The organism is Streptomyces sp. NPDC045470 (assembly GCF_040646595.1).
In the GTDB taxonomy this organism is placed as follows: domain Bacteria; phylum Actinomycetota; class Actinomycetes; order Streptomycetales; family Streptomycetaceae; genus Streptomyces.
Genome location: NZ_JBEZAN010000035.1, coordinates 1 through 42811 on the forward strand (window position 1 = coordinate 1; position 42811 = coordinate 42811).

The 42811-nt window shown below is 66.5% G+C and carries 24 protein-coding genes and 4 pseudogenes; 18 read left to right on the forward strand and 10 right to left on the reverse strand.

The genetic code is table 11. The features are described from left to right. Positions 1-179: 179 nt before the first annotated feature. Positions 180-395, forward strand: coding sequence for a hypothetical protein (locus tag AB0A97_RS40160; RefSeq protein WP_361160616.1), 216 nt, complete (start codon positions 180-182; stop codon positions 393-395). Positions 396-1015: 620 nt separating this feature from the next. On the opposite strand, the gene AB0A97_RS40165 is transcribed toward AB0A97_RS40160, so the two are convergent. The 7 genes from AB0A97_RS40165 to AB0A97_RS40195 all read right to left on the reverse strand — a co-directional run bounded on the left by AB0A97_RS40165 (position 1016) and on the right by AB0A97_RS40195 (position 9359). Further along, on the reverse strand, positions 1016-2383 hold the full coding sequence (locus AB0A97_RS40165; RefSeq protein ID WP_361160619.1) for a condensation domain-containing protein: 1368 nt from the start codon (positions 2381-2383) through the stop codon (positions 1016-1018). Positions 2384-2433: 50 nt separating this feature from the next. Further along, a complete protein-coding gene (locus AB0A97_RS40170; protein ID WP_361160622.1) occupies positions 2434-3174 on the reverse strand; it encodes an SDR family oxidoreductase in 741 nt (246 codons plus the stop codon). 33 nt (positions 3175-3207) lie between these two features. Beyond that, complete coding sequence (locus AB0A97_RS40175; RefSeq protein WP_361160625.1) at positions 3208-3531, reverse strand: hypothetical protein; 324 nt, start codon at positions 3529-3531, stop codon at positions 3208-3210. A 2-nt stretch (positions 3532-3533) separates the two neighbouring features. After that, on the reverse strand, positions 3534-4076 hold the full coding sequence (locus AB0A97_RS40180) for a hypothetical protein (RefSeq protein ID WP_361160629.1): 543 nt from the start codon (positions 4074-4076) through the stop codon (positions 3534-3536). A gap of 95 nt (positions 4077-4171) precedes the next feature. Beyond that, positions 4172-5923: an ABC transporter ATP-binding protein gene (locus AB0A97_RS40185; protein ID WP_361160632.1), complete on the reverse strand. Its 1752-nt coding sequence runs from the start codon at positions 5921-5923 to the stop codon at positions 4172-4174. Further along, positions 5920-7638 carry an ABC transporter ATP-binding protein gene (locus tag AB0A97_RS40190; protein ID WP_361160635.1) on the reverse strand — a complete coding sequence of 573 codons (1719 nt, stop codon included), beginning with the start codon at positions 7636-7638 and terminating at the stop codon, positions 5920-5922. The genes AB0A97_RS40185 and AB0A97_RS40190 overlap by 4 nt, the downstream gene beginning before the upstream one ends. A 35-nt stretch (positions 7639-7673) precedes the next feature. Continuing rightward, entirely contained in the window at positions 7674-9359 is a 1686-nt protein-coding gene (locus tag AB0A97_RS40195; protein ID WP_361160639.1) for a carbamoyltransferase N-terminal domain-containing protein, read from the reverse strand. 539 nt (positions 9360-9898) lie between these two features. Between AB0A97_RS40195 and AB0A97_RS40200 the strand changes: the two genes are divergently transcribed. From AB0A97_RS40200 to AB0A97_RS40280, 17 genes and pseudogenes are all read left to right on the forward strand, one after another. Continuing rightward, positions 9899-10762: a hypothetical protein gene (locus AB0A97_RS40200; protein WP_361160642.1), complete on the forward strand. Its 864-nt coding sequence runs from the start codon at positions 9899-9901 to the stop codon at positions 10760-10762. Next, a complete protein-coding gene (locus AB0A97_RS40205) occupies positions 10753-11136 on the forward strand; it encodes a nuclear transport factor 2 family protein (RefSeq protein WP_361160645.1) in 384 nt (127 codons plus the stop codon). Before AB0A97_RS40200 ends, AB0A97_RS40205 begins: the two co-directional genes overlap by 10 nt. Positions 11137-11294: 158 nt before the next feature. After that, positions 11295-11456 (forward strand): hypothetical protein, encoded by a 162-nt coding sequence (locus tag AB0A97_RS40210; RefSeq protein ID WP_361160648.1) that lies wholly within the window; start codon positions 11295-11297, stop codon positions 11454-11456. Positions 11457-11510: 54 nt separating this feature from the next. Further along, the gene (locus tag AB0A97_RS40215; protein ID WP_361160651.1) at positions 11511-12602 is read left to right on the forward strand and encodes a glycine amidinotransferase; all 1092 of its coding nucleotides are present in this window, start codon (positions 11511-11513) and stop codon (positions 12600-12602) included. A gap of 54 nt (positions 12603-12656) precedes the next feature. Then, positions 12657-13886, forward strand: coding sequence for a cytochrome P450 (locus AB0A97_RS40220; protein ID WP_361160654.1), 1230 nt, complete (start codon positions 12657-12659; stop codon positions 13884-13886). A gap of 74 nt (positions 13887-13960) precedes the next feature. Then, a pseudogene (locus AB0A97_RS40225) lies at positions 13961-16510 on the forward strand (amino acid adenylation domain-containing protein); the annotation flags it as partial. Positions 16511-16606: 96 nt separating this feature from the next. Continuing rightward, positions 16607-25693: an amino acid adenylation domain-containing protein gene (locus tag AB0A97_RS40230; protein WP_361160685.1), complete on the forward strand. Its 9087-nt coding sequence runs from the start codon at positions 16607-16609 to the stop codon at positions 25691-25693. Then, positions 25690-27618, forward strand: coding sequence for a non-ribosomal peptide synthetase (locus AB0A97_RS40235; RefSeq protein ID WP_361160657.1), 1929 nt, complete (start codon positions 25690-25692; stop codon positions 27616-27618). The genes AB0A97_RS40230 and AB0A97_RS40235 overlap by 4 nt, the downstream gene beginning before the upstream one ends. A 30-nt stretch (positions 27619-27648) precedes the next feature. Continuing rightward, positions 27649-28737, forward strand: a complete 1089-nt coding sequence (locus AB0A97_RS40240) for a branched-chain amino acid aminotransferase (RefSeq protein ID WP_361160660.1) — start codon at positions 27649-27651, stop codon at positions 28735-28737. Between the two features lie 53 nt (positions 28738-28790). Continuing rightward, entirely contained in the window at positions 28791-30017 is a 1227-nt protein-coding gene (locus tag AB0A97_RS40245) for a cytochrome P450 (protein ID WP_361160662.1), read from the forward strand. A gap of 106 nt (positions 30018-30123) precedes the next feature. Next, positions 30124-32895 carry a condensation domain-containing protein gene (locus AB0A97_RS40250; RefSeq protein ID WP_361160665.1) on the forward strand — a complete coding sequence of 924 codons (2772 nt, stop codon included), beginning with the start codon at positions 30124-30126 and terminating at the stop codon, positions 32893-32895. Further along, entirely contained in the window at positions 32892-33140 is a 249-nt protein-coding gene (locus AB0A97_RS40255; protein WP_361160668.1) for a phosphopantetheine-binding protein, read from the forward strand. The genes AB0A97_RS40250 and AB0A97_RS40255 overlap by 4 nt, the downstream gene beginning before the upstream one ends. A gap of 31 nt (positions 33141-33171) precedes the next feature. After that, the gene (locus tag AB0A97_RS40260) at positions 33172-34458 is read left to right on the forward strand and encodes an ATP-grasp domain-containing protein (RefSeq protein WP_361160671.1); all 1287 of its coding nucleotides are present in this window, start codon (positions 33172-33174) and stop codon (positions 34456-34458) included. Next, the gene (locus AB0A97_RS40265) at positions 34458-36473 is read left to right on the forward strand and encodes a hypothetical protein (protein WP_361160674.1); all 2016 of its coding nucleotides are present in this window, start codon (positions 34458-34460) and stop codon (positions 36471-36473) included. The genes AB0A97_RS40260 and AB0A97_RS40265 overlap by 1 nt, the downstream gene beginning before the upstream one ends. Before the next feature lie 15 nt (positions 36474-36488). Further along, the gene (locus tag AB0A97_RS40270) at positions 36489-38114 is read left to right on the forward strand and encodes an amino acid adenylation domain-containing protein (protein WP_361160677.1); all 1626 of its coding nucleotides are present in this window, start codon (positions 36489-36491) and stop codon (positions 38112-38114) included. Between the two features lie 40 nt (positions 38115-38154). Then, positions 38155-38924, forward strand: a pseudogene (locus AB0A97_RS40275) (transposase family protein). A 93-nt stretch (positions 38925-39017) separates the two neighbouring features. Further along, positions 39018-39938, forward strand: coding sequence for an NAD(P)/FAD-dependent oxidoreductase (locus AB0A97_RS40280; protein WP_361160679.1), 921 nt, complete (start codon positions 39018-39020; stop codon positions 39936-39938). A 79-nt stretch (positions 39939-40017) separates the two neighbouring features. On the opposite strand, the pseudogene AB0A97_RS40285 reads toward AB0A97_RS40280, so the two are convergent. From AB0A97_RS40285 to AB0A97_RS40295, 3 genes and pseudogenes are all read right to left on the reverse strand, one after another. Further along, a pseudogene (locus AB0A97_RS40285) lies at positions 40018-40937 on the reverse strand (transposase family protein). Positions 40938-40987: 50 nt separating this feature from the next. Continuing rightward, positions 40988-41350: pseudogene (locus AB0A97_RS40290) on the reverse strand (transposase); the annotation flags it as partial. Positions 41351-41740: 390 nt separating this feature from the next. After that, positions 41741-42811 (reverse strand): transposase family protein (locus AB0A97_RS40295; protein ID WP_361160682.1); only part of this gene is annotated, 1071 nt, incomplete at its 5' end.

The following is a 42811-nucleotide window of genomic DNA, read 5'->3' on the forward strand; positions in this document are numbered from 1 at the left end:
GGCCGGACAAACTCCCACTCGGCATCCGACAGCTCATGTCGACGTATCACCCGACCATGATCCAACACGCAAGATCATTTGAAGACACCGCCTAGCGGGCCATCGCCTGGCTGCGTGCCATCGCCCGACATGTCGCAGAGGAAGAACAGCGGGCCCTCCTGGAGGAGGCCGCCTGCGGCATGTGCACCTGGGACGAGGCATCGAACAACTTCGACCAGCAGATCGCAACCCGCAACTGGCTGCGCCGCCTTCACGGCCAAGCAGCCCGGATCGTCGTCGGCGCACTGCGAGACCTCCCCGGCAGCGCCCGCTACTACTACGAACTCGAACTCGCGGATAAGCGCACCCTGGACATGGCCATCTGCAATGCCGTCAATCAGCCGACCGGCAACTGACCACGCACCCTACGCAGCCAAGGGGCACAGCGGCGACCTGTCGGCGGCCCCCGCCGCCCGCGGGCAGCGCTGGCTTACCGGCCGTGGTCGCTCCCAACATCGTGTTGCTGAAGTGGCGGGCGGCGGAGCTTGTAGTTGGTTGACCTGTTCCCATCTCTTCTTTTCGGGCCAACTCTTGTACATCCGTCCAGCGCGGATCACGGCTCGGATGTCGAGTAGGGCTTCTAAACGATCTTGAGTAATCGGGCTGTGGCTGGCGTCGTCGCAGCGGCCCGCCTGGTGAGGGCCTTGTCGACGATGGTGTGAAGCTCCTCGGCAGTGGTGTAGACGCGGACGGGCATGTCCCGGTACTTGACCGAGCGCCAGGCTCATTCGATGCGGTTCAGCTCCGGTGTTCGGGGAGGGAGAGATAACAGATGTGCTTTATTGGCGGCCATTTCCTCACGACACCCAGCGAGACGGTGAGCGGAACGCCCTGTCCGGCGACCCGGAAGTGGAACTTGCTGCCAGGCCGTGGCCGGCTGCCCCGTCACAGCGGGCTTTCAAGGCAAGGCGGGACCCTGCGCGGCGGTGCCCGGCTGTGGCATGGTGCTGCTCCTTCGCGGTGCTGGGGCGTGCTCTCATCTCGCGATGGGACAGGGCAGGCAGTTGATCACGGAGCGCTCGAGGTCCCGCAGGAACTTGACGATCTCGGCGGGCGCGAGTACCGCGGTGTCGGCCCGCAGAGTGAGGGAGAAGTCCGACGCATCGCCTTGCATGGCGAGGTAGAACCGCTCGTTCTCCACCGGCGTTCCCTCGAGGAATTCGCACCGGGACTGCCCTGTGAGACGTTCCGCCTCGGCCCGTGTGATCCGCGTGCCGCCCGCGGCCGTCGAGTCGTCGGCTGTGGGAAGATTGAGGTTCACCACGCAGGCCAGGGCGGCCTCGACCGCCTCCGCGCTGTAGCGCTCGCGCAGCATCGCAGCCAGATCGTCCGGGTGGCAGTGTCCGGCCAGCGCCGCGAGCATCTGCCCCCGGTGACAGCGGGAGATGAGCTTCTCCGTCGCGTCCTCGGAGACGTCGAGTGCGACCGGCACGCCCTGGACCAGGGTCCCCGGGTAACGCATGGACTCGGCTTCGTACCGGTGGCTCGCGGCCAGAACGATGCCGCACATCCCGCTTCCGCATCTCCTGCCGAGCAGTGACGCGGCCATCGCCAGGATGACGGACGTCATGCTGACGCCCAGTTCCTCGGCGAGTGCGAGGGACACGGCGCGCACGGCCTGGGAGCGCAGGGCGAAGGTCTGGTACCGCGGGCTTTCCGGGCCTCGCCCGGTGTACGGCAGCGGGTCCTCGGGAAATTTCGCCAGCTCCCGCTCCCAGAACTGAACTCCGCGTATCGAACGCTGCACACCCTGCGGAGATTGTTCCGCGAGCGCACGGTCGGCGGGGTGGGCAACCTCGGGCGGGCCCGAATTGATCGTCTTGCCGCCTAGCAGCACCCTGAAGTCGTCGAGGACCGCCACCATGCCGTGACAGTCCATGGCCATGTGGAAGGCGCACAGGACGACGAACCTAGGGACACCGTCCGTCACGATGACGGCGGCTCGGAGCGCCAGTTCGGGCAGTGTGAAGGGCAGGTTGTTGAACTCGTTCTCGGCGGCCGAAGCCGCCGACCGGGCATCAACGGCGTCGGCCTCGAGCACCTCGACGCGCAGGTGGCCGCGGGCCACGACCGTCTGCCGAATGCTCTCGTCGGCAGCGATAGAGTATCTGCTCCGGAAGGTCTCGTACCTGTTGAGTATCCCATTGATCGCGCCGGACACCGTCGTCAGGTCACATTCGTCCGGGACCGCGACGACGTAGCTGCCGCCCAGGTCCGCGTAGTACGGGGCCCGGGTTGAGACTGAGTTCCACACCCAGCGCTGCCCCCACGTGAGCGGGAACTCTCCGGATCGCGTTCCCTCGAAGGGAACCTTGAGGAAACCTCGTACCGAGGTGGAGTGCACTTCTGGTCCTTACTGAATCTGGAGGAAACGGATACGTGCCCGGCGGGTGCTCAATACGCCCGTGTCGCAGCGCCGTCGACCGGGATCACCGCGCCGCTGAGGTAGGACGCGGTCGGCGAGAGCACGAAGGCCGCGACGCGACCGAACTCGGCCGGTTCGCCGACGCGTCCCAGCGGGATGGTTGTCCCGCTCGAACCGGTGGTGCCCGCATCGACCAGGCCGGTCCGCTCCGTGCGGATGCGCCCGGGGAGCAGCGCGTTAACTCTGATGCCCTGTTCACCGAGCTGTGCCGAGAGGCTCTTCGTCAGCATGGCGAGACCCGGCCGCAGGCCGTTCGAGATGTCCAGCCCGGGAATCGGTACGCGCGCCGAGGTGGACAGGACGAAGGCCATCGAGCCGCCCTCTGAGAGATTCGCACTGATCGCCCGTGCGGTGCGGACGGCTCCCAGGAACACCGATTCGAACGAGTCCCGCCAGGCGTCGTCGGGGACGTCCAGCGCGTCACCGAGTGGTGGGCCGCCGCTGTTGACCAGAGCCCCGTCCAAGCGCCCCCAGCGATCGAGCGCGACGGCCACCAGGCGTTCTGGGGAGCCGGGATCGGCGCTGTCGGCCACGGCACCCGTCGCCCGGGGCTCGCCAAGTGCCTCGACCGCGGTGGCCAGCGACGCGGCGTCCCGCCCCGAGAGCACCACGCGTGCGCCCTCTTCCGTCAGCACCCGCGCGACGGCGAACCCCAAACCTCGGCTGCCGCCGCCGACGACGTAAACCCGGCCGGCCAGCCCCAAATCCATGATCAACCCCTCCCCGGGTCCGCCACCGCTTCGCTACTCCGCCTTGTGACGGTCGGATTCCTCGAAGATCTCGACGATGAAGGTGCCGGGATCTACGACCGCCGAGTGTTCCTGCTGGTCCGCTATGGCGAAGGTCTCGCCCGCCAGCCAGGCGCGCGTTTCGCCCCCGATCGTCATCACGGTCCGGCCACCGAGCACGAAGCCCAGCTGTGGGCCGTGCCGGTGCGGCTTGACCTCGGCGCCCTCGCGGAACTCCCAAAGCACGACCTGGCCATGCGGGCTGGACATCATCCAGCCGACGGCGCCCGGGAACGGCGTATTGACCTGCGGCAGCTTCCTGATCCAATCGGGATACATGCTCAATGCTCCTTGCGGTAGAGGGCCCACACCATCGTCGGGTGGAAGTAGTCGATCGGTTTCAGGTTCGAGTCCGCGACCACGTCGACCGAGCCGATGCAGGCGTCGACGCTGCCGTTCGCGGCGGCTTGCACGGCCAGCGGTTTCGAACTGACGAAGCGCGTCTCGGCTCCGGCGCAGGACTGCCGCGCGAAGACGGCCGTGGCCGGGTGCAGCGCGATGGACCGGATGGAGTCGCGGTGGGCGACCCGCTCCTGGTTGATCGCCAGGCACATCGTCTTGGTTCTGCTTTCCCAAACGTCGGCGATGCGCATCCTGCCGAGCAGCCGGAAGTGCATGTCCACCCAGGTATCGGCCAGCCGGCCGTTCTGGAAGTCGAGGTATCCGGTGGGCATCAGCACGTACCCGTCGGTCTGTTCGGCGTGCTCGACGGCGGCGGCGAACGAGGGGAACAAGACGACGTTCGAGCAGTGCTTCCTCGCCTCGTGGGCGGAGTCCGTTCCACTGGGCCCCAGCGTCGATATGACGCCGTCGAGCTTCGTCAAGCGATCGGATATAACCGACGACACCTTTTCTCCTGCATATAGCGTCCCGGTGAGGGGGACTTCGAACTGTTCGTGGTGGTGGGGATACCGGCAAGTCAGCCCATACGGCTCCCGGTCCAGGCCCGCCAAAGCTCGGCGTAGCGGCCGTTCAGGGCCAGCAACTCGTCATGGGTGCCCTCTTCGACCACCTCGCCTTCATGCATGACGAGGATGCGGTCTGCCAGCCGGGCCTGGGTCAGCCGGTGTGCCACGACGAAGGCGGTGCGGCCGCGCATCGCGGCCTCGGCGGCTCGCTCGAGGACGCGCGCGCCGGTCGAACCCGCTTCCGCCGTGGCCTCGTCCATCACGATGAACCACGGATCGCCGAGCATGATCCGGCACAGCGCGAGGTGCTGCAGCTGGTTGGGTGTCAGCTGGTGGCCCGCGTCCCCGATAACTGTGTCGAGACCGTCGGGCAGTGCAGCGACCCAGCGGTCCGCGAAGGTGTCGGCCAGCGCCTGACACACGTCCTCGTCGCTGGCCTCGGGCCTTGCCAGAGTCAGGAAGTCCCGCACGGTGCCGGCGAAGGCGTGCGCGTCCTGGTTGACCAGGAAGATCCGGGAGTGTGCCGCGGACACTTCCGGATCGAGCGGCCTGCTGTCGACCAACACCTTGCCCCCTGTCGGCTTGAGCATCCCGGCGGCGATCAGGCCGAGCGTCGTCTTTCCTGCTCCGGTGGCGCCGACCAGCGCGACCCGCTCGCCAGCATCGATCCGGAGATCGACGCCGTGCAGAATCGGCTTGCCCGGCACGTACTCGTGCTGGATTCCGACCAGTTCCATCGCGCCGGGACCGACAGCGGCATCCGCGGTCGGCTCGGCCGCCGATGGCATTTCCACGATGCCGACGAGCCTGGACAGTGCCGCGCCCATCGACTGGAAGCGGTCGAACGTGAACAGCAGCCCGCTGATCGGGCCGAACAGCCGCAGGAAGTACAGCGCGCCGGCGGTGACGGCCCCGACCGTGATGGCGTGATCGCGCATCAGGACGAAACCGACGCCCAGCACCAGGGCCAGACCGGTGAACTCGGCAAGGTTGTTGCGGTTCAGGAAGCGCAGCATGAGCGTATAGACGGACACGGACGTGTCCGCCGACTGCCGCGAGCTCTCCTCGACCCGCCGCAGAAGCGTCGGACCGATTCCGAAGGCCCGGGCCGTGGGTGCTCCGTTGATACCGGTGAGTAGAGCCTCGGCGCGCTCGCCCTGGAAGACGCGCTGTTTGCGGTAGAGCGGCCGTGAGCGCGGTAGATACCAGCGCAGGCTCAGGAGGTAAGCCGGTGCCGCGCACGCCATGGCCAGGCCGAGCCGCCAGTCGAGCGTCAGCACTCCGGTGAAGGTGAACACGATCGCGACGGCCGCGTTCGCGATCACCGGCACGACGCTCTTGAAGCCGTCGGATACGGTCCGCACGTCGTCGGAGAGCCGGGAGAGCAAGTCTCCGGTCGTGCTCCGCTCGATCCGGGCGGCGGGCAGGTGCAGGGCACGACTGAGCACCTGCTCCCGCAGTCCGGCAAGGGCGGGCTCGCCCACCCGCGCCAGCATCACCGTGGCGATCCCGCCGAACACGGCGCCAGCCACGGCCGCCGCCGCGATGAACAGGAAGGAGGACACGACGGTGTTCCGGCCGGCTCTGACGTCGTCCGCGATCGCGCCGAAGACCCACGGGGCGACCAGTCCGGCCGCGCCCGCCAGCAGGAACATGAGGGCCGTGATTGTGCTCGCAGAGCGGTCGGCGGCCAGCGCGTGGAGCACGAAGCGGAACGTCTGACGGGACGTTGCGATCGGTAGCAGCTCGGAATTCATGCTCATCGCAGGACCAACTCCTCATACTCGGGTCGACTGAGCAACTCCCGATGGGTTCCGCTGCCGGCCACCCGGCCGTTCGCCACATGAACCACCCGGTCGGCCTGGTCGAGCAGCGCCGGGCTGGTGGTGACGATCCACGTGGTACGTGCGTCCGCCTGGTGACGCAGCTCCCTGATGCCAGTTGCGATCCGCTGCTCGGTCACCGCGTCCACGGCGGTGGTGGGGTTGTCCAGCACGAGGATCACGGAGTCGGCGGCCAGTGCGCGGGCAAGCGCGATCCGCTGCCGTTGCCCGCCGGAGTAGTTGCCTCCCTTTGCGGCGACCGGCTGGTCAAGGCCGCTCGCGTCCAGCCGGACGATGTCGTGCGCCGCCGCGGCGGTGAGGAACCGTGCGAGATCGGCGTCCTCGTGCCGGCCGTCCGGGTCGAGGCTCGCGCGCAGCGTTCCGTGCAGCAAGTCGGTCTGGTGCGGATTGACCAGCAGTCGTTTCCGGCGCGCCGAGATGCTCAGGGAATCGAACGCGGCATCGCCCAGGCGCACTTCGCCGGAGACTTCGGCAGTGGAGATCTCGCCGGCCAGCAGTTGGACCAGGGTCCTGCTAACGGCCGGATCGTCGATCACCAAACAGAGCAGTTCCCCGGGCCGCGACGCCAGCGAAAACGTGCGCAGCGCGCCGACGGTCACCTTGTCCAGTACGAGTTCCGGGTGCGAACGCTCCGTCCCCAAGGAGCCGGCTTCCAACAGCGGCGGTGTGTGCAGGAACTCGACGATCCGGGTGGCTGAGGCATGGCCGTCCGCCACCAGGGCGCCGACCTGGCCGAGGGCCTGGATGGGCACGGCGAGGAACTGCGTGAGGCCGACGATCGCGATCAGCTGGCCGATCGTGATCTCGTGCTCGAGGGCCCGCGCCCCGGCGAGCAAGGTCACCGCGGCCAGGAAGAGTCCGCTCAGACCGGCGGACACGGCCTTCATCAGCGCCTGCGATACGGATACCCGGATGCTGGCGGTCTTGGCGACCTGGCTGCGCACCCGATAGCGCGCTGCGGCCTCGTCCTCGGCACCGATGCCCTTGACCACGCGCAGTCCGCGCACCAGGTCCGCGGCCTGCGCGGCGGTGGCGGCGACCTGGCCGCGATGCTCGCGGCTGCGGCGGGAGATCGCGGGCGCGACCAGTTGGGTGACGAAGAGCACGAGCGGCACGCCGAGGAGCACCGTCAAGCCGATGACGAGGTCGATTCTGAGCAATACGACGGCGCTGACCACCGCGGCGACCGCCGAGGCGAAGGTGTTGCCCGCCGACTGCGCGAGCGTGCCGACGCCATCCGCGTCATTCGTGGCCAGGGACAGGGTCGCGCCCGGGTGCCGGCCGGTACGCGCGCTGAGCGGACGCAGCACGTGCTCGGCGATCTCGACCCTGAGACGATGTGCCTCGAACTGGTCGACCTTGTACGCCATGAGCGCGCCGTAGCGGTAGAAGTACATCAGCGCGGCGAATATCAACGCCAGCAGCGCGCCCCAGCCGATCAGGGCGGGGACGTCACCGGAGACGACGGCGCGGTCGATGAACTCGCCGACCACGACCGGGACCATCGCCTCGGCCAGCTGCCAGACCGAGAGCAGCGCGAAGCAGGCTCCCACCGCGCGTGCGTTGCGCCGCAATACCCTCACGAGCAACTCTCGCGCCGAGCCAGGGGACACTACAGCCAGATCGCCGAACATATGGGTTCGACCCTGCCCTTCGGTCTCGCCGGCCCTCAACGTCGTGGGCCTGACTGCGCGTTGGGGTTCGTGTACAGCACGCCCTTGGACCAGATGTATCGCGTCCCACCCCAGCGGGCAGCGGAGCCGACGTCGGGAAAGAAGCCGCGCCCCTCGAGGTTCGCGCTGGTGTTGCAGAGCACGGGCACGCCGCTGATTTCGGCGTATGCGGCCAGCACCCGGGCGGCGGCAGAGTGGTTGTGCGCGCTGATCGTCTGCAGCCGGGCGGTGCCGTCGAGGTGGACGACCGCCGGGACGCGCTCGGCCCAGTCAGGCTGCAAGCGGTGTTCGAAGAGCATGTACGGGTCCGGTGTGCCGGGAGTGAACACTTCGGTCGCATGCTCCTCAAGGCAGAGCGGAGCCACCGGCCGGTAGTCGGCCCGATTCTTGATCGCATTCAGCCGGGCCTTCATGCCGGGGTCGGTGGCCGGGGCCAGAATGCTTCGATTACCCAGCGCCCGCGGGCCCAGCTCAGCGCGGCCGGAAAGCACGACCACGGGCTCGCCTTCGGTGTGCAGCAGCTGCGCCAGCTGACGCTCGTCACAGGGCGCCGTCCGCCATCCGTCCGGCGTGCGGCCGTCGACCAGCGCGGGACCGCTGTAGACGTCCCACTCCAATGCGAGGTTTCCGCGGTGGAAGGACTCGCATACGGCGGTACCGATGGCCGCTCCGGCGTCGTTCGGGAACGGCGGCGCGTACACGTCCTGGAATAGCCCGGAGGCGCGGATCAGCGAGTTCCACTTGATGTTCAGCGCGCAGCCGCCGCCGAGGACAAGGTTGAGCCGCTCTCCGGGGAAGCGCCGCCGGACCACCGCGCTGAGCCGTTCGAGCAACCGCTGTCCGAGGTAGTCCTGGAAGGTCGCGATGATGTCGGCGTCGGTCAGTCCCAGCAGCAGGTCGTCCCGGTTCGAGGCGATCTTCGCGCCCAGCGTCTTGGCGTTGTCCGGGTCGATCCCCGGAAAGCCGGAGATGAACTCGTCGAGCAGCGGGAACACGTTCGGCTGCGCCGTGCCGAGTGCGGCGTATGCCATGGCCTTGCCTGCGATGGACAGGTGATGCCGAATCACCTCATCGGGCGTCAGGTGACTGGTGTCGGACGCGTAGGGCCCGAACTGCGCGCAGAAGTCGGCGAAGGTGTTGCCGGTGATCGGCAGCAGGACGGATACCAGAGTCACCTCGCGGGTCGTGGCACGCACCAGGTAGAGGCGCGGCACGATGCCGCCGTCCCACACCAGCGCGAGTGCGTCCTCGCCACGAGCGGCGAAGGAACTGGAGCAGTAGGCGCCGAGCAGGTGGTTGGTCACGTGGTTGAAACTGACGTAGTCGGCGCCGTTGATGAAGTCCCGGCCGACGAATGAGTGCCGCTGCAACGGGCCCTCGTCGCCGGGGCTCTCCACGTAGGGCGCGGTGCCGAGCTCGACCTGGGTTCCGCCGTTGTTCAGGGTCACGGCGTGTCCGCCGTCCGTGCCGGTGGTGTACCAGCCGTCGATCACAAACTGGTCGACGTTCTCCGGGGACAGTCCCTCGCGGGCCAGGATCTCAGTGACGTACCGCAGGTCGTCGAGCGAACTATAACGGGCGCCGTTATCTATCTTCTCCGTTTCGACGCTGAACCGGAGGCGACCATCCTCGATGACCGCGACAGCGCCGTCGTGCGATGCCTTTATACCACAGATGATCATGCGAGCCCCTTTGTCTCCCCGGCAGCATATAGGCGCTTTCTGGTTCGCTGTAAAATCATGAAGGGAATGTTAAATCTCGGCGAAGTGAAGAGATTCCAGAACGCTGCTGTTAGGGTCAATGTCCGGTCGATCGGTGAGCGCATGCCTTTGCGGCGTGAGCCGGCCGCGCAATGGCATGCCGCGAGAGCCATGGACCGTGTGGACGCGGGGTGGGGTGGAGTGACATCCTGGTAATGGTAGTGCGAATGGGTGCCATCGCTGGCCGCTTCGGCATGCGTGCAGCGTACGGCTGGCTAGTCTGGAGAAATTCCCATGACCCATTCTTGTAGTCTTTTCTCATGAGCCTTTGCCGCTCCTGTGCTTCGCGTCCTGCGCTGATGCGGGCACTTGGAAAGGGCTTGACAGTCTTCTGAATGCCAACCTAGTGTGCTGATTGTTCGTTCGTCGGCTCACCTTGTCTGCAAGGTGGTTTGAATGGCCGAGCAAGGTTTTCGTGAATGAGGTATTCGATGATATCGAATTCTGTTCCGCTTGATGCTGTGCTGCGTTCGTCCGGAGATTCCCGTTATCCCGGCGTGACCGGCTGGGAGGGATCGACCGAGTACTTCCGCTTCGTCGAGTGCGACGAGGTGTCGCCGTCCCGGGTCGTGGACGTGCTCTGCGGACGGCGGCTTGGTGTGGTGTTCCGCGACGTCGTACCCGCCGCCACTCGCGAGGCTCTGATCACCAACTTCCAGAACAGTCCGGGGCGTCGGACGCGCGGAATGGACGCTCCGGGCGAGTACCTTGGCGCCTACCACTACAACAAGACCATCGACGCCTACCTCGACCAGGCGGATGCCGTGGCAGCTGACCTGCGGGCCGCTCTGAACGTGCCAGGGGAGCCGCTGAACGGTCTGTTCCAGCGGCTCGAGGAGGAACTCGCGCTCTCAGGAATGGAGTTCCGTCCCGCGCGCCACGATGGCCGCGAGGCGTGCCCGGGCGTCTTCCGGTCCTGGCACGGGCAGCGCGAATTCGCACTGGACCCGCACGAGGATCGCGGGCAGTGCGAGGATCCGAAGCAGATCGGTTTTGAGATTCAGCAAGTGACGGCCTATCCGATCGTCGGGCTCAACATTTGCCTGGACAACGGTTCCGACGGCCGGCTGGCGGTGTGGAACCTGTGTCCTGACGAGGCGACCCGGGATAGGCTCGGCGTCCGCTATACCGGCTCGCCCTACGCGCCCGAGTGGTTGAGCGGTTTCGACCGGGTGCGGCTCGACGTGCGGCCAGGTGACATCTACCTGTTCAACGCGGCGCATGTGCACGCCGTCGAGTCTGCGCGCGACCTGGACGCGCGGCGAGTGACTCTCTCAGGGATTCTCGGGTTCGCTGACGACAAGACGGTGATCTCGTGGACCTGATACGTGATCCGGCCGAGGCCTCGGGGCAGCTCTCCGTGGTCGTCGGCGACTACTACCGGTACATCGACCAGCGCGACATCGCGGCCGCGCTGGCCTGCTTCTCGGAGGACGCGGTCTATCGCCGCCCCGGCTACCGCGTGCTCGTGGGCCTGCCCGCGATCAACGAGTTCTACCGCGCTGAGCGGGTGATCTCGGCCGGTCGGCACTACCTGGAGTCGATCGTCGAGGACGCGGACACGGTCGCTGCGCGTGGCAGCTTCAGCGGCACCTCGCACGACGGGGACCCGCTCGAGGTGCGCTTCGCGGACTTCTGGCGCTTCTCGAGCCGTGTGGTGGTGGAGCGCAACACCTACTTCGACGTCGCAGCAGTCTGACGTCTGCCCCAAGTTCGAAAGGCTGGCTTGTACGTCGTGAACATGTCGACTGACGTCGTGTCCGTCGAATTCGCCGACCCGGACGGCCGCGGCCCCGTGGTCCTGCCGCGACCCTTCAAAAATGCCCAGGACCATACCTGTACGGCAACGGCTCGCCCATGGAGCCCGGAGTTCTCGAGCACGTCCGCGGCGCGTATGAGCAGGAGAAGACGCGGCTCGCCTGGCAACGAGGCGAGATCATGATCCTGCAGAACCTGCTGTTCGCGTACGGCCGCGGCACCTCCGGAGGGCTGCGCAAGATCGTCGTTGCAATGGACTGATTCCACCCGGCCGCATCGCAAGCCCTTTGCTCGCAAGCTATCGGAGGCACAGCCATGTCCAGCTCGTCCCCTGTCGTGAACTCCTACAACGGCTGGGACCCCCTCGAAGAGGTCATCGTCGGCAGCGTCACCAACGGCGCGCGACCGGGATTCGAGCCCGCCCTGCGCCCGTACTTCCCGGATGCCGCGGACCGCGGGTTCGAGGCCGGGCGCCGCGACGAGGGCGAACTCAAACTCGCACAGGAGCAGTTGGACACCTTGGCGGAGGTGCTCAGGCAGGAGGGTGTCGTCGTACGTCGGCCCGTGCCGATGGACTTTCTTACCGAGGTGCGCACCCCCACCTTCCAGGTGCGCGGCCAGAACTCCAGCACCTGTCCGCGGGACGTCCTGCTCGTGGTCGGCGACGAGATCATCGAGGCATCGATGGCGATGCGCAGCCGGTTCTTCGAGTACCTGCCGTACCGCCCACTGGTCACCGAGTACTTCAACGCGGGGGCCCGCTGGGCCGCAGCGCCCAAGCCCAGCATGTCCGATGCGATGTACGTCGGCGACTTCTCCGCAGAGTCGGGCGGCTTCGACGCCGACACGAATCCGGCGCTGAGCGACGCGGAACCCTGTTTCGACGCGGCGAGCTTCGCCCGCTGCGGTCGGGACATCTTCTACCAGCCCGACATCGTGACGAACGACTTCGGCGCGCGCTGGCTGGCCCGGCACCTCGGACCCGAGTACCGCCTGCACCGCGTCCGCTTCGCTGACGCGCATCCGCAGCACATCGACGCCACCATGGTGCCGCTGCGCCCCGGCCTGATGATGATGAACCCGGGCCGGCCGCCCATCGACGACACCATCGCCAGGCTCGAGGCGAACGGCTGGAAGGTAGTCATGGCACCGCCTTCGGTCCGGCGTGGCTACATGCGCTCGGTGGAGGTCAGCAAGTGGATCTCCATGAACGTCTTCAACGTGAACGAGGACACGATCATCTGTGAGGAGCGCGAACAGCCGATGATCGACTTCCTCAAGTCCTTCGGGTTCCGGGTGATCGCTATCCCGTTCGCCAACGTGTACCACTTCGGCGGGAGCTTCCACTGCTGCACGGTCGACATCCGGCGTGCTGGCGCTCTGCAGTCGTACTTCCCCAACCTGTAGGCCCGACCCACTGGTGCTCAGCGCCACCCTCACTCCGATAGAGGCCACTGACACATGACGCTGCCGCTGTCCCCCACCGGCGGGGTGGATCAGAAACCCCACATCGATCTCGCCGATCCGCAGCTGTACGCGACCGGCGATCCGCACTCCGTCTGGCGGTGGCTTCGCCGCAACGCCCCCGTGTACTGGCACGAGCCCTCCCGGGGGATGCCCGGGTTCTGGGCCCTCACCAAGTACAACGACATCGTATCGGTCCTGGGTAATCCGGAGGTGTACAGCTCCGCGGAGGGGATCCTGCTCCGGCCCGCCAACCACGGGCGAGACCCGGGCGGGGGCCGGACACTCGCCCTGACGGACCCGCCGCGGCACCGCCAGCTGAGGTCGATCATCAAGTCCTGGTTCTCCGAGCGAGCGGTCCGGCAACTGAGGCCCGTCATCTGTGAGATAGCGCAGACGCTGCTCGCCGAGGCTGCCGAGAGGGGGACGGTCGAGTTCGTCAACGACGTTGCCGCCCGGCTCCCGCTCTATGTGATCAGCCGACTGATGGGCATTCCAGACACCGACCGCGACTACCTGTTCGGGATCACCAGTCGGGCCTTCTGCTCGGATGACCCCGAGGAGCGGCGTTCGTCCCATGTCAAACTCATGGAGTACCTGCTCGACCTCGCCGACGAGAAGCGCCGATCGCCCGGGGACGACATCATCAGCGACCTGGCCGTCGCGGAGGTCGACGGTCATCGGCTGACCGAGAGCGAACTGCTGCTCAACTGCGACAACGTGTTCATCGGCGGTACCGAGAACGTGAGGATCGCGGCCTCTTCCGGCATCCATCAGTTGCTTCAAGAGCCGGCCCAGTGGCAGGCCCTGCGCGCTGATCCGGGCCTGCTGCCCGGCGCGATCGAAGAGGTGCTCCGGTGGACCACAACGCCGACCCACCTGCTGCGGACCACGCGTACCGCGGTCACGATCGGAGGGCGCACCATCGGCGAGGGCGAGCGGGTCACACTGTGGATGCCGTCCGCCAACCGGGACGAGGAGGTCTTCGCCGCCCCGGACACGTTCGACATCCGTCGGACGCCGAACCGCCATATTGCCCTGGGTACGGGCGAGCACTTCTGCATTGGCGGCATCCTTGCGCGGGCCGAGCTGCAGACGCTCTATGGCGAGATGGCCACGCTCTTCGACGTGATAGAGCCGGCCGGGGAGCCAGTTCTGCTCTCGTCCATCGTCGTGAACGGGCCGAGCACGCTGCCGGTCCGCCTTCTCCGAACAGCGCAACGCTGAGCCGTTGACGCTGGGGTCAACTCACGGCCGGGTCTCCGAATTCGTGGTGGAAAGGCCCACGGGCGCCCTTCCGAAGCCGTACGGACAGTAAGGATCACATTGTGTCTGACCAGGTCGCCGAGTTCGGCCGACAACTGGATTTCTGGCGTATGCAGTTGGGAGGGCTGGAGCCGTTGGAGCTGCCGACGGACCGTCCCCGCCCGGCGGTACGCACGGACGAAGTTGGGTCGGTGGCCTGCATCGTCGATGCCGGGACCGCTGCCAGGCTCCGCGAGGCATCCCGGAACGCGGGTGTTCCCCTGTTCGCAGCACTGGTCTCGGTGTTCCAGGTGCTCCTGGCCGAGTACAGCGGTCAGGACAACTTCACGGTGGGAACGGCCGGAGACGTCGCGGAAACCCTGGTCCTGCGCGGCGACGTGGCAGGTGACCCGACGGTCAGCGAGCTGTTCCAGCGGGTGCACCAGCGAGTACTGGCCATCCGCTCTCATCAGGACGTGCCGTTCGGGCGGTTGGTCGAAGAGCTGGCGCTGGAGCGGGACCTGTCGCTGACTACGCTGTTCCAGGCGTCGTTCGTGCTGCAAGAGATCGCCGTCGGCGACGAGGCGGCCTCGGCGGCGGCCAGGCCCGTGGAGGCTGCCCCGGGGGCCGGGCCGTGCGACCTGGCGATGACGGTCAAGGACACGGGGAATGAGCTGCTGGTCGGCCTGGACTACAGCAGCGACCTGTTCCACGGTGTCACAGCGGAGCGGATGGCGACGCACTTCCGCACTCTGTTGGCCGGCGCGGCGGCCGACCCCCAGGCGCCGTTGAGTCGGCTGGACATCCTGTCGGAGGCCGAGCGTCTGCAGATCTTGGAGGAATGGAACGACACCGCCGCGGACTACCCCCGGTTCCAATGCGTTCACCAGTTGGTCGAGCAGCAGGCCGCGGCGTCCCCGGAGGCCGTGGCCGTCGTGCTCGACGAGGCCAGCCTCTCGTACCGGGAGTTGAACAAGCAAGCCAACCAACTCGCTCATCATCTGCGCGGTCTGGGTGTAGGGCCGGAGACCTTGGTGGGTATCTGCCTGGAACGCGGTCCGCACATGATCGTCGCGATGCTGGGCATCCTCAAGGCCGGCGGAGCCTACGTGCCGATGGACCCGGCCTACCCGGCCGAGCGTCTGTCGTTCATGCAGGAGGATACTGCCGCTCCCGTCGTGGTCACCCAGGCAGGTTTGGAACACCGCTTCACTGTTGACGTGACCTGCACCTTGGTGCGCATGGATGCCGATCTGGATGCCATCAGCGCCGGCCCGAGCACCGATCCCGCCCCTGCGGCTGGCCCGGACAACCTGGCCTACATCGTCTACACGTCCGGCTCCACCGGAATCCCCAAGGGCGTCCAGATCCAGCACGACAACCTGATCTGCCGCATGTGGGAGATGAGGCAGCGGTACGGGCTGACCCCGAGTGATAGGGTCCTGCAGTTCGCGTCGATATCCTTCGACAGCTCGGTCGAGCAGATCTTTCCGGCTCTGATGGCTGGCGCGACGCTTGTCCTACGCGGGAAAGACTTCGACCCCGATGCCGTGGTGGCCGCCATCGAGCGCAGCGGCGTCACACTTATGCAGGCGCCGGCTTCTGTCTGGGCCCAGTTGCTGAGTTTCTCGCGCGTCCGCCGGCTGGCCCAGAGCACTCTGCGAAAGCTGGTCCTCGCGGGCGAAGCCGTGCCGCCCGGCCTGCTGGAGCGGTGGTTCGAGCACAGCAGTACGCCGGTCTTCAACGCCTATGGCCCCAGTGAGACCACGGTCACGGCGACCACGGCTGTTATCGAAGGACCCACCTCACGCGTCCCGATCGGGCGGCCGATCGCAAACACTCAGGTATTCGTGATGAACCGGTCCGGCCGTCCGGTGCCGGTGGGGGTGGCGGGCGAGCTGTGGATTGGCGGCGGGTCGGTTGCCAGGGGGTACCTGAACCGGCCGGAGCTGACCGCGGAACGGTTCGTGCCCCACCCGTTCTCCGACGACCCGAACGATCGGGTGTACCGGACCGGCGACGTGGTGCGTTGGTCGGCCGATGGCACCTTGGAGTTCGTCGGCCGGGTCGACGATCAGGTGAAGGTACGGGGCTTCCGGATCGAGCTGGGTGAGATCGAGGCTCTGCTCGGCGCCCATGACTCGATCGGCTCGTGCATCGTGGTAGCACGGGAAGACACCCCTGGCGACAAGCGCCTGGTGGCTTACGTGGTGCCGACCGGCACCCAGGCTCTGACGACGGCACAACTGCAGTCGTTCCTGAAGGGGCGGCTGCCCGACCACATGGTGCCTTCGGCGTTCGTAGTACTGGAGGCGCTGCCGCTCACACCCAACGGCAAGGTCGACCGCAAGTCGCTGCCGGCTCCGGACGGTCAGCGCCTAGCGGTGGGCGACGAGTACGCGGCCCCGCGCAATGAGCTTGAGCAGGCCACCGCCGACACCTGGACCCAAGTGTTGGGCATTGACAGGGTCGGCATTCACGACGACTTCTTCCGGTCGGGCGGGGACAGCATCGTGGCCATCCAGCTGCTCGGCCGACTCCGCCGACACTTCGGTGTCCACCTCCCGGTCGAGGAGCTGCTCGCCCGCCCGACCGTGGCACAGTTCTGCGAGTTCCTCGCCAAGCGACTCGGTGACCAGTTCGCCGAGCAGGTGGCTCTGGCCGCTGAGGGGGGCGGCCAGGTGAACCGGGACACCGGCGAAGTGCCGCTACTGCCGATCCAGGAGTGGTTCTACCGCAGCGGCTTCGCCCACCCGAACCACTGGAACCAGGCTTTCCTGATCGCTACTCCTCGGCTGGACGTGGACCGCCTCCGGGAAAGCGTGCGGGAGCTGAGTGAGAGGCACGGTGCCTTCCGTCTGCGCTACCGGCTCAACGCCGAGGGCGGTGTCGTCCAGTACTACGCGGACGACTTTCAGCCGACGGAGCTGGTAACGGCTACGGCCGCCGACCTCGACGACGCGCAGGAACAGTTCACCGCCTGGCAGGACGACTTCGACCTCGAAGTCGGACCGGTCTACCGGGTCGGCTACCTGGACGGGTTGGCTGACGGAAGCGCCCGCGTGTTCGTCGCCTGCCACCACCTGATCGTCGACGCGGTGAGTTGGCGTGTCCTGGCGGAGGACCTCGAGGCGATCTACCACCGGCGCAGCCTTCCACCCACCGGGAGCAGCTACCGGCAGTGGTCGACTGCCGTCCAGCAGTACGCTTCCGGACATCCGGAGGAGCACGGCTACTGGGCCCAGGTCCAGTCGGAGTACGAGCAGACCGGAGCTGCCGCGCTGGAGCGCCTCGTCGAGAGCGAGGACGTCATGACGGTGTCCCGGCTGACCCTCGACCGCGAGAGCACTCAGCGTTTGTTGCGCTGCCACCAGGTCTACGGCACGCAGATCAACGACGTTCTGCTGGCCGCTTTCTCCCACGCTTTGACGGACTTGACCGGAGAGTCGGTGAACTACGTGATCCTCGAGGGCCACGGCCGTGAGGGGATCGCGCGGGGGCTGGATGTCGGCCGCACCGTGGGCTGGTTCACCACGATGTTCCCGGTCCGCCTGCACACCGGCGTCGATCAGTTCAGCACCCTGCGCGCGATCAAGGAGGCACTGCGCAGGATTCCAGCGAAGGGCATCGGCTATGGCACCCTGCACGGTTACCACGACGACCGGTTGCCACGAATTAACTTCAACTATCTCGGCCGACTCGACGCAGAGAACGCTGCGTCTTCCGAGGGGCGTTGGCGGCTGACCCGCGAGCCGTTCGGCCAGCCGGAGCACCCGGCCAACCACGACACCCTCATCATGAGGATCAACGGCTGGATCACCGAAGGCCGGTTCGGCTTCACTGTCGCCCACAAGCTCGGCGAGGCGAACGGGGACCGTCTGGTCCAGCAGTACCAGGAGTGCCTGGTGAAGCTGGCAGATGAGCTGTCGGCGGCCTCGCGTACCTACCTCACCCCCTCGGACGTCGACTACGTCGTCTCGGCGGGATACCTCGACGAGCTCCAGTCCGAGCGGGAGATCCAGGGTGTCTTCCTGGCCAACAGTCTGCAGCAGGGCTTCGTCTACCAGAACGTCACGCATGGCCGGGACGACGACGCCTACATCGTGCAGATGACCTGGGAGTACGGCTCCACGATCGATGGCGAGGCCATGCGCGAGGCATGGGCCCGGGCGCAGCGCGTCTTCCCCGCGCTACGGCTCCGCTACGGCTGGAAGGAGGAGGTGGTCCAGGTCATCGACGCGGAGACGTCGGTGGACTGGCGCTACGTCGATGTCTCCGCCATGTCTGAGGGTGAGGCAGCGGATGCCTTGCTGCTGGTTCGACAGGCGGACCGGAGCGAGCCCTACGACCTCGCTTCGGGGCCGCTGTTCCGGATCTACCTGGTCAAGCGTGAGCCGGCTCGGTTCTCCTGCATCTTCAGCCACCACCACTCGATCCTCGACGGCTGGAGCAACACGCTGCTGCTGAGCCGGGTGCATGAGCTCTACGAGGCCCTGGTCACGGGTGCGTCACCGGACACTACCCCGGACCTCAGCTTTGCCGCCGGGCAGCGATACCTGCAGGAACACCGGGACGACCACATGGAGTTCTGGCGCGAACACCTGGCATCTTACGACGAGCGGATGAGCCTCGAGGGGCTACTCCGACCGGACCTGCGCGGGGGCGATCTGCGCATCGGCGCGACCCGCCGCGTCCAGGACATGCGCGAGCTGAGCTTCACTGTCTCCGGCGAGCAGTTCGCGTCCCTGCACCGGTTCACCCAGGACTCTTCCGTCACCCTCAACGCCCTGATGCAGTACGCCTGGCACAAGACGCTCGCCTGCTACACCGGGGCGCAGCAGACGATCACCGGCAGCGTGCTGTCCGGCCGGGCCATCCCGGTCGACGGCATCGAGACCAGCGTCGGCCTGTTCATCAACACCCTGCCCCTGATCGTGCCGCACGGCGCCGGGGACGAGTCCGTACTCGAGGGCGTCCAAGCCGTGCAGCGGCGGATCAACGAGCTGAACACGCACAGCACGGTGAACCTAACCGAGCTACACGTCGGCGCGGATCGCCTCTTCGATACGCTCTTCATCCACGAGAACTGGCCCAAGATCAGCACGGACGGCTGGCAGTCCCGGCTCGCGGTCCGCATGGGAGCGGACTACGAGAAGCTGGACTACTCGCTGTCCGTGATCGTGGTCGAGGAACCGGAGAACGTCCAGTTCCGTCTCGTGTACGCGGCCGAGCTGTTCGACGCTCAATGCATGGCCGACATGCTGCAGATGCAGCGGCACGTGCTCGACGAGGTGCTCGCCGACGGGCAGCGGCCGTGGCGCGGGGTCGACTTGGTTTCCGCGGACCGGCATCGCGAACTCGCCGCCGTGCTCAATCCCGCAACCGAGGAACTACCGCCGGCCCGAACGCTCGTGCAGGCATTCGATGAGCAGGTGCAAGACCACCCGGATCGCGCCGCCGTCAGCTTCGACGGCACCACGCTGACCTACGCCGCGCTGGACGAACGGGCGAATCGGCTCGCGCACCTGCTCACCGACGCGCACGCCGTCGCACCGCAGGAACTCGTCGTGCTCTGCCTCGACAAGGGGATCGACCTGATCGTCAGCGTGCTGGCCGTACTCAAGGCGCGGGGCGCCTTCGTGCTGACAGATCCGGCGTACCCTGACAGCCGCCTGTCGTACATCCTGGGAGACACGGCTGCCCGGCTGGTCATCACGAGCGCCCGGGACCGCGCCCGGCTCCGCGCGCTCGTCGAGCCGGACCGTGCCGGCTCCGTCCTCGGCCTTGATGCGCCCGAGATCCAGCACCTCCTAGACGCGGCCGATTCGGAAGCGCCTGGCGTGCACGCGCCCGTGGACGCACTGATGTACGTGCTCTACACCTCCGGAACGACCGGAGCCCCCAAGGGCGTCGTGATCGAGCACCGGGCGTACGCGCAGACGATCACCGCGGTGCAGGCCCGTCACTTCGCCCACCTTGACACCGTGAGCACGCACAGCCTGACCAACCACGTATTCGACATCTTCGGGCTGGAATACGGCCTGCCGCTCTGGACCGGCGGACGGGTCGAACTGTCCTCTGACCTTCCGGCGAGCCTGGACTGCGCCGGCCTCGACTTCGTGCAGATGACCCCGAGCGTCTGCGACGTGATGCTCGACCGGCTGGTCGACCCTCCGGACGGCCTGCTGCTGCTCGTCGGCGGCGAACGACTGCCGAGGGAAGTGCTCGAACGAGTGCTGGCGAAGTCGATTGACCTCGTCCATGTCTACGGGCCGACCGAGACGACGATCTGGTCCACGTCGAGGCACTACCGCCACACCGACGGGCCGGGCGGCCTGCCGGTGAGCATCGGTACGCCGTTCGCCGGAGAGTCGGTATACGTCCTCGACGCCGAGCTGCGACCTGTGCCACTGGGCGCCGTCGGTGAGCTCTGTATCGGCGGCGACGGGATGGCGCGCGGGTATCTGAACAGAGAGGAGCTGACCGCCGAGCGTTTCGTCGACGTCCCGGTCGGCCCGGGCAGCGACACGCGGCCGGTACGGCTCTACCGCACCGGCGACCTCGTCCGCCTGCTTCCGGCCGGCATCCTGGAATTCATCGGGCGCAACGACGCCCAGATAAAGGTCAGCGGACACCGGATCGAGCTGGGAGAAGTGGAGGGCGCGCTCGCTGTCCACCCCGCGGTGCGACACTGCGTGGTGCTCGTTGTCGAACTGGGCATGCCGACACTGATCGGTTACTACGTGGCCGACGAGGAGATCCCTGCTGCGGGGCTCGACAAGCACCTGCGGCGCTCGCTGCCCGGATACATGGTGCCCGCGCGGTGCGTCCACCTCGAGAGCATGCCGTTGACTATCAACGGCAAGATCGACCGTGCGGCGCTGCCCCGGCCGAGCGCCGTCGGCACCCGAGTGCACGTGCCGCCGCGCTCGCGCACCGAGGCCGACCTGTGTGCCCTTGTGGCGCGGCTCCTCGGTCTGGACCCGGTCGACGTGGGCATCGACGACGACTTCTTCCAACTCGGCGGGACCAGCCTGCTCAGCATCAAACTGGTCTCGGCTGCGGAGCGGGAGCTGGGCCTGACGACGACCGTCGGACACTGGCTCGAACACCGGACGGTCCGTGTCGTCGTCGCGCAACTCGACATGTCCAGCGGCGAGCGGCTCGCCATCCCGACGGCGAGCTTCTCCCGGGCCGAGGATCAGCGGCTGTCCTTCGCCCAGGAGCGGTTGTGGTTCATCGAGCGCTTCGAAGGCGGGACCAGCGCCTACAACCTTCCGCTCGTCCTCGAGGTGGCCGAAAGCGCGGACACCGAGCTCCTGCTGACGGCCGTCCGCTGCGTGATCGCCCGGCACGACATACTGCGCACCGTGCTGCGGCAGACGCCGGACGGCATCGGTTACCAGGAGGTCCTCGACACGGACGCACTGCCCGGCATCGAAGTGTTCAGGGTGGCGGGCCGGCAGGCGCTGCACGAGGAGATTCGCCGCGACCTGCAACGGGTCTTCGACCTCGCAGCCGAGGGACCGCTGCGTGTGCGCCTCTACGAAGTGCCGGACGTCGGCCGACGTCTCGTGTTCATCGTCCACCACGTCGCATTCGACGGCTGGTCCACCGACGTCCTTCTGGAAGACCTGCTCACGGCCTACGACCTCGTCGCCCAATCCGCTCCGGGAACCGCTCCGTTCGCCGGTCTACTCGCGCCGTCGCTGAGGTACCGGGACTTCGCCGTCTGGCAGCGCGACCGGATGACAGGCGAACCCCTCAAACGGTTGCGCCGGTTCTGGGAGCTGGAACTGGAGGGCCATCAGAACCTTGACCTCGTGCCGGACCGGCCGCGTCCGGACAATCTCGACTACCACGGCGCAAACATGCGCTTCGAAGTCGGGGTCGAGGTTTCGCTACGGCTCCGGCGGCTCGCCGAAGAACTCGGCGTCAGCCTGTTCAGTCTGCTGCTAAGCGCGCATTTCCTCACTCTGCGCTGTTTCAGCCACCAGGACGACATCGTGGTGGGTACGCCCGTCGCGAACCGTGACCATCCCCAACTGGCCGATCTCATCGGCTTTTTCGTCAACACCTTGCCGCTTCGCTCGCAGGTCGCCGGGCAAGCGCTGATCTCCGACTACGTGCGCGAGACCGCACGCGGGGTGCTCGATATGCTGCGCCACCAGGAACTCCCTTTCGATCAGCTGCTGGAGATCCTGGACATCGAGCGCGACATGAGCCGCCATCCGATCTTCCAGGTGACGTTCGGTGTGCAGAGCTTTGGTGCTCCGGCGCGCGGCGCGCACGGCACGTCGGAAGCGGTTTTGCGCACCGCGACGGAGACCAAGGACTTGTACACGGCGGCGAGGTTCGACCTGAGCACGTTCATCGACGACTCGCTCGAATCGCTCGAGATCGATATCAACTACGCCACGAGCCTGTTCGAGCCCGACACCGTCGAAAGCCTCGGGCGGACCTACGTCACGATCCTCCGCCAGGTCGCCGACTTGGCAGGGAGCGAGAGCAAGCAGCAGCGGGTCGCCGTCTGCGATCTGGCGTACCTCGAGGGAGACCGATACCGCGAGCTGGTGGAGGGCTGGAGCGCGCCCCTGCGGCAGTACCCGTCTGATGCGTTGCTGCACCGCTCGGTGGAGGAACACGCGAAGCGGTCGCCGGATCGTGTCGCGTTGGTTCAGCAGGAGCGCGAGCTCACGTACCGGGAGCTGAACGCCGAGGCGAACCGGCTCGCGCACCGGCTGCTGAAAGACGACAAGTTGACGCCTGACACCGTCGTCATGCTGTGCCTGGATCGCGGCGAGGACATCGTCATCTCCATCCTGGCCACCCTCAAGGCGGGTGGTGGCTACCTGCCGGTCGACCCCACGTATCCCGACGACCGGATCGGCTTCATGCTCGCCGACGCGGGCGCGCGCACGGTCGTGACCCAGCGCCGGTACGTCGAACGCTTCGTGGGGATCGTGGCCCGCGCCGCCCAGGTCGACAAGCGGTTCGCGGACGTCGAGGTCATCGCCGTCGACGATCAGCGTGCCCGGGAAGGGCTGCGCGCGCTGCCGGAGACCAATCCCGTCACACAGGCCGCCCCGGAGAATCTCGCCTACGTGCTCTACACCTCGGGTACCACGGGCCGGCCGAAGGGCGTGCCTCAGACGCACGCCAATGTAGCCCGGCTGTTCACCGCCCTGGAGGGGATCTACGAGATCTGCGAGGACGATGTGTGGCTGCTGTTCCACAACTACGTCTTCGACTTCACGGTGTGGGAGATGTGGGGTGCTTTCCTCTACGGCGGACGCCTCGTGGTGCCGACGTTCGAGGAGACGCGCGACCCCGAGCTGTACTACGCGCTGTGCCGTCGGGAACGCGTCACCATGCTGTGCCAGACGCCCACGGCGTTCTACCAGTTCGTCAACGTGGCGCTCAGTAAGGGCGAGCGGCATCGTGTGGACGACCTGCGCTACGTCTTCTTCGGCGGCGAGCCGCTGAACGTGTCGCTGCTCGAGGACTGGTTCGAGCGGTACAGCCATGAACGGATACGGCTCGCCATGGGGTATGGCACGACAGAGACCACCGTCTTCACCTGCTACAAGCTCTACGACGAGACGGACGAGGGTTCGACCGATATCGGCTCGCTGATCCCGGACGTCGCCGGCTACGTGCTCGACGCGCAGCAACGTTTGCTGCCGATGGGTGCGGTCGGTGAGCTGTATATCGGAGGGGCGGGCCTGGCCGCTGAGCTGCTCAACCAACCGGAACTGACAGCCCGCAAGTTCGTCGCCAACCCCTTCGTCACTGGGACCGACTTGGAGTGGAACGGCCGCCTGTACAAGAGCGGAGACCTGGTGCGCTGGGCACCGAACCGGACCCTGCGCTTCGTCGGCCGCAACGACCTCCAGGTCAAGATCCGTGGTCACCGGATCGAACTGGCGGAGATCGAGACCGTCTTGTCCGAGGTGCCGGGCGTGCTTCAGTGCGCCGTCGTGGTGCACAGGACCGGTGACAGCGGGGGACAGAGCCACTTGATCGGTTACTACGTGGCCGAGACCAGCATCGGTACCGAAGTGCTGTTCGAGCAGTTGCAGGCGAAGCTGCCATCCTACATGATCCCCGCGGCACTGGTCCACGTGGACGAACTGCCGCGCAAGATCAGTGGAAAGCTCGACACCAATGCGCTTCCCGCGCCGCAGCTGAGGCTGACCCGTGAACTGGTCGCGCCGCGCAACGGGCGTGAAACGCTGGCTCGCGGGGTGCTGGCGGAGGTGCTCGGCGCCGACCCCGAGGCGATCGGCGTGCACGACGACTTCTTCCAGCTCGGCGGCAACAGCATCCTGTCGATCAAGCTGGCGAGCCGGTTGAGCGCCGCACTCGACACGAACGTCAGCATCGCATCGGTCTTCCGGCACCGGTCCGTGGCGGGCCTGGTCGAAGCTCTGGAAACCTCGCCGAGGAAAGCCGCCACCAACCCACCGCTCGAGGCGTGTGCGGAGACTGACCCGGTGGCGTCGTTCGCGCAGGAGCGATTCTGGTTCATCAACCAGTACGAGAGCGGAAACCTCGGATACAACATCCACCTCTGCTACGAGGTCCTGCCCGGCGTCGACGCGGACGAGCTCGAGCGGTGCATCAGTGAAGTCAGCCGACGTCACGAGGTGCTGCGGACGGTCATCCGACAGGCGTCCGACGGCCGGCTCCACCAGGTGGTGCTGGGCCCCGAGACGGCGCCACTCGATGTCCGGCACGTTACGGTGACGGATGAGGCTGACCTGGCCACGCAGTTCGGCGTCGAGGGCACGCATAAGTTCGACCTCGCGGAAGAGGTGCCACTGCGAGTCACCTTCTACCGGCAGGAGACCGCTGAGGACTCGCAGAGCCGAATCTTCGTCGGCATCCACGTCCACCACATCGCGTTCGATGGCTGGTCGGCCGACGTACTGCTGGACGAGATCACCCGGCTATATCAGGCGGAGACCGACCTGCCCGAGCTCTCGATCCAGTACAAGGACTTCGCAGCCTGGGAACGCGAGCGCGTCTCCGGGCGGCGGCTGGCGGAGTTGCTCGGGTACTGGAAGGGCCGCGTGCACGGTCGACGACCGGTGGAATTGCCCTCCGACCGGCTCCGACCAGCGAAGATCGACTACAGCGGCGCCAGCATGTCGTTCGGGCTGAACCCCGAAACGTCAGCGGCGGCTCGACGGCTGGCCCACGAGAGCGGAGTCGGACTGTTCAGCGTGCTGCTCTCCGCCTTCTTCCTGACGATCCAGGCATACACAGGCCGTTCCGACCTGCTCGTCGGCATCCCGGTGGCCAATCGGACGCACGTGCAGACACACGAGCTCATCGGTTGCTTCATCAATTCGCTGGCGCTCGATTTCGACATCGCCGGTGACGACGACGTGGAGGAGATGATCAAGAAGGTTGGCGCGCGCGTGGTTGAGGCCCAGGAGCAGCAAGAGTTGCCCTTCGAACGCCTCGTCGCGGAGCTGGGCCTGCCACTCGATCCGGCGCGGCATCCACTGTTCCAGATCTGGTTTGACGTCAACTCCTTTGCTGACACGGACACGGAACGGACCTCCACCACTCTGCTGCGGCCGTACACGGTCGGAGCCCACACCCCAGGCGGCGGGTCGACCGTCGCCGCCAACCTCGACTTCGGCCTGGTCCTGAACGACGTGGGTGAGTCACTGGCCGGAACCATCACCTACGCCACTGCCCTGTTCGACCACGGCACCGTGGAGCGTTTCGCGTCCACCTACCGATCCATCCTGACGCAGTTTGTGAGGGCGAAATGAAGCTGGCCGATCTGAACCTGTTGCCGGACCATGAGCAGGAACGACTTCTGCAGGAGAGCAAGGGGCCTGAGCTGTCGTTCCCGGCGGAGGCCACCATTGTCCAGGTGTTCCGCGAGAGGGCGGCGGCGGCGCCTGACGTCCGCGCGGTGGTCTTCAGTGATTCCTCGCTGACCTACCAGGAACTGGACGACTGGTCAGACCGGTTGGCCGGCGAACTGATCACGTCCCACGGAGTGGCGCCCGGGCAGCTGGTGGCGCTCTGCCTCGAGCGTGGCATCGAGATGACGGTCGCCGTCCTCGCGGTCTGGAAGGCCGGTGCCGCCTACGTGCCGATTGACCCGGAGACGCCGGATGAGCGGGTGCGCTACCTCCTCGATGACACGGCCGCGCCGGTCGTGCTCTGCGGTGAAGTGCACCAGGGGCGGGTGGCGCGGATCGCCGTCGGCGCCGCGATCCGCGCGGTGGACGGCCCGTGGGGCCGGGCCGTGCGCGAGGGCGCCACCGCGGCGCCCACGAAGGCGGAGGCGCACGCCAAAGACCTCGCGTACGTCATCTACACCTCGGGCACGACGGGCAAGCCCAAAGGGGTGATGATCGAGAACCGCTCCGTGGTCAACCATGTGGCCGTCATCAGCGACCTCTACGGCTTTGCCGGAAAGCCGGGCCGGGAGGTAATGCTGCAGGCCCTCAACTACGCGTTCGACGGCGGCGTCGTTCCGATGGTGCTCGCCCTGCTGACCGGGAACACACTGCTGCACGTCCCCGACCGGCTGTGGCTCGAAGGAGAGAAGTTCACCGCGTGCCTGCGCGCCAACGGCGTCACCCATGTGAACGGCACGCCGACCTTCTACAAGCACCTCGGCCTCGGCGAGGTGCCCAGCCTCAAGCGCATGGTGGTTGGCGGCGAGGCGCTGGACGCCGCGTGCTTCCGGGAAATGACGCGGGCCAACAAGGTCCCGGTGTTCAACGAGTACGGGCCCACTGAGGCCACGATATCGACGACCTCCCACGCGGTCCGAGAGTACGACCTGGCGATCGGCCGACCGCAAAGCAACTCGTCCGTGCTGATCCTCGACGAAGCGTTGCGCATCGTTCCGGTAGGCGCCGTAGGAGAGATCTTCCTGGGCGGCCCCGGTCTTGCGCGAGGCTACCTGAACCTGCCCGAGGCAACCGCGGAGAAGTTCGTCCCGAACCCTTTCCAGAGCGAGGTGGAGAAGGCCGACGTCGCGGACAGCCCGGACGGGCGGAACGCACGGTTGTACCGGACCGGGGACCTCGCCCGTCGGCGCTCCGACGGCGCCCTTGAGTACATCGGCCGCAATGACTCGCAGATCAAGGTCCGCGGATTCCGGGTGGAACTCGCCGAGATCGAGGCCATCCTTAACGAGCACCCGGGGGTGAAGCAGAGTGCCGTGCTCCCGGCGGAGGTCGCGAGTCACCGGGGGGCCGCAGCCGAGGTGGCCTCTCTGGTCGGCTACTACGTTGCTGAAACGCCCGCCGATCCCGACGAGATACTTCGCCACCTGAAGCTCGCACTGCCGTCTTACATGGTGCCTACCGAACTCGTGCACGTGGATGCGCTGCCGATGACCGTCAACGGCAAACTGAACGTCAAGGCACTGCACGCGCTGCGCCCCGCCCCCGAGTCCGACGGCGCCGCGCCGCGCACCGAGCTTGAGGGCAAGATACAGGAGATCGTTGCCAGCATCATCGGTCTGGAGCCCGTCGACGTCGGCGTCGAGGACGATCTGTTCGGACTGGGGCTCAACAGCATTCTGGTCGTACAGTTGATCTCCGCGCTAAACGACGAACTCGGGATCGACCTCGCGATCCCGTCGCTTTTCATGTACCCCACGATCGCGGAACTCACGGAAACTCCTGAATTCGGCACCGCACGGGTCAGGGTCCGTAGTAGCGTCGACTGAGTGATGCTGTTTCGACGTTAGGAGTTAACCATGAGTCCTCGATATCCTGTGACCCGAATCCAGGCCCCCACGTCCGACGCGGATATCACCAAAATATTTGCCTCGCCGAAGTTCGGTCGACATTTCACCGACCACATGGCGTCGGCTACATGGATCGCCGATGATGGTTGGCACGAGCGCAAGGTCGGACCAGTGAAGCCGTTCAATCTGCACCCCGGTTCAGCCGTTCTGCATTATGGGCAGGAGATTTTCGAAGGTCTGAAGGCATACCGTCATGCCGATGGCGGAATTTTCCTCTTCCGGCCGGATCTCAACGCGGTGCGGTTCGCTCGCTCGGCCGAGCGTCTGGCTCTGCCCCGGCTACCGGAGGAGGAGTTCCTCGCGAGCGTGGAAGCACTCGTGAGGGTTGACGAGCGGTGGGTACCAAACCCCGGAATCGAGGCGAGCCTCTACTTGCGTCCCTTCATGTTCGCCATGGACGAGTGCTTGGAGGCGAAGCCGGCCGAGGTCGTGGCCTATTCGGTCATTGCGTGGCCGACCGGGCCTTTGTTCGCCGTGGGCCAGAGCGGGGTGACGCTCTGGGTGAGCAGCCGCTACACCCGCTCGGCGCCAGGTGGCACCGGCGAAGCGAAGTACGGCGGCAACTACGCCGCCGGCATGGCTCCTCAGATCGAGGCCAAGAAGCACGGCTGCGATCAGGTCATGTACCTGGACCGTACGGGCGGCGAGGGATATCTGGAGGAGTCGGGCACGATGAATTTGTGCCTGGTCACCTCGGACGGACATCTCATTACTCCGATGCTCGGAACCATCCTGCAGGGCGTCACTCGCGACACCGTCCTCACGCTGGCTTCTGATCTCGGGCTGACTGTGGAGGAGCGTGCCATTTCCCTGAGTGAATTGCGCCAAGGCTCGGCGGACGGTCGGATCACAGAGGTTTTCGCCGCTGGGACGGCTGCGGCGATCACGCCGATCGTCGGATTCAAGGGCGACGGCTACGAATTCACTGTGGGCTCGGGAAAGCCGGGTGAGCAGACCATGGCGCTGCGTGAGGAACTTCTGGGCATCCAGTGCGGGCAGGTGCCGGATCGGCATGGCTGGCTGCGGCGCGTGGTGTGAAACGACTAGCCGTTGCGCGCCAGTAGGGTAATTGGACGAGGAAAGTCAGGCACATGAAGACCGCAGGAAAGATTATCGGAGCGCTGATGAGCGCCGAGGGGAAAACGAACCCGTATCCGATCTACCGGGAAGCGCGAGAGCTGGGCCCCGTCACGCGGATAGCGCCGGACTGGTTCCTCGTCAGCACGTTCGCCGAGGTGCGTGAGGCCATGCGGTCCTCGGCGTACCTCAAGAACCGCTACTCGAACGTGGACGAGAATCAGCAAGCCGTGCGCCGTGCTCACCGGTCCATTCAGCTCTTCGACGAGTCGGTGCTGCTCAAGGATGCTCCGGAGCACGGCCGGATGCGCAAGGTACTGGGGGAAGCGTTCACCCCCGGGCGAATTGCCGCGATGGCGGGCAAGATCCAGCAGGTCGTGGATGAAGTGCTGGATTCATTGGCCGAGCGCGCCTCCGCGGGCGAGGTGGTGGACTTCATGGAGGAGTTCGCGATCCGCGTGCCATTGACGGTGATCTGCGATCTCATGGGGGTGCCCTGGAAGGACTGGAGCCGGTTCCGACCACTCGCCGTGGATCTGAACGCGACGCTCGAGATGCTCATTGACGACACGCAGTTGGCCACCGCCGACGCTGCCGCCGCCGAACTGGACGAGTACTTCAGCGCCTTGATCGAGTGCCGCCGGGCCGCCCCGCAGGACGACCTGGTCAGCGTTCTCCTGACTGCGGCCGATGGTGAGGACGGCCAATTGGATTCGCGTGAACTGCTGGCGAACCTGGAGCTCCTGCTGGTGGCTGGCTTTGAGACCACGACGAACCTGTTGGGCAACGCCTTGGCGGTTCTCTTCGACCACCCAGAGGTCCATGGAGGTCTGCTCGCAGGAAAGTACACGTACGCACAGTTCACCGAAGAGGTGTTGCGCTACGACGCTCCGGTGCAGCACATGATCCGCTCGGCCGGGGAACCGGGGATCGAGCTCGCCGGGGTCTCGATCCCGGTAGGCGCCGAGCTGGTCATGCTGATGGGTTCGGCGAACCGTGATCCGCTGCGCTTCTCCGATCCGGATGTCTTCAACCCGGCGCGCCCGAACAATCAGTCGTTGAGCTTCGGCGGGGGCGCGCATTACTGCATCGCCGCTGGATTGGCCCGGTTGGAGGGTGTCACCGCGGTGAGCCGACTGCTGGCTCGCTATCCACGCATCACGCTTGCCGGCACGCCGGTTCGAGCTGATCGCCACGGTCTGCGCGGATTCCGCGAGCTTCCAGTAACACTCGGCGTGTAGCTGCCGTCGTTGTGCTCTCTGCCCGTTGCTCGCAACCGCTGTCCGATGTGCTCCGCGCCGCCGCTGTGTGGCCGTTGTAGCTGAAAGGGGAATGATGATGGGACTCATGATGCCCGGAGAGTGGTCGATGTCCGCACCGGATGATCCGCTCCAGTCGCTGCGATCCTCCAGCGAACCGGTGCTGTGTGAGATGTTCGCGAGCCTGTTCGGGCTGGTAAGCGTCGACGTTGATGCGGACTTCTTCGACATGGGCGGCAATTCCGTGCTGGCCACTCGACTGGTCAGCCAAGTCCAAACGGTCTTTCCGGGGGACGTCACCTTCGGCGACCTCTTCGAGAATCCCACGCCCAGGAGTCTGGCGAAGGTGCTCGACCAGGCGGTCGCGGCGAGCCCGCGCCCCCGGTCGACCGACCGCCCGGCGATGATCCCGCTGTCCCCCGGCCAGTCGACGTTCTGGTTCTACCAACAGCTGCGTGGTCCCAGCGCGGATCACAACATCGTGCTGTCGCTGAAGCTGATCGGCCCACTGGACCGGGACGCGCTCGCCTGGGCGTTCGATCGGCTGATTGACAGGCATGAGATCCTGCGCACAGTCTTCCCCCGCGATCAAGGCGAGCCCCACCAGGTCGTGCTCGACCCGGCCGCCGCCCGGCCGGGACTTCGCTTCGTGGACGTCGCCGGCCACCAGATCTCCGCTGAGCTGACAAAGCGCGCCGCGCTGCCGTTCGACGTCACCACCGAGCCTGCACTGCGTGCCTGGCTCCTGGTGATCAGCCCGGACGAACACGTTCTGCTGATCTCCCTGCACCACATCGCCGGCGACGGATGGTCGACGGCCCCGCTCTGGCGTGACCTGTCCGCCGCATACCTTGCACGGCGCGACAGGCTGCCATGGCAGCCGCAGCCACTCGCGGTTCAGTACGCGGACTACAGCATCTGGAAGCAAGACCTGATGGACCGCGAGTCCGACGGCCAGAGCATTATCGCCCGCCAAGCTCGGTATTGGACGCAGACCCTCGCCGATCTCCCGGAAGAACTGCCGCTCCCGGTGGACCGACCGCGTCCGGCGCGGTTGACCGCACGCGCGGACGGCGTGCCGTTCACCATCTCGCCGGACGCGCATCGCAGGCTTCTCGCACAGGCGGCGGACGCACGGGTCACCCTACTGACGACCCTGCGCGCGGCGGTCGCGGTCCTGCTCGCCAAACTTGGCGGCGGCAGCGACATCCCGATCGGCGGCCTGGTGTCGGGGCGGACCGCTCCAGGCCTCGATGACGCCATCGGATTCTTCGTCAACACCCAGGTTTTGCGGTGCACGTGGGACGGAGACCCGACCTTCGAGACGCTGATCCCGCGCGTCCGCGAGGCCGAAATCGGGGCGTATGCCAACCAGGACATGCCGTTCGGCCGGATCGTCGACCTGCTGAACCCGGACCGGCTCGCGTCCAGGCACCCGCTGTTCCAGGTCATGGTCGTCCTCGAGGAACGACACGGCGTCGATCGCGACATCTTCGGTTGCGTCGCTGAGCGACAGGAAGTGGACCACCTCGGCCTCCCGATGTTCGACCTTTCCTTCAACTTCTTCCTGCCCGAGGCGCACGAAGACACTGATGCCGGGATGGCAGGCTGGCTCGGATACAGTCCCGACCTCTTCGACCGCTCGACGGTCGAGCACATCGCTGATTGCGCCGTATACATCATCGACGCGCTGACCGCGAAGCCGACTATGCCGCTCAGTGAGCTCGCCGTACCGCTGCCGGTCAACACCCGGCTGGCGCGCAGGGCCGCTGTCGACTTCACGGTCCCGGTGACCGCGAACACCGTCACTCGACCCCGCACACCGCGGCTGGACGCCCTCTGCGGCGCGTTCGCCCAGACCCTCGGAGCAGAGGAGGTCGGGGCCGACGACAACTTTTTCGGACTCGGCGGACACTCCCTGATGGCGGTGCGCCTAGTGAGCCGCATCCGCTCGACGCTAGGCACGGAACTGCCGGTACGCGTGGTGTTCGACCAGCCGACACCGGCGGGGATCGACCGGTGGCTGGAACAGGCAGATGCGGGCTCCGACACGTCGGGTCCTGCTGCCGACGGCCTGGAAGCAGTGCTGCGCATCCGCCCCGACGGCGACCGGACGCCAGTGTTCCTCATACCCCCTGCCATCGGACTGAGTTGGTGTTACACGCCGATGAGCCGCTGGCTGGCGGACGGATTTCCGATATACGGCCTCCAAGCACGGGGGATCTGCGGCGCTGAACCTGTCGGTCAGACGCTGACGGACATCGCGACGGGCTTCGTCGACGAGCTGCGTCGCATCCAGCAGAACGGCCCGTACCAGCTACTCGGATGGTCTTCCGGCGGCAACGTCGCACACGCCATGGCCGTGATGCTCGAAGCCGATGGAGAAGAGGTGTCCATGCTGGCGCTCCTCGACAGCTACCCCTGGGACGGCGAGCAGACCGACCCGGCGCTGGACGTCGATCCCGCCGAGGCCGACGTGCAGCTGACGACGGAGGAGCTGCGCCGAGTGCTTCAGGCGTCACCCGGCACGGCGGCGGCCATTCCCGGCGAACACCTACCGGCGCTTGCCCGGGTCTTCGCGAGCAACCGAAGCGCCCTGTTGCGACACCGGTCAGGCCGCTTCGGCGGAGACGTTCTCCTGTTCACGGCGGCGGAGAGCGTCGAACAGGGAATGGACCCGAGCTCGTGGCAGAAGTTCGTCGAGGGCCGCCTGAAGACATGGTCCGTGAGCGGCAACCACTACGAGGTCCTCGGTCCGGAGCCGTTGGAAACGATTATGACCGTCATCAATGCGGAACTCACCGCGGACCACGACCGGAATCGAGTACCTGCTATGCAGGAGAAAGGAGTGGCCGGATGAGCGACGACCAGTTGACGTCCACCATTGACACCACAGAAGTACTACTGGATGTCTGGCAGAAGCAGTTCCGCGACCAGGAGGTCGGTCTCGAGGACGACTTCTTCGAGCTCGGCGGGCATTCGCTGCTTGCCGCTCGCGTGATCTCCCAAGTGCGCGCGGCGCTCGGCAAGCGGGTCAGGTTCAAGGACATCACAGAGTGTCGCACCATCGCGCGCCTGGCGGCCCGGATCGACGAGGGCAGGTAACCGGACCGTGCCTCCGAAGAGAGAACAGCACATGCGTCGGGAAACCGTGGTCATCGTCGAGCCGTACTCGTCGGGAAACATGCTCGCGCCAGCCTTCCGGCAGGGCGGTTTCTCACCGTGCGCCGTAACGTTGTCCGGACTCTCGGTACCGAACTCCGCTACGCTTCGCCTGGCAGACTTCGACGAACACATCGCGTACGACGGCGGTGAACTCGGGCCTCTTGTCGACCGGTTGCAAGAACTCGAGCCGGTCGCGGTCGTGCCTGGGGCCCATACCGGCGTCAAACTGGGTGACGAGCTCGCCGCGGTGCTGACACCCAACCTGGCGAACGCGCCGGACGTCGGGGCGGCGCGGCACCACAAGGGCGACATGATCGCCGCCGTCGCGGCTGCGGGCCTGCCGACGATCAGGTCACTGTGTACGTCAGACGTCGACGACGCGCTCACCTGGGTCACCCGCGAGCGATTGTCCGGGCGTGACCTGGTGGTCAAACCTGTGGACTCAGCGGGCACGGACAGTGTCCGGTTCGTCCCCGGTGGGTATGACCTGCGTGCCGTCGTCACGGAGTTGCTCTGCTCGGAGAGCCGATACGGTTCGCCTCTTTCCGAGGTGCTCGTACAGGAGCACGTCAGGGGCGTCGAATACGCCGTGGACACCTTCAGTTACGAGGGCAGGCACACGATCAACGACATCGTGCAGTACCACAAGGTCTCCAGTCGGCGACACATCGCCCTCTACTCAAGCATGGAGATCCTGCCCATGGACGCACTGGGCAACGACGCGATCATCGACTATGTCAGAGGGGCACTCGACGCGCTCGGGATCACGTTCGGCGCGGCCCACACCGAGGTGATGGTCACCGAGACCGGGCCGCTGCTAATGGAGGTCAACGCCCGGCTCGCGGGTAACGGGCACCCATGGACCTGCGAGCTGGCGACCGGCGACAACAGCGTCGATCGCATGGTGCGGTACTTGACCGGCGACCGGACCATCCCGGACGACTACCCGTTCCAACTGACCACCCGCGTGATTTTCTTCACCGTCCGATCCGCCGGGGTCGTCAGCGGCCTTTCCCGCCTGGACGCCATCATGGACCTGCCCAGCTGCTACAACCTGCAGGTCAACGTCGAAGACGGAGACCACGTCCCGGAGACGGCCGACCTCTTCGACGCGCAACGCCTGGGCATGGTGGTCCTGGCGCACAGCGACCCTGCACAAGTCGCCGCCGATCATCGAGAAGTACGCAGAATCGCGGCCGAAGCTGGGCGACCGGGGGGCTTCACCATCGATCCGAACCAAGGCGACAGGGAGTGGTAATGGAGCAGACGACCCCGTTCGTCGTCCACACGGCAGCCGAAGCGTACACGCGTGACCTGCGCGATCCGACGCTTGTGCCGATGCTGGGCATCGACGACAATCGGCATGCCTCCCTGGCGAGCCTGATGGGAGCACCCGCCGAGCGCAAGGACCCGGACGTCTCGGGCACGCTGGTGGTGGCGCCGGCCGGCTCGACGACCACACCCGTGGGACGAGCGCTGGCAGATCGCGTCGACGGCTCGTTCGTGACGCTGTCCACCGGCGGACTGGGCCGGATGCTCGACGCACGCCTAGAAGCTACACAGGTCGTCGTCATGGCTCTGCACGACGAGATCGATCTCGACGTGGTCACCGATTTGCTGGAGGCCACTAACACATACCGGCACGATGGCGGCCACGCCACGATCGGATTCGTGATCGGCCCGAACCTTCCCGAGCTGAGCTGGCTGCTCGCCAAGGGACTCAGCTGTCACCTCCGTAAACTCCCGGACCGCAGCCAGCTGACCGTGGTCCCTTGGCTGCGTCAGCATGCGGCGGCGAGCCGAATCCCGGCCTCAGACGGTGTGGACGCCGCGCCGGAATGGGTCATCGGCGACCGGGCGAGCCGCGCGGTGCTCGAGCCGATGCTGTCCGAGCGGCACACCGGACTCGTGTCCTTCGCGTCGGCCGGCCGAGAACACGCACTGATCCTCAACGACACCGTGATCTGCGGCGACCACGCCGGACATCGGGGTCCGACCGCCCATGGTGCGGTAGCACCGAGCTGCGCCTTCACGAACCGCTGCTTCCGGGACGGCGTCCGGGCGCGGGACGTCATCAAGGCGGCCCACGTCCAGGCCGACGTCGTGTTCGCGAACTCGTGCATGACCTGGCGCCCCGGCACCGGACTGGTGGCGGCCGAGTACCAACTGACGGGCGCGTTCCAGTATGGGATTCCAGCGGCCTACATCGGTGCCGTTCATCAGATGCTGCCGAACCTCATGATTAACGACCTGGTCGGCACCGCGGCGGCGGCGGGCACGGACGCCGGGCGGACCTGCGCCGCGGTCAACGACCATCTCCGGGACACCGGCCGTGAGCTGCCCTACTTCGCGGTCCTCGGACTGCCCTGGGTGACTGCGGGCGGGGGAACCGAGCCCCCGTCCACCACCGACGCGCACGACGGCGTCCGCGACGTGAAACCGCAACTGCTGCAACTCGGCCGGGCTGTGCGGGCGCTCCACGAGTTCGGGCCGACCGGCTTCATGCCGCCGGAAGGGCTCGTCGCCATGGAAGCCGACATCCTGGAACTGGCCCGGACGCTGAAGAGGACGGCCCTCGGCGCAGATTCCGCCGAAAAGGTCCTCGGCCCGCTGCGCCGACTGGGCAGCCTGATCGCCGACGCCGAACTGAGCGCGGTCACCGACTTCCATGAGTTCGGCAAGATGAGCCACTCCGCCCTCAACGAGATGTGGGAGCCCATTCTCGACACGAGGGTCCGCCCGATCGACGATGCCTGCCCGTACTGCACGGGCCGGCTGGCGGAACTCGTCGGGCGACACCCGGTGTACGAGCAGGTCGGGCGCCGCGCACTGGTCTGCAACGTATGCGGGCCGATAGCCGACTCCCCACTCGACCCGGTCATCGACGAGGTGCGCATTGAATGCTCGAGTATCTGGGAGCGTCCGGGCACCATCACCGTCGACGTGCTGATGACACCCACCGCGAGCGCTTCAAAGGAGGTCATCGCGGCCGGTGCCGTCCACACTTCGGGGGCCGCGAACTTCGGCATCGAGTTCCCGGACGCGCAGTGGATCGCCATCCGGCCCGGCTCTCCCGCACGGACGCGCGTGAACGCCACGCTGAGCGCGGAGGCGTTCACCCACCACGAGCACTTCGTCAGGTTCGTGGCTGTAGCGGAAGGGCGCGTCCATTACGCCTCGCGGCCGGTGGCGGTCGCGCCGCACGGCATTCGTTCGCTTCCCGGCAGGGTCCGGCATCAGCCGCCGACTGCCCCTTCAGTCCCTTCCTCGTGACCTTGGGAGCGCCTTATGACCGCCGATCATCCAGCTCGACACCCGAGCCCAGTCGAACAGTGGAATGAGACCTGGTACAACTATTCCGCGACCAGCCGCATCATGGATCTCATCGATTCAGCCGCAGTCAAGTACACCGCCGATCCGGCCGTTCGAACGACATCCGGAGTCGCGCTCACGCATGGGGAACTCGCGGCCGAAAGCTCTCTGCTCGCCGAGCGTCTCACTGCGTATGGCGTTCTTCCGCGCACGCCGGTCGGCCTGCTGGTCGATCACGTCCCGGAGGCAGTCGTGGGGATCCATGCGATTCTGCGCGCGGACGCCTACTACGTCCCGCTGGACCCGCGATGGCCCGCGCGCCGCATTGCGAAGGTACTCAAGGCGAGCTACATCACTCATGTCCTCGTCACGGAACCGTACTGCGGCAGGGCGAACGACATCGGCGACGACATGACGATCATCGCGGTGCGCCACGGCAGTGAACCCGAGGTGCTATCGAGATCCGCCCCTCGGCCGTCGGTCCGGCAGCACGAGTCCGGGCCCGCAGGACCGGACGAGTTGGCGTACACGATATTCACGTCGGGCTCCACCGGGCGGCCGAAGGCGGTGGCGGTCCGGCACACCAGCGTCGTCAACCTGATCGAGTGGTTCAATCGGCGCAACTCCGTCGCCCCGAGCGACATCCTGCTGCAGGTAGCGTCGTTTAGCTTTGATCTTTCGGTGTACGATGTATTCGGGACCCTATCTGCCGGTGCGAGTGTTCTCCTGCTTCCTGACGCCGATCTGGAAGAGCTCGAGGAGATCGCGATCGCCCTCGTCGAGCACGGGGTGACGTTGTGGAACTCCGCGCCGGCCGTGTTCACCGCCGTGACGCTGCTGCTCGACGAATCGTCCCGCCAACAGCGGGATCGACTCCGTCGGGTCTTCCTCAGCGGTGACTGGATCCCGCTGAACACCCTCGAGGTTCTCCGCCGTGAGTTCCCGCGCGCGACTTTGGTGGCGCTCGGCGGTGCCACCGAGGCTTGCGTTTGGTCGAACGACTTCGTTGTGGACGAGGTGGACCCATCGTGGCGAAGCATCCCATACGGGCACCCGATGCAGAACAGCCGATACTATGTCCTTCACGAGGACCTCACGCCCTGCGGCATCGACGAACCTGGCGAGCTTTACATCGCCGGTGCCTGCGTAGCCGCGGGGTACCTCGGCGATCCGGCCCTGACAGCGGACCGATTTCTCCCGGATCCGTGGGACCAGGGCGATGGTTGCAAGATGTACCGGACCGGCGATCGTGCTCGCTGGACATCGAACGGATGGGTCGAATTCCTCGGCCGTATGGACTCGCAGGTGAAGATCCACGGGTTCCGGATCGAGCTCGGCGAGATCGAGCAGGTAGCCATGCAGGTCCTCGACGTCGACGAGGCGGTCGCCCTGAAGCTGGACGAGGGAGGCTCACCGTACCTGGCCCTCGCGCTCAGGGCCTCGGGAGAGCTGGACGTCAAGATGGTCACGGAGAAGCTGGGCGAATGGCTGCCCAGGTACATGGAACCCCGCCGCGTGGTCGTATGCCAGGCCTTTCCGGTGGGTCAGACGGGAAAGGTCGATCGCGCAGCACTGCAGTATCTCTTTCAGCCCGCAAAGTAAAGCGTGTTGCAGAAGGCCGTGAACTGGGCATCTCCGTCGTATGGCTGGGGTGTTGAGGGTCGAGCGGGTGTGGGTGGAGACGTTTACCGGGCTGCGGGTCGATCAGTTCGGCCGACTGCTGAAAGCGGTCCGGGAGCGCGGCGGTGAGGGCTGCGGGTGGGGCCGTCCGTGGCGGCTGCCGCTGGCCGAGCGGGTGCTGCTGGTGGCCGTGTACTACCGCACGAACCTGACCATGCGGCAGCTCGCCCCGCTGTTCGGGGTCTCGCCGGCGACCGTGTGCCGGGTGATCCAGCGGCTCGCACCGCTGCTCGCGCTGGAGCCGTGCCGGGCCTCCGCCGAGGCCGCCGACCGGTTGTGGATCGTGGACGGCACCCTCGTCCCGGTCCGCGACCGCACGGTGGGCACGTCCTCGCGCAACTACCGGTTTTCGGTGAACGTGCAGGTCATCGTGGACGCGGACACCAGGCTGGTGGTGGCCGCAGTCCATCCGGTGCCGGGCACCACCGCCGATGCCAGGGCCTGGCGCGACTCCGGCCTGGCCGAGCACTGCCAGGGAGCCACCGTGCTCGGCGACGGCGCCTACATCAACACGGGCCTGGTCGTCCCGCACCGCAAACGCCCCGGCCGACCGCTGCTGAAGGGCGAGGAGGAAGACAATGCCGAGCACGCAAAGTCCGCGCCCGAGCGGAACATGTCCTGGGCCGTATGAAGAACTACAAGGTCCTTCGCGACTGCCGACAGCGCGGCGACGGCCTCCACCACGCCGCCCAGGCCGTCGCCCACATGCACAACCTCGCTCTCGCAGCATGACCGCGTGCGTCAGCAGGCCACTACAGGCCGCCAGTTCACGGCCTTGTGCAACACGCTTTAGTGACCGTCTCGGAATGATCAAGGGGAGTCTCGATGTACGACGATCTCTATGACGTCATTGTGATCGGTGCGGGAGCCGCCGGCCTGACCGCGGCCACCATGCTCGGCCGCTCCATGCGGAACACGCTCGTCATCTCCAAGCCCCGACGACGTAATTCGCCGGCGAGCTCGGTCAGCAACGTCCCGTACGCCGACGGGGCCGCCCCGGTGGACATCTATCGGAAGATGGAAGAGGACGCCGGTCAATTCGGCGTGACCATACTGTGGGACGAGGTCACATTCGTTCGCGCGTACGAGAACCACGTCGTCGTCGAGGGCGCCGCAAATCCCGGTCTGCGCTGCAGAAGGCTGCTCCTCGCCACCGGTCGCGTCGACGTCCTGCCAGCCTGGCTGCCGGACGGTGTCTGGGGCAGATCGGCCTTCGACTGTCCCTATTGCCACACATACGAGCGTAACGGCAGTACGTTCGTCTGCGTGGGCAACGGAGACGAGACGCTCAAGATGGCGGCCTTGTCGAGGCAGTTCGCCAAGCGGATGACGGTTCTCGTCGGGGACCCGGCGGCGAGTCGGGGAAGGCTCGCCCGTCTGCTCTCCCGCCACGACGTCGAAGTGCTGTGCGATGAGGTGGTCCGTGCCTCCGCGGACCCGGCGGGCGGCGTCATCCTGGAGACGACCCACGGGCAGACCCTCAGCGCTGACACCCTGCTGCTCGGCGATGTGGTCCGACCCTATCGGAAACTCGCCGAAGATCTCGACTTGGAGCTATCGGCTGAGGGCTTCCCTGAGACGAGCCTGTATGGGATGACGTCGAATCCACTTGTCTACAGCGCCGGGAACGTCGAAGGTTCCTCGTACTTCATGTGGACCGGAGCGGCGAGCAGTGGGATCAATGCCGCCCGCGCGATCTGTGAGGATCTCGCCTTTGCCAGTGAACTGCTGGAGGACTGGGAGTGAGGCTACTTGACCGTCGCCTGGCCCGGCGACGGTACTTACGAGTTGGTGCGTGATAGCGGGTGGGACGTGTCTGCCTTGCTCAGGCAATATTGCGGTCGGAGACAAGGCTGGAGATGGTGCGGTAGGTGTCGGGCAGGCGGTCGCGGCGATGGGTCCAGCGCGTCAACTGTTTCCAGCGTTTGTGATCGGCGAGGGTGTGTTCAACGGTGATCCGTTGTGAGGAGTGGTCGTGCCGTTGGCGTGCTCGGGCTTCGACAAAGGGCGCTATGGCTCCCGGTCGCAGTTTGCGTGGCGGGGTGAGGGCTCGCCTCGGGTGGTTCCGTCCGAGGCCGAGGTAGCCGTCGTCGAGGAAGACCTGGACGAGGCTGAAGTGGTCCAAGCATCTACTGATCCCGGCCGTGCGGGCGGCGGTCACATCATGCATCCGCCCTGGCCTGAGGGCATCGGTCCATAGAGTTCGGCCCTGGTGGTCGGCGATGACGGTGGCCTTCATCGTGTTCTGCTTCTTCTTGCCCGACACGAACGCCTGCCGTCCGCCCCGACCCGCGGCAGGCCGGCGGACTTGCACCTCGGTGGCGTCCAAACGCAGCTGAACACCTTCCGCCTGGGCATAGGCGAACACGTCCTCCAGAGTGCGCAGCCGCAGTTCAGGCGGTCTGGTACGGCGAACCCACGCTCGGCGAGCAGACAGCGGACCTCACCGACAGCCCGAGTGACGGTCGAGCGGTCCACTCCGTAGAGCAGGGCCAAAACCGAGTGCGGCAGATCGTGGCGAAGATGAATCAGTGTGGCCACCAGCCGGTCCACAAAGACCATCCGGTGCCGGGCACCAGCACCCGGCGCACGCTTCCGCTCGCCACCCCTCACCCGGAACCGATGCCCTTCGACACCGGCCACCCAGGGCCCGGCCAACTCAGCTATCAACGACGCCAGATGCTCTGTCGGGATGCCAGTGAACAGCGGATGCGCCAACACCGAACGATCAGTCGAACCCCTCACCAACAGAGCATGCCCACCCACAATCACGCACCAACTCGTTAGAGGGTGTCCTACGTGGTGAGCTGGGCAAGGCGCTTGTGGCAGACGATGGCGGCGGCGAGGCCGAGAAAGGCCAGGTAGTTGTCGTGGTGGCGCTCGTATCGTGGGTTGAGCCGTCGGTAGCCGGACAGCCAGGCCAACGTTCGTTCAATTACCCACCTGTGACGGCCCAGGCGGTCGCTGGGTTCGACGCCGATGCGGGCGATACGGACCGCGATGCGTCGTCCGCGCAGCCATCGCCGCAGGTGCGGCCGGTCGTATGCCTTGTCGGCATGCACCTTGCCCACCGGGTAGTTCCGCCCGCGTTCGGGGTCGTGTTTCGTTTGGTAACCGCCGATCATCGGCTTGAGGCCGTCGCTGTCGGCGGTGTTGCCGCCAATGTGTCCTGGCTTCGCGGCCGGGAGGAACTGTCGGCAGACACCGGCAACCTGCCCGTGCCGGAAAGACTGGTGGAAACCTGCTGCTACGACCTTGTTGTGGTAGCGAGCGGCGGCCAGCCGCTGCTGCGAGTTTTCCCGGAATGTGTGGGGACGGGCCCGTGCTCGGAGGAGAGAGGTTCTGCTGGCTCTGACACTGCACACCCTGCCGCCTCGTCGTCAACCACCCCCAGGTCTGCCATTCATCTGAATCGGGGTGGGCACCGTACCTGTTGCAGTCACTAGCCTTCGACTCACCGGCGCTGAGCTGCACGAAATCACCTCTAACGGGCTCTCCCGCGATTGGTCGTGAGGCGTGTTGGCCTGGAGGTTCGGCTGGTGGTTGGTTCAGCAGGTCATCGGGCGGACGGGCACGAGTTCGGTGCTCGTCCGGCGCTGGGTGGTGCGCTTGGCGGCGCGGTCGGAGACCAGGCCGGCGATCGCTGCGTGGGTTTCGCCGTAGGTGTCACGTCGCCCGGTGTATCTCTGGAGCGGATGCCACTGGCGGTGTTCGGCGTTGGCGTGTTCGACGCAGATCCGGCGTGAGGACTGGCGGCGTTTGCGCTCGCGCCAGCCGTAGTACTCGGTGACCGGCAGGTCGTCCAGGTCCTTCGGTCGTCGTGGCGGGGCGGAGATCTGGTTGGGGAACTCATTCGCAAGGCTCCGGTAGCCGTCGTCCACCTCTGCCTTCACGCCGGGGTGGAGGCGGAACTGCTCGGCGATGCCCTCGGTGCGCACGCAGGTCTGGTCATGCATCCGGCCCGGACGCACCCCTCCGGACCACAGGGTCCGGCCCTGCCCATCGCTGATCGTGGTCGTCTTGACCGTGTTCTGCTTGCGCTTGCCCGACACAAACGCACGTCGCCCGGGCCGGTGTGCTTTGGGGCGCCTCACCTGGGTCTCCATCCCGTCGATCCGCAGGGTCACCCTCTCGGCCTCGGCATAGGCGAACACGTCCTCCAATGTGCGCAGACGCAGCCCGGGGCGCTGCGGCACCGCGAACCCGCGGGCCGCGAGTAGTGGCCTCACCTCTGCCACCGCCCGGCCGATCGTCGACTTGCCCACCTGGTAGATGACGCCCAGCGCCTCATAGGTGAGCCCGGTCCGCAGGTGCACCAGCGTGGCCAGTAGCCGGTCGGTGAACACCAGATCATACTTCGGCCCGGCCCCCGCCTCACGTCGGCGCGAACCGTGACGACGGTCATGGCGTTCGGACTCGCGGCGGGCCTCCCAGCGCGCAGCGAGCTCCGTGACCAGCTCGCCCAAGAGCCACTCCGGGATACCGCAGAACGCGGAATGCGCCATCACCGCACGGACCTGATGAGTCATCACAACCCGGATAACTCGCACGAACACCCCGATGTCCCCAACCGTGACGGAGATCATCAATCGTGGAAGAGCCCGTAAATCCAGGTGTCC

What these genes read in the sequence shown, in the direction of transcription:
- AB0A97_RS40260 (WP_361160671.1), top strand. Translation starts at nt 33,172, where the DNA reads ATGCGTCGGGAAACCGTGGTCATCGTCGAGCCGTACTCGTCGGGAAAC.
- AB0A97_RS40265 (WP_361160674.1), top strand. Translation starts at nt 34,458, where the DNA reads ATGGAGCAGACGACCCCGTTCGTCGTCCACACGGCAGCCGAAGCGTAC.
- AB0A97_RS40185 (WP_361160632.1), bottom strand. Translation starts at nt 5,923, where the DNA reads ATGAGCATGAATTCCGAGCTGCTACCGATCGCAACGTCCCGTCAGACG.
- AB0A97_RS40175 (WP_361160625.1), bottom strand. Translation starts at nt 3,531, where the DNA reads ATGTATCCCGATTGGATCAGGAAGCTGCCGCAGGTCAATACGCCGTTC.
- AB0A97_RS40170 (WP_361160622.1), bottom strand. Translation starts at nt 3,174, where the DNA reads ATGGATTTGGGGCTGGCCGGCCGGGTTTACGTCGTCGGCGGCGGCAGC.
- AB0A97_RS40255 (WP_361160668.1), top strand. Translation starts at nt 32,892, where the DNA reads ATGAGCGACGACCAGTTGACGTCCACCATTGACACCACAGAAGTACTA.
- AB0A97_RS40250 (WP_361160665.1), top strand. Translation starts at nt 30,124, where the DNA reads ATGATGCCCGGAGAGTGGTCGATGTCCGCACCGGATGATCCGCTCCAG.
- AB0A97_RS40245 (WP_361160662.1), top strand. Translation starts at nt 28,791, where the DNA reads ATGAAGACCGCAGGAAAGATTATCGGAGCGCTGATGAGCGCCGAGGGG.
- AB0A97_RS40240 (WP_361160660.1), top strand. Translation starts at nt 27,649, where the DNA reads ATGAGTCCTCGATATCCTGTGACCCGAATCCAGGCCCCCACGTCCGAC.
- AB0A97_RS40210 (WP_361160648.1), top strand. Translation starts at nt 11,295, where the DNA reads ATGGAGCCCGGAGTTCTCGAGCACGTCCGCGGCGCGTATGAGCAGGAG.
- AB0A97_RS40270 (WP_361160677.1), top strand. Translation starts at nt 36,489, where the DNA reads ATGACCGCCGATCATCCAGCTCGACACCCGAGCCCAGTCGAACAGTGG.
- AB0A97_RS40235 (WP_361160657.1), top strand. Translation starts at nt 25,690, where the DNA reads ATGAAGCTGGCCGATCTGAACCTGTTGCCGGACCATGAGCAGGAACGA.
- AB0A97_RS40195 (WP_361160639.1), bottom strand. Translation starts at nt 9,359, where the DNA reads ATGATCATCTGTGGTATAAAGGCATCGCACGACGGCGCTGTCGCGGTC.
- AB0A97_RS40160 (WP_361160616.1), top strand. Translation starts at nt 180, where the DNA reads ATGTGCACCTGGGACGAGGCATCGAACAACTTCGACCAGCAGATCGCA.
- AB0A97_RS40215 (WP_361160651.1), top strand. Translation starts at nt 11,511, where the DNA reads ATGTCCAGCTCGTCCCCTGTCGTGAACTCCTACAACGGCTGGGACCCC.
- AB0A97_RS40190 (WP_361160635.1), bottom strand. Translation starts at nt 7,638, where the DNA reads ATGTTCGGCGATCTGGCTGTAGTGTCCCCTGGCTCGGCGCGAGAGTTG.
- AB0A97_RS40280 (WP_361160679.1), top strand. Translation starts at nt 39,018, where the DNA reads ATGTACGACGATCTCTATGACGTCATTGTGATCGGTGCGGGAGCCGCC.
- AB0A97_RS40220 (WP_361160654.1), top strand. Translation starts at nt 12,657, where the DNA reads ATGACGCTGCCGCTGTCCCCCACCGGCGGGGTGGATCAGAAACCCCAC.